Genomic DNA, 56,001 nt, shown 5'->3' on the forward strand with positions numbered 1-56,001 from the left:
CATCGCAGCCCAAACCGCAAACGCCTGAGTGTCCGGTGAAACGGGGGCAAAACCACCTTGCACCTGAATGGAACTTGACGCGACAGACCGCCGGATCCTCACCGTCCTGCAGAAGCAGGGCCGCATCACCAACGCCGACCTGTCCGAGCGGGTGAACCTGTCCCCCTCGGCCTGCCACCGGCGTGTGCAGCGGCTGGAGGAAGAGGGCTACATCGCAGGTTACGTGGCGCTGCTGGACGCGCGCAAGCTGGCGCGGCCAACGACCGTGTTCGTCGAGATCACCCTGCAGGGGCAGGCTGACGATCTGCTCGACCGGTTCGAGCGCGAGGTGGCGCGCGTGCCCGACATCCTCGAGTGTCACCTGATGGCGGGGACGGCCGACTATCTGCTGAAGATCGTGGCGCAGGACACCGAGGATTTCGCCCGCATCCACCGGCAGTATCTCTCGCGTCTGCCGGGCGTGGCGCAGATGCATTCGAGCTTTGCGTTGCGGACCGTGTTCAAGACCACGGCGATCCAGGTGTAAGGCCCCCGCCAGGGCCGGCATCCCACGCCCCGGTGGGCGCAGGATCGGGGCGGTTCAGCGGCGCCGGAAGCGCAGGAAGGTGAACAGGCCCCCCGGCCCCATCGGGGCCTGTTCGACCACCTCGAGGCGCGGATCGCCCGTGACGCGCTCGATGGAAAAGTCCGAATGCCAGCCCAGCGTGTTCTCGAACCGCGCGAGCGCCTTTTCGACGGCGGCAAGCGGGCCTTTATCGCGGGCGAAATGGTTCACGATGACCACCTCGCCGCCGGACTTGCAGACGCGGGCCATCTCGGAGACGACGCGTTCGGGCTCGGGCACCACCGAGACGAGGAACATCGCCACCACCGTGTCGAAGGTCTCATCGGGGAAGTCGATCTCGCGCGCGTCCATCTGGCGAAGCTGCTTCACCGGTGTCAGGCCGAGTTCCTCGACCTTCTCGCGCGCCTTGGCCAGCATCTCGTGCGAGAAGTCGATGCCCGTCACCTCGACGCGGCGGCTGTAGAGCGGCAGCGACAGGCCGGTGCCCACGCCCACCTCGAGCACGCGGCCGCCACGGGCGTTCACATGCGTCGCCGTGCGGCGGCGCGGACTCTCGCTGACCTTGCCGAAGCTGAAGTCGTAGATCGGCGCCCACCGCTTGTAGCTCCGGCTCACCGCGTCAAGTTCCATGCGTCCATCCCTTTTCCGTTGCACTCAGGCGCGCCAGCGGCGCAGGTAGTTCACGATCGACAGGCAGGTCACGCCGAGGTAGGCGAGCCCCACCAGAACCATCAGAAGCCAGAACCGCGTCACCAGCAGGCCGATCACGATCACGGTGCCGATCAGCACGAAGATCGCCTTGTCGCGCGGGATTCGCATTGACTTGGGCGAGATGGTCGGGATCCGGCTCGTCATGAGCAACCCGACCAGCGCCAGATAGATCCCGTAGGCGACGGGGAAGTCGCGGGCATCGATCAGCCCCTGCAGCGACATGAAGACCGGAAGCAGCGCGAGCAGCGCGCCCCCCGGCGCCGGCACGCCGGTGAAATGCGGCTTGATGCCGGGCGGCAGCGGCGTGTCGCGGTTGATGTTGAAGCGCGCGAGCCGCAGGCAGCCGCAGATCGTATAGACCAGCACGAAGACCCAGCTCGTGGAATAGGTGCCCGCCAGCGCATACTGGAAGACCAGAAGGCCCGGCGTGACCCCGAAGTTCAGGAAGTCCGAGAGCGAGTCGAGTTCGGCCCCGAAGTTCGACTGGGCGTTGAGCCGCCGCGCGATCAGACCGTCGAGCCCGTCGATGGCCGCCGCGAAGACGATCAGCATGGCGGCCAGATCGAACCGGCCCACCATGATGAAGCGGATCGCCGTCAGCCCCGCGCAGAGCCCGGTGATCGTCACCAGATTCGGCAGGAGCATCAGGATCGGCAGGCTCCGGTCGTCGCCGCGCCGCAGCATGGGTCAGCGGGCCGCGCCGGAGCGGCGCGCCTCCGTGCTGGTGAGGTCGGCCAGCACCGTCTCGCCCGACGTCATGACCTGACCGATGCAGACGAGCGGCGCCACCCCTTCGGGCAGATAGACATCCAGCCGCGAGCCGAAGCGGATCATCCCGAACCGCTCGCCGGTCAGCAGCGGCGTGCCCTCCTTGACGTCGCACAGGATGCGGCGCGCGACGAGGCCCGCGATCTGGACCACCGCGATCTGCCGCCCGTCGGCGAGCCGGATCGCCAGCGCATTGCGCTCGTTGTCCACGCTCGCCTTGTCGAGCGAGGCGTTCAGGAACTTGCCGGGCCGGTAGGCGACCGCCGTCACCGTGCCACCGATGGGCGCGCGGTTCACATGGCAGTCGAAGACGCTCATGAAGACCGAGACGCGGGTCATCGGTTCGGGCCCCATCCCCAGTTCGGCCGGCGGCACCGCGGGTTCGATCAGCGAGACGACGCCATCGGCGGGGCTGACGATCAGCCCTTCGCGGGCGGGGGTGATGCGGACCGGGTCACGGAAGAAATAGTAGCACCAGACGGTGAGAAGCACCCCGATCCAGCCCAGGGGTTCCCAGATCAGGAACAGCAGCAGCGTCACGCCCGCGAAGATGGCAACGAACTTCTTGCCCTCCCGGTGCATCGGCTTGATGAAGGTCGAGAGCATGTCGATCGCCATGGCGGTAGTGCCTTCTGAACTGGGTCTGGTTTCGTGGCCGCGGGCCGGAACTCCGGCCGCGTCGGTCGAGCAGGGTCAATGAAGGGATAAAACCACGCGGGCAGGCCATTGCAACCCTTGGTGGCGATCCTTCGCCATGCGCTGCTGCCGCACCGGAAAGGAAAACCCCCGACACTTGCGCGACGGGGGTCCGATGGTGGCGAACCCGAAGGCTCGCCCAGCTTCGCGCTGACGTCTCAGAGAGCGCCTTCGCGTTGCGCCTTCTTGCGCGCGAGCTTGCGCGCACGGCGGACCGCTTCGGCTTGCTCACGGGCGCGCTTGACGGAGGGTTTCTCGAAATGCTGCTTGAGCTTCATTTCGCGGAACACGCCTTCGCGCTGGAGCTTTTTCTTGAGGGCCCGGAGGGCCTGTTCGACGTTGTTGTCGCGGACGCTGACCTGCATGTGGTTGTCACCACCTTCCTAGGTTAGAGTTGCAAGATAAGCAGGTCGGGCGCCTATATCAAAGACGGAAAGGCTTGTCCACCGCCCACGGGCGGGGAACAGGGCGCTGGATCCTCTGGACAAGCCGGCTATTCTTCCGCCAGCAGTGCAAATGACAAGGGTGACAAGTCACCTCAGGGAACCGGAAAGGAAAGGCCATGGACACACGGGATGGAAACGAGAAGGCCCGCGACGCGATCCTCGATGCCGCGGTGATGCATGTGCCCTTCGACGGCTGGTCCGACGCGACGCTCCGCGCGTCGGTGCACGATTCGGGCGTGGCGCCGGGGCTGGCCCGCGCGCTCTTTCCGCGCGGCGGGGTGGATCTCGCGCTCGCCTACCACCGTCGCGGCGACGAGCGGATGCTCGAGAAGGCGGCGACGGTCGATCTGGGCTCGATGCGCTACTCGGAACGGGTGGCGACCCTGATCCGCTTCCGGCTCGAGGCGGTCGAGGACAAGGAACTGGTGCGCCGCGGCTCGACGCTCTTCAGCCTTCCGCAGCACGCCGCCGACGGGGCCCGCGCCCTGTGGGGGACGGCCGACCGGATCTGGATGGCGCTGGGCGACACGTCGCGCGACGTCAACTGGTACACCAAGCGCGCCACGCTCTCGGCGGTCTATGGTGCGACGGTGCTCTACTGGCTGGGCGACGAGACGCCGGGCCACTACGCGACCTGGGAATTCCTCGACCGGCGCATCGCCGACGTGCTGCGGATCGAGAAGCTGAAGGCCGAGGCGCAGCGCAATCCGCTGGTGCGGGCGATGACGGCCGGGCCGCGGATGGTCATGCGGCGGGTCCATGCGCCCGCTGCCCATGCCGACGTGCCGGGCCGGACGGGCCACCACTGACCGGCCGGCCAGCCCTCCCGGCCGCGACGCGCGCGGGGCCGGGCCCCACCCGATGAAGGAGAACCGCGTGAGCCTGCCCGAAACGATGCGCGCCGTGGAGATTTCCCGCCCCGGCGCGCCCGATGTGCTGAAACCCTGCAGCGTTCCCGTGCCGGTGCCGGGGCATGGCCAGATCCTGATCCGCATCGCCTACGCAGGCGTCAACCGGCCCGATGCGCTGCAGCGGGCCGGCGCCTATGCGCCGCCCCCCGGCGCCTCGCCCCTGCCGGGGCTCGAGGCCGCGGGCACGGTCGCGGCCGTCGGCCCCGGCGTCGCGCGCTGGAAGGTGGGCGACGAGGTCTGCGCGCTTCTGCCGGGCGGAGGTTATGCGGAATATGCCGTGACACCGGCCGGCCACGCGCTGCCCGTTCCCGAGGGCCTCGGCCTGCGCGAGGCCGCCTGCCTGCCCGAGACCTGCTTCACGGTCTGGTCGAACGTGGTGCTGCGCGGCGGTCTCCGGGCGGGCGAGCGGTTTCTCGTTCACGGCGGTTCCTCGGGCATCGGCACGACCGCGATCCAGATGGCGGCGGCGCTGGGCGCGCGCGTCTTCGCCACCGCGGGCTCGGCGGAGAAATGCGCCGCCTGCCGCGACCTCGGCGCCGAGCGGCCGATCAACTACCGTGAGGAGGATTTCGTGGCGGTCCTGAAGGCCGAGGGCGGCGCGGACCTCATCCTGGACATGGTGGGGGGCAGCTACCTGCCGCGCAACGTGAAGGCGCTGGCGACCGAAGGACGGCTGGTGCAGATCGCCTTCCTCGAGGGCACCCGGATCGAACTGAACTTTGCCGAGGTGATGATGCGCCGCCTGACGATCACCGGCTCGACCCTGCGCCCGCAGAGCGATCTGGCCAAGGACCGCTACGCCCGCGATCTCGAGGCGCATGTCTGGCCGATGGTGGCGAGGGGCGCGTTGCGGCCGGTGATGGACAGCGAGTTTCCCCTCGAGGAGGCCGCACAGGCTCACGCACGGATGGAAGGCTCGTCGCATGTCGGCAAGATCGTCCTGAAGGTGTGACCCGCCCGGGGGTGCCGGAGGCGGGGGCATCGACCCCCCCCCTCCGGCGCTGCCGCGGACAGGGCGTGTGGAGGCACCTCGCCCCCTCGCATCGCCCCGGGGCATCGGCCTGCGGCATCGGCCCCTCGGCGCTTGGGTGGCCCCGTGCGCCAGAATGTGCCACTGCCGTCTCGCGGCGCCTGAACGCCGGGCTTGCAGAGCTCAGGGGCCGCCTCCGGAGAGTTGCGCGGCTGACGTGCCGTCTTCCGTGGCAACGCCGTCCGCAGGGGCCTCGATGGCCCCAAGGACGGCTCCGCCGCCCGTATCAACGCTCGCCCTTGCCCTCGATGCTCTTCCTGAGCGCATCCATGATGTTCACGACGTTGTCGCCGCCCCGCGCCGTCTTCGGGCCGCTCTTCCGCGTGCCCTTCTTCGGCTTCTTCGACCGGATCAGCTCCAGCAGGTTCTCCTGCACCGGATCCTCGACCATGTCGGGCTCCCACTTGCGCGTCCGCTCGTCGATCAGCCGCTTGACCAGGGCCAGCGCCTTGGCGTCCGGCTTCCCGCCGCCGATGCCGGCGAAATACTCCTCCTCCGGCCGGACCTCGTCGCCGAAGCGGAGCGTCCAGAGGATGATCCCCTTGCCCCGCGGCATGAGCAGGACGGCCCGCTCCCGCCCGCCCAGCACGAGCCGGGCGATGCCGGAGCGGTCCGTCGCGCGCATCGCCTCGCGGATCACCGCGAAGGCCTCCTCGCCGATCGGGTCCGAGGGCATCAGGTAGTGCGGCCGGTCATACCAGATCCAGGCAATCTCGTCGGAGGGCACGAAACAGTCGATGTCGATGGTCCGGGCGCTGTCGAGCGCGACCGTCTCCAGTTCCTCGTCCTCGAGGATCACATGCTCGTCCTCGCCGCGGGGATAGCCCTTCACCCGGTCTTCGTCCCCCACCACGGCCCCCGTTCCGGCATCGAGGTATCGGCTGACGACCGGATGACCCGTCTTGACGTTGAGCGTGCGGAACCGCACCCGCTCGGCGTCCGAGGTGGCCGGCATCAGCGTCACCGGGCAGGTGACGAGCGACAGCTTCAGATAGCCTTTCCAGTAGCTGCGGGGTGCCATGCCGGCTCAACCGCCGCCGTCGCCGCGGGTTCCGACCGCGTGGATCCGGTCGAGCACCTCGTGCAGCGTCACCAGATGCCGTGCCTTCGGGTCGAACCTCTCGCCGGCGGCCAGCCGCGCGGCCCAGGCGGCGAGGGCACGGCCGCCCCACGGATCGGGCGGCTCGGCAAGGGGCCGGGTGCCGGTGCCATGATGGCGGTGGGCGGCGAAGTCGTAGAAGGAGCCGCCGACATTGGCGAGGCTGGCCCCGCCCTGGGTTCCGTGGAAATGCGCCTCGATCACCGCCTCGCGCCCGGCCTGCAGCTTCCAGGAACAGGCAAGGCGGATCACGCAGCCCTCGGCGGTCTGGAGGGTGGCGACGGCGTAATCCTCCACCTCATGCGCCCGCGCGGGCCGGCCGGCGGCCAGCATCTGCGCCTCGACATGGCGCACCTCGGGCCAGCCGAGCGACCAGAGCGCGAGATCCACGAGATGAACGCCCAGATCCATCACGCAGCCTCCCCCCGAGAGGGCGCGATCGTAGAACCACGCCTTGTCGGGCCCGTAGGCGTTGTGGAAGGTCAGATCGATCGCGAAGACGTGCCCCAGATCGCCCGAGGCGACCAGGGGGCGGATCGCCGCCATCGCCGCCGTCAGTCGATAGGAGAGATCGACGCCAAGCAGCCGGTCGGCCCGCGCGGCGGCCTCGACCACGGCCCGCACCTCCGGCGCGCTGCGCCCGAGCGGCTTCTGGCAGAAGACCGCGCAGCCCGCCTCGAGGGCGGCAAGGCTTTCGGCGGCATGACGGGCGCTCGGCGTGGCGATCACCACCCCGTCGGGGCCATGCGCCAGCGCCTCTTCGAGCGAACCCACGGCCGCCGCCTCCGGCGCCAGTTCGAGCGCACGCTCGACCGCCGCCCGGTCGGGATCGCCCAGGGCCACGATCTCGGCCACCCCGGTCCGGGCCAGCGCCTCCATCCGGGCGCGGCCGATCCAGCCAAGGCCCACGAAGGCCAGCCGGGGGCGGGTGCGTGCGGCGAGGCTCAGCTGCATGTCACCACCGCCTTCACGAACCCCTCGGGCTTGTCGCGCGTCGCATCGAGCGCCGCATCGAGCCGGTCGAGCGGAAAGCTGTGGGTGAGCAGCCCTGTCAGATCGAGCCGGCCCTTCTGCACCGCCTCGACCGCCTCGCGCATCCCGCGCAGGTAGGTCTCGGGCCGCCGCTCGTGCGCGTTCACCACGTCGATGCCGCGCCAGTTCCACTGCTGCATGTTCACCTGCCGCGGCCCGTCCTGATGATAGCCCGCGATCACCAGCCGGCCGCCCTCGGCCACCAGCTCACCGGCAAGGTCCAGCGGCCACTGCTTGCCCACGGCCTCGATCACCACGTCGCAGAAATAGCCGTTGGTGAGGTCGCGCACCTCGTCGATGATCTCCTGATGGTCGAGCATCGCGATGGTCCGGGCGGCGCCCATGCGCCGCGCCATGGCCAGCGATTCCTCGCGGCGCGAGATGGCGATCACCTCGGCGCCCGCATCCGCCGCAAGCCGCGTGAGAAGGGCGCCCAGAAATCCCACGCCGATGATCGCTACCTTGTCCCCGCGCCCGATGCCCGAGCGGCGGAAGATGTTCAGCGCGCAGGCCACCGGCTCTGCGGGAAAGGCAATGCCTTCGGGCAGCGGCACGACATGGGCCGCCGGAACGATCTCGTGGCTGGCGTAGCTGCGCTGGCCGAGGAAGGCCACGCGCTGTCCCTCGGCCAGCCCGGTCACGCCTGCGCCGAGCGCCTCGACCGTGCCCCAGCCCTCGTGGCCCATGCCGCCCGCCTCGGTCGGATAGCTCATCCATTCGGGTCCGGCCCAGGGGCCGAGGTTCGAGGCACAGACGCCGCAGGCCTCGATGGCAATCCGCACCTCGCCCTCGGACGGTTCGGGCAGGGGCAGCGACACGATCTCGATCCGGCCGGGGCCGGTCAGGCGCGCCGCGCGCATCTGCCGGGTGCCGGCGGGCCGCTCGCGTGCGGGCGTGAGAGAGACGTTCATGGGTCCTCCGGTGTCGATAACTCTCTTCATGATCATCTTCAGGATCAGGTTCGGAACGATGCCGGCCGCCATCTGTTCCGGCTGCGTCGGAAGAAGGCGCGCGAAAGGCGCCCAGCGGCGGAAGGGCGCCATGCCGCCGATAATCTTCGGCAGCGCCGGAACATTCCCGTGATCCTCTTGTTGGCCGGTTCATCTACAGCATCAATGACAACTTCAGGATCTTCTCATGGCGAGGATACTCATTACGGGCGGCTGCGGGTTCATCGGCCGCCACGTTGCCGAGGAACTGCTGGCGCACGGCTATGAGGTGCGCCTCTACGACGCGCTGATCGAGCAGGTTCACGACGGCGTTTCCGTCAGCCTGCCCGAGGGGGCCGAGCTGGTCCGCGGCGACATGCGCGACGCCGACCGGCTGCGTCCGGCGCTGCAGGGCTGCGATGCGGTGCTTCATCTCGCGGCCGAGGTGGGGGTCGGGCAGTCCATGTACGAGATCGCGCGCTATGTGGGCGCGAACGATCTCGGGACGGCGGTCCTGCTCGAGCAGCTGATCGACCGGCCGGTGTCGCGGATCGTGGTCGCCTCGTCGATGAGCGTCTATGGCGAGGGCCACTACGCGCGCGAGGACGGCTCGCTGGTCGAGCGCGTGCGCCGCAAGGCCGCCGACATCCGCGCGGCGCGCTGGAACCCGCGCGATGCCGCCGACCGCCCGCTGACCGCGGTGCCGACGGACGAGGGCAAGCGGGTCGATCTCGCCTCGATCTACGCGCTGACGAAATACATGCAGGAACAGGCCGTCCTGATCCACGGCGAGGCCTACGGCGTCGATGCGGTCGCGCTCAGGCTCTTCAACGTCTTCGGCGCGGGGCAGGCGCTCTCGAACCCCTACACCGGGGTGCTCGCCAACTTCGCCTCGCGGCTGGCCAACGGCGAACGGCCCACGATCTTCGAGGACGGCGAGCAGAAGCGCGACTTCGTGCATGTGCGCGACGTGGCGCGGGCCTTCCGCCTTGCGCTCGAGACGCCGGACGCGGCGGGCGAGGTGATCAACGTGGGCTCGGGCACGGCCTACACGATCTCGGGGGTGGCCCGGCTTCTGGCCGGCGCCATGGGCCGGCCCGAGATCACGCCGGAGATCCTGAACCGCGCCCGCACCGGCGATATCCGCAACTGCTTTGCCGACATCGGCAAGGCGCGCGCGATCCTGGGCTTCGAGCCGCGCCACCGGCTCGAGGATTCGCTCGATGAGTTCGTGGCCTGGGTCGCGGGGTCGGTCGCCGTGGATCGCGGCGCCGACATGCGGCGGCAGCTCGAGGAACGGGGGCTCGTCACATGAGCCGCGACTTCGGCTTTGTCGAATGGTTCCGCCCCGGCGATCATGAGCGGGTCGAGGAGGCGCTGGAGGGTCTGTCGGCCTCGGGCGCGCGCTACCTGCGCACCCATCTGAGCTGGGCGGAATATCTGGCGCCGGGGGGGGCGGAGTGGTTCGACTGGCTGATCCCGCGTCTGGGGCGCGAGATCGACCTGTTGCCCTGCATCCATTACACGCCGCCGTCCCTGTCGCGCACCGGCCGCAGCTCGGGCCCGCCGCAGGAGCTGAAGTCCTACGCGGACTTCATCGACCATGCCCTGACCCGCTACGGGCGGCACTTCTCGCATGTGGAGCTGTGGAACGAGCCGAACAACCTTCTCGACTGGGACTGGCGGCTGGACAGCGACTTCCTTCTCTTCTGCGAGATGGTGGGTGGTGCCGCCTGGTGGGTGCGCGAGCGCGGCTGGAAGGCGGTTCTCGGCGGCCCCTGTCCGTTCGATCCGCTCTGGCTTGACCTGATGGGTGAGCGGGGGGTGCTGGCGCATTGCGCGGCGGCGGGCTTCCACGGCTTTCCGGGCACCTGGGACAGCGAAGAGGGCGCCTGGGCCGGATGGGACCTGCATCTGGGCGAGATGCGCGCGATCCTCGACCGGCACAATCCCGAGTGCGAGATCTGGATCACCGAGACGGGCTATTCCACCTGGCGCAACGACGAGCTTGAGCAGGCCCGCCGCTTTGCCGGGGCGCTGAAGGCGCCCGCCGCACGGATGTACTGGTATGGCTGGCGCGACCTGCCGCGCGACGTGCCGGTGCAGGAGGGGCTCTGGTTCGATCCGCGCCACTACCACATGGGCGCGATGGACGAGGCGGGCAAGCCCAAGCTCCTCGCGCGGCTCCTGAGCGCCGAGGGGGTCGCGGGCGTGCGCTCGCTGGCCGGGCTCTGCGCGCCGTCGCTGGCGCGGGCGGTGCGGCCGACGGTCATCACGGGCGGCGCGGGCTTCATCGGCTCGAACCTGGCCGATGCGCTGCTGTCGGACGGCGAAGAGGTGATTCTGCTCGACAACCTGGGTCGGCCGGGGGTCGAGGACAATCTCCGCTGGCTCAAGGCGCGCCACGGCGACCGGCTGCATCCGGTGATCGCCGACCTGCGCGACGAGCGCGCCATGGCCGAGGCCGCTCGCGACGCGGCTTCGGTCTATCACCTTGCGGGCCAGACGGCGGTGACCACCAGCCTCGACAGCCCGGTTGCCGATTTCGAGATCAACGCCCGCGGCACGCTGAACCTGCTTGAGGCGATCCGGGCCACCGGCCGCCCGGTGCCGCTGCTGTTCGCCAGCACGAACAAGGTCTATGGCGCGCTCGAGGATCTCGAGATGCAGCCCGGCGAGCGTCATGTCCCGGCCGATGCCGGTATCGTGGCGCATGGTATCCCCGAGACCCGGCCGCTCGAGTTCTGCACCCCCTATGGCTGCTCGAAGGGCGTGGCCGACCAGTATGTGATCGACTATGCCAAGAGTTTCGGCATCCCCACCGCCGTCCTGCGCATGTCCTGTATCTACGGCCCGCGCCAGTTCGGCACCGAGGATCAGGGCTGGGTCGCGCATTTCCTGATCCGGGCCCTGAAGGGCGAGAGGATCTCGGTCTTCGGCGACGGGCGGCAGGTGCGCGACGTGCTGCATGTGAGCGATGCCGTCACGGCCTACCGGCGCCTGATGGCCGAGGTGGGCGCGGGGCGCATCGGGGGTCGGGCCTTCAACCTCGGGGGCGGGCCGGACAATGCGGTGAGCCTGCGGCAGGTGCTGGCCGAGATCGGCCGGATCACCGGCCGCGCGGTACAGGTCACGAACGAGGAGTGGCGGCAGGGTGACCAGCTCTGGTTCGTGGCCGACACGCGCGCGCTGGGGCAGGCGGTGGGCTGGCAGCCCACCGTCGGCTGGCGGAGCGGGATCGCGGCCCTGGCCGACTGGCTGGCCCAGCACCGGATCGGCCCGCAGGAGCCTCTGCCCCAGCCGGAAAGGATGCGGGCGTGAGCCGGCAACGTCTCACCATCCTGATGACCGTCGATGCGGTGGGCGGGGTCTGGCGCTATGCGATGGATCTGGCCTCCGGCCTGCGCGGGCAGGTGGATGTCGTCTTTGCCGGCTTCGGGCCCGCCCCGTCGGAGGCACAGCGGCAGGAGGCCGATGCCTTGGGCCCCCTAGAATGGTGCGAAGCCCCGCTCGACTGGCTGGTCAGCGGCGAATCCGAGCTGGCCGTGGTGCCGAAGATGATCGCGGGCGTGGCGCGCCGGCATCGGGTGGACCTGATCCATCTGAACCTGCCCTCGCAGGCGGCGGGGCTGTCGGTGCCGGTGCCGGTGCTTGCGGTCTCGCATTCCTGCGTCGTGACCTGGTTTGCGGCGGTGCGTCAGGGTGTGCTGCCCGCGGGCTGGCTCTGGCAGCGGCGGCTGAACCGGCAGGGACTTGCGGCCGCCGATGCGGTGGTGACGCCGACGCAGGCTCAGGCCGATCTGATGGCTTCGGCCTACGGGCCGCTGCCCGAGGTGCGGGTGGTGCCCAACGCCAGCCGCTTCGCCCCGCCGGCCCGCCGCATGGCGCGCGCGATGGTGCTGTCGGCCGGCCGCTGGTGGGACGAGGGCAAGAACGCCGCCGTTCTCGATGCGGCGGCGCCCCTGATCGACTGGCCGGTGGTGATGGCGGGGGCCGCCGCCTCGCCCAACGGTCAGGCGGTCGAGATCCGCTACGCCGTGGCGCGGGGCGAGCTGTCGCACGCCGACCTCCTCGACCTGATGTGCGAGGCCTCGATCTTCGTCTCGCCCTCGCGCTACGAGCCCTTCGGCCTTGCGGTGCTCGAGGCGGCGCGGGGCGGGCTGCCGCTCGTCCTGTCCGACATCCCCACCTTCCGCGAACTCTGGGAAGGGGCGGCGGATTTCTTCGCACCCGACGATCCCATGGCGCTCGCCGAGACCGTCAACCGGCTGGTCCGCGACCCTGACCGGCGTCGCACGCTCGGTCAGGCGGCCCAGAAGCGCGCGGCCGACTACACCCCCGAGCGGCAGGCCCGCTCGATGGCCGCGATCTACGCCGAGCTTTGCCCGATCCCCGAAACCCTCCGTGCCGCGAGGTGACATGAAGTTCCTGTTCTACACCCACTCGCTCGTGTCCGACTGGAACCACGGCAACGCCCATTTCCTGCGCGGGGTCATGCGCGACCTCATCCACCGTGGCCACGAGGCGCGGGCGCTCGAGCCCGAGGGCGGCTGGAGCCGGACGAACCTCGAGGCCGATCAGGGGGCGGCGCCTGTGGCTGCCTTCGCCCGGGCCTTCCCCGAACTGGCCTCGACAAGCTACGGCGCCGCCTTTGACCATGAGGCGGTGCTTGCGGAAGCCGATGTGGTGGTCGTCCATGAATGGACCGAGCCCGCGCTGGTGGCGCGGATCGGTCGGGCGCGCGCGGCGGGCGGGCGCTTCCTGCTACTGTTCCACGACACGCACCACCGCGCCGTCAGCGCCGACGGCGAGATCGGCGGGCTCGACCTCTCGGGCTACGACGGGGTGCTGGCCTTCGGCGAGACCCTGCGCGAGACCTATCTTGCGGCGGGCTGGGGGCGGCAGGTCTTCACCTGGCACGAGGCGGCCGACGACGCGCTCTTCCGCCCGGTCCCGTCGGAGATCGAGGGCGACCTGATCTGGATCGGCAACTGGGGCGATGGCGAGCGCAGCGCCGAGCTGTCCGAGTTCCTGATCGACCCGGTGGCCCGCCTAGGCCTTGCCGCCACCGTGCGGGGCGTCCGCTATCCGGCCGAGGCGCTGGAACGGCTGGCCGCGGCGGGCATCGCCCATGGCGGCTGGATCCCGAACGCCGAGGTGCCCGCGGCCTTCGGGCGGCACCGCGTCACCGTCCATGTGCCGCGGCGGCCCTATGTCGAGGCGCTGCCCGGCATCCCGACCATCCGTGTCTTCGAGGCGCTGGCCTGCGGCATCCCGCTGGTCTCGGCGCCCTGGTCGGACTGCGAGGGCCTGTTCCGCACCGGCACCGACTATCTCGTGGCCCGCACCGGCGCCGAGATGGAGCGCCACCTGCGCGCGATCCTGCATGACCGCGATCTTGCCGAGGCGCTGGCCGAGCACGGGCTGGCCACCATCCGCTCGCGCCACACCTGCCGGCACCGGGTGGACGAGCTTCTGGCGATCGTGACCCGGCTCGGACTTCCGGCCGCAACGGCGGAGGTGGCCTGATGCGCAGCATTGCCTTCTACGGATCGAGCCTCGTCTCGGCCTACTGGAACGGGGCGGCCACCTACTACCGCGGCATGATCCGCGCCCTGGCCGAGTGCGGCTACCGCGTGACCTTCTACGAGCCCGACGTCTACGACCGGCAGAAGAACCGCGACATCGACCCGCCCGACTGGTGCCGCGTCGTGGTCTATGACGGCACGCCGGAGGCGCTGAAGCGGGCGGCCGCCGAGGCGCGACAGGCCGACATCGTGGTGAAATGCTCGGGCGTGGGCTACGAGGACGATCGGCTGCTGGCCGAGGTGCTGCGCGCGGCACGTCCCGACGCGCTGCGCGTCTTCTGGGACGTGGACGCCCCCGCGACGCTGGCCGAGATGCAGGCCACGCCTGACCATGCGCTGCGCCGCGCGCTGGACAGCCTCGATCTCGTGCTGACCTATGGCGGCGGCGAGCCGGTGGTGGCGGCCTATCGCGCCCTCGGCGCCCGCGACTGCGTGCCGATCTACAACGCGCTCGACCCCGAGACGCACCATCCCGTGGCCCCGCAGGACCGCTTCACGGGCGATCTGGCCTTTCTCGGCAACCGCCTGCCCGACCGCGACGCGCGTGTGGCCGAGTTCTTCACCCGCCCCGCCCGCGAGGTCCCCGGCGCGAGCTTCCTTCTGGGCGGATCGGGCTGGCACGACGCGGACTTTCCGCCGAACGTCCACCGCCTTGGCCATGTCGGCACCGCCGACCACAATGCGCTCAACGGCTCTCCCCGGATGGTGCTGAACGTCGCCCGCGACAGCATGGCGGCGAACGGCTTCTCACCCGCCACCCGCGTCTTCGAGGCGGCGGGCGCCGGGGCCTGCCTCGTGACCGACGCCTGGGAGGGGATCGAGCTGTTCCTCACGCCCGACCGCGAGGTGCTGGTCGCCCGCGACGGGCAGGATGTGGCGGAGTATGTCCGCACCGTCGGGAACGAGCGCGCGCGGCTGATCGGCGAGGCGGCGCTGCGCCGTGTCCTGTCGGAACACACCTATGCCCACCGCGCCACCCAGGCCGACGCGCTGTTCCAGCGCCATCTCGGGCGGATGGAGGCGGCGGAATGAGCCTCGACATCGTCATCATCGGCCTCGCGCTCTCGTCGTCCTGGGGCAACGGCCATGCAACCACCTACAGGGCGCTTCTGCGGGGGCTGGCGGCCGAGGGCCACCGCACCCTGTTTCTCGAACGCGACGTGCCCTGGTATGCAGAGAACCGCGACCTGCCCGCGCCCGACTTCTGCCGGCTGGAGCTTTACGGCGCCATCTCGGATCTCACCGGGCGCTGGGCCGAGCGCATCCGCAGCGCCGATGCGGTGATCGTCGGCTCTTATGTGCCCGAGGGGCGCGAGGTGATCGACGCGGTCGCCGCCCTTGGCCCGCGGCTGCTGGCCTTCTACGACATCGACACGCCGGTCACGATGGGCCTGCTGGACGAGGGCCGGGACGAGTTCCTCGCCGCGCGTCAGGTGTCGCTCTTCGACCTCTATTTCTCCTTCTCGGGTGGCGAGGTGCTCGACCATCTCGAGCAGGCGCGCGGCGCGCGTGCGGCCCGCGCGCTCTACTGCTCGGTCGATCCCGAGCACTACCAGCCCGTGCCCGGAGAGCCGCGCTGGGATCTGGGCTATCTCGGCACCTACAGCCCCGACCGGCAGCCGACGCTCGAGGCGCTTCTCCTCGAGCCGGCCCGGCGCCTGCCCGACCGGCGCTTCGTGGTGGCCGGGCCCTCCTATCCCGCCGACATCGACTGGCCCACCAACGTCGAGCGGATCGAGCATCTGGCGCCGGCCGACCACGCCGCCTTCTACAGCCGGCAACGTTTCACGCTGAACGTGACGCGCGCGGCGATGATCCGCATGGGCTGGTCGCCCTCGGTGCGCCTGTTCGAGGCGGCGGCCTGCGCCACGCCGGTGATCTCGGACCACTGGCGGGGGCTGGACGAGCTTCTGCCCGATGGCGAGGCGATCCTGATTGCCCGCGGCCCCGAGGATGTGGTGCGGGCGCTGACGGATCTGAGCGAAGGCGCGCGGCTAGCCCTGGGCCAGGCGGCGCAGCGCCGTGTGCTGGCGCAGCACACCGGCCGGGCGCGGGCGCGGGATCTGGCCGAGGCCCTGCAACGGCAGGCCAGGGCCGCGGCCTGAGTTCCGTGCGCGGACAGTAGCTGGTGACGCGGGCGCAGGTTGCGCCGGGACAACGGAGGACTCCCATGCTCAAGAGAACCGCTCAGAACACCATCCTCGTGGCCGGGGGCGCGGGATTCGTCGGATCGCACCTGTGCGAGACGCTGCTGCGGCAGGGTCATCGCGTCATCTGCCTCGACAGCTTCCTCACCGGCTCGATGGAGAATGTGCAGGCGCTCTGCAACTTTCGCGAATTCCGGCTGATCCGGCAGGACGTGATCGAGCCGCTCCGCCTCAGCGAGCAGGTCCAGCAGATCTACAACCTCGCCAGCCCCGCCTCGCCGCCGCAGTATCAGGCCGATCCGGTCCATACGATGATGACGAATGTCGTGGGCACGCAGAACCTGCTCGCGCTGGCCGAGGCTCATGGCGCGCGCTTCCTGCAGGCCTCGACGTCCGAAGTCTATGGCGATCCCGAAATTCATCCCCAGCCCGAGGACTACCGCGGCAACGTAAGCTGCACCGGCTCGCGCGCCTGCTACGACGAGGGCAAGCGCGCGGCCGAGACGCTCTGTTTCGACTACCGCCGCCGCGACCGGGCGGATGTGCGGGTCGCGCGCATCTTCAACACCTACGGCCCGCACATGAGGCCCGATGACGGGCGTATCGTGTCGAACCTGCTGGTGCAGGCGCTTCAGGGCGTGCCGCTGACCATCTACGGCACGGGCGCGCAGACGCGATCCTTCTGCTATGTCACGGACCTCGTGGCGGGCCTCATGGCGCTGATGGAGGTCGATGAGGCGCCGGAAGGGGCGATCAACCTCGGCAATCCGGGCGAGTTCACCATCGCCGAGCTGGCCGATCTCGTGCAGCGGCTGGTTCCCTCGGCGGCGGGCGTGGTGCATCTGCCTCTGCCCGAGGACGACCCGCGCCGCCGCCGGCCCGACATCAGCCGGGCCAGGCGCCTGCTGGGCTGGGAGCCACGGGTGCCGCTGTCCGAGGGGCTGCCCCAGACCGCGGCATGGTTTGCCCGCCACTTGGGCCGGACCCTGCCCGCCCCCCTGCGTGCGGTGCGGGCCAGTCAGTCCGTCCGGGCCTGAAGTTCCGGCCGCCGGTGGCCCGCCGGCGGTGATGTCGCACCCATACGGGCGGGATCGACGCTGCCATAGGTATGGCGCCCCGCCTTAATCCCGTCGTTCCCCTGCCTCCGTCCCACGCTAAGGAGCGTCTCGCGCTCAGGTTGTTCCGCAACCGGCCTGGCGCGAGGAATGGCAGGACGACGGGATGCACATCCGGCACGGCGGCAACAACTTTCTGGTATCGACCTGGGACGCCGGGCAATCCTACCTCACCACCTGGTCGGCGGGAAACGTGCGGATCCTCGAGGATGAGCGCATAGCCCTCACGCTGAGCAAGTCCACCGACGGGCACTCCCGCCCCTGGATCGGCGGCGAGATCCAGTCGGACGCCGCCTTCACCACCGGATCCTGGAGCTGGATGGCCCAGGCGCCGCGGATGGTCGATGGCACCGTCTTCGGCCTGTTCCTCTACAAGCAGGACTACCGCACCCAGCCCTGGCGCGAATATGATATCGAGTTCGTGGGCGGCGACACGACGAAGATCCACCTCGCCGTCCATTTCGAGGATGCCGGCGGCCGCCATGTCACGCTGCGCAAGCCCCTGATCATCGACCTCGGCTTCGACGCGGCCGCGGCGCCGCATGTCTACGAGATCCAGGTCACCAGCAAGAACGCCTTCTTCCGCGTCGATGGCGAGACAGTGGCGGTGATCGACGCCTCCTACGTCGAGGGCGGGGTCTGGGATCCGGGCCCGCTCAAGAGCCTCGTGGATCTCTGGGCCACCCCGCCCGAGCTGGCCCCCTGGGCGGGCCTGATGAGCGCAAGCCACACCGCGCCGCTGACGGCCCATGTCGAGAACATCCGCCTGCCCTCGGACAGCACGATCTTCGGCAACCGCAGCGCCAATCTCGTCCAGGGCACGGGCGCGGCCGATCTTCTCTACGGCTTTGGCGGCAACGACACGCTGGCGGGCGGCGGCGGGGCCGACCGGATGTATGGCGGGGCAGGCAACGACATCTACTTCGTGGACAATCCGGGCGACCGGGTGATCGAGCGTGCGGGCGAGGGCACGGACACGGTGCGGTCCTCGGTCAGCTACCAGCTCGAGGCCAATGTCGAGCGCCTGGTCCTGACCGGCAGCGCCGCCATCAACGGCATCGGGAACGGGCAGGCCAACCTGATGATCGGCAACGGCGCCGCGAACCGCCTCGTCGGGGGCGGCGGCAATGACCGGCTCGAGGGGCGGAACGGAAATGATCGGCTCGAGGGGGGCGCGGGCAATGACACGCTGCTTGGCGAGGCCGGCAACGACCACCTTCTTGGGGGGGCGGGACGCGACCTGTTGCTCGGCGGGACGGGAGCCGACCGCCTTAATGGTGGCGCGGGCAACGACACCCTGACCGGCGGGGCCGGCAACGACACCTTCGTCTTCGCGCGGGGGCATGGCCGCGACGTGATCACCGATTTCGTGCCCCGCGGCGGCGAGGACCGGCTGGAGATCCACGGCTATGATCGCGCGGCCGAGGTGCGGCAGGTCGGAGCCGACACGCTCGTCGTGCTTTCGGACAGCGACTCCATCCTGCTGCAGAATGTCCGCGTCGCGCAGCTCGGCCCGGTCGATTTCCTGTTCGTCTAACCGACAGCCTCCGCGGCCTCGGCCGAGCGCATGGCCGCTTCGGCCGCCGTGAGGAAATCGCTCCTCGTCAGCGGCTTGCCGAGGACGGCGGCGAAGCGCGGCGTGACCTGCGTCACCCGGCTGCGCCAGTCCGGCAGCGCGGTGATCAGCAGCACCGGCAGATCCGGCGCAAGCCCGTTCGCGGCCTGCCCGAGGTCCGCCCCCGTCACATGGGGCATGTCGTAGTCGGTCACCAGCAGATCCCAGAGGGCCGGATCGTCGCGCAGCGCGGCCAGCGCATCCCGCGGGTCGGCGCAGGGCACGACCTCGGCCCCGGCCTGCTCGAGAAAGGCCGAGAGCACCCGAAGCACGTCGGCATTGTCGTCCACGACAAGAACGGTGCGGCCCGTGAGGCGTCCGGTGAGGGCGCCCGCCGTTGCCGGTGCCGGAGCGGCCGGCGCCTCGGGCCGTTCACGCGCCTCGATCGGCCAGAGCACGGTGAAGCGCGTGCCCGCTCCGGGCGCGCTCGCAAGCGCGATGGCGCCGTGATTGGCCGACAGGACGCCGGTCACGATCGCGAGGCCAAGGCCGGTTCCCGCGGCCCCCTTGGTCGAGAAATAGGGCTGGAAGACTTTGGCCTGCGTCTCCGGGGCGATCCCGGGGCCGTTGTCGGACACGGTCAGGGCGACGTAGGCCTGCCCGGCGCCGAGGGTGCCGGCCGCGAACGGACCGGCCAGTTGCCCGGCATCGGGCGCGCCGAGGGCGAGCGTGATTTCGTATCCCATCTCGCTCGGGGGCGCCGTGGCGATGGCGTCGCGGGCGTTGACCACGAGGTTCAGCACCACCTGCAGGATGTCCGTCGGGTCCGCCTCGACCCAGACCGGCTCTGGCGGCAGGGCGAGCGTGAGCCGCGTGCGGTTGCGCAGCCCGGCGCGGACGAGATCGGCCGCCTCATGCAGCAAGGCGCGCAGGTCGATGCGCGAGCGGTTGCTCTGCCGTTGGCCGAGGCTGAGGAAACGCCGCACCAGCGCCCCCGCCTGCTCGGTGGCTGAAATGATCCGCTGTGCATGGGCTTCGGCCGCGCCCGGCCTGAGGTCACGGATCAGCGTGGCCGATCCGCCGATCGCCGCCAGAAGATTGTTGAGATCATGCGCAAGCCCCGAGGCGAGCTGGCCGATGATCTCGCGCCGCTGCGCCATCTGAAGCTCTTCGCGCAGGCGGGCCTGTTCCTGCTGCTCGCGCAGGCGCTTGGCGATGTTGCGCGACATGCAGATGATCCCGCCGTCGGCCTTCAGCGTCAGCGAGACCTCCTGCGGCAGGTCGCTGCCGTCCAGCCGGCGACCGATCACCTCGCCGCGCCAGCCGCCCTCCGCCTCGAGCACCGGCATGGCCACCGCGGCGATATGGTCGGCAACCTCCGGCGCATAGAGATCGCGCCAGGAGCGGCCGATGATCTCTTCAGAGTCCGTGAAGCCGAACATCTCGCGGTGGGCCCGGTTCATGTAGACATAGCATCCGTCGGGATCGGTGATGGCGATGCCGTCGTGCGAGGCATCCATGGCCGTTGCCAGATCCGTCCGCGCGCGCTGCTCGGCCTGCTTCAGCGCGGTGATGTCCACGGCAAGGCCCACCCGGCCGCCGTCCGGGGTCCGCCGCTCGAGCACGCGCAGCCAGCGCCCGTCGGCCAGTTGCTGTTCCTGCTCGTGGCTGTCCTGGCGGTGGGCGGCGAGCCGTTCGGCCATCCACTCGTCCTCGCGGCCGTGCGCGTCGAGGATTTCGCCCGCCCGCACCCGCTCGCGCAGGATCTCCTCGAACCGGGCGCCGGGAACGATGGCCGGCGAGGATCGGGGATGGAAGTCGTGATATTGCGCGTTGCACAGGACAAGCCTGTCCTCGGCGTCGTAATAGGCAAAGGCATCCGGCAGCACCTCGACCGCGGCCGCAAGGCGCGAGCGCGCGGCCTGGGCCTCGGCGGCCATGGCGGCCAGCTGTTGCTCCTGCTGCTTGTAGGCGGTGATGTCGCTTCCCACGGCCATGTAGCCGGAGAGGGCGCCATCCGGCCCCAGGAGCGGCTGGATGGAAAGATCGAGCCAGAACCGCCGCCCGTTGCTGGCCGTGGCCTGCAATTCCGCCCGGACGGGCCTTGCGCCGGCCAGCATCTCGCGGAGCCGGTCCGAGCAGCCACAGTCGCTGTCCGAAAAGCTCATCACCGCGCAGAGCGGCAGGCCGCGGACCTGCGGCTGCGTCTGGCCGGTCTGCGTCTCGAACGCGGCATTGACCCACTCGATCCGCTGCTCTGCATCCGTCACGATCACGAGGTTGCTGGTCAGCTGGGCAAACACGCCGAGCCGTTCGACCTGCTGGCGCTGGACATGCGCCTCCGTCGTGTCGCTGATGACGACCAGGTAGCCCGCATGACCGCCCGTCGCGCAGGGCATGCGCGAGGCCGAGACCGAGTGCCATCGCCGGCCATCCGCAAGCGGAACCTCATATTCATGGCCGGCGGACCGACCCTTTTCGTCCACCTCGTCGAGCACCTGCCGGGCCAGCCGGGCCAGCGGGGCGGGCAGGGCATCCTCGAACCGCTGGCCGTGGACAGGCTCGGGCAGCGGCGAGCGCGGCCCGAGCCAGCCGGCGCGGCAACGAACCAGCCGCCGGTCGCCGTCAAGCTCCACCAGCATGTGCGGCATGGCGTCCAGCATCGCCTGCAGTCGGTCGCGCTCGTCGCGCAGGGCCGCCTCGGTTTCGGATGGCCGGGGCGGCTTGGATCGGAGAGCCCAGGGTTTCATCATGGGCAGACGCCCTGCCACCCGCTGGGCACGGAAATAAGGGTGATCACCAGCACAGTCTCCTCTGCGTCGGCATGTCCGCGCCGTTCGGGTGGGCCCCGAGTCGCGCGCCCATCCTGACGGGCACTTGTTCCCGAAACCTTAATCCCGCACCGTCTCAAGAGAACGCGGCAGTTCGTATTCGCGCATCCTCTTTCGCATGGGAGACGGGCAACGGTATGACGCCGCGTCAGACGAGCCCCTTGCGCTTGGCCGCCAGCACCGCCTGCGCCCGGCTGGACACGCCCAGCTTGAAAAGAAGCGACGCCAGAAGCGTCTCGAGCGCGGCCGCCCCCATCCGGTCGGCCAGAAGCTCGCCGGAGCGCCCGTCGGCCAGTTCGCGCAGGAGTTGCAGCTCGGCCGCGGTGAGGCCGTCGGATGTGGCCTCGGTCTGGGGAGCGGCAGGTTCGGCGCCGGTTGCCGCGGCCTTGCGCACCGCCGCGGCGAGGGTGCCATACTGCGTCTTCTGCACGAATCCCGCGACACCCATGCCGCGCGCGGCCGTCACCGTCTCTTCGGGCAGGTTGCCCGACATCAGCAGGACCGGCCGGCCGCCGTTCGCGGCCAGCGCCCGGGCGATCCCCTCGAGCCCCTCCATCCCCGGCATGAAGAAATCCAGCAGCAGCAGGTCAAAGGGGCCGTGCGCCGCGATCCGTTCCAGCGCGCCGGGCAGATCCTCGGCCGCATGAACCTCCATGTCGAATTCGCGCCCGAGAAGCCCCACGATCAGTTCGCGCACCAAGGGCTGATCGTCGGCCACGAGGACCGAGAGCGGCTTGCCTTGGGTGTCGGGCTGGTCCATCGGTCCTGTTCCTCCCAAGGGTGCCTCGCCGATCAGCAGACGGGGCAGGGGGCGGGGCGATAGCCCTCGTGCATGAGCCGGACCATCCCGCCCGCCACATTCACCACCGGATGCCCGCTGCGGCCGGCAATCGCCGCGGCGGCCGCCGCCGACCGCCGCCCCGAACGGCAGATCAGCGCGATCGGCTGGCCCGGTTTCAGCCTCGGGCCCACCTGTGCGAGAAAGCTGTCGGCGTCGCGGAAGGGAAGCAGGACCGCGTTCGGCAGAACCCCGGTCTCGCGCCACTCGGAGGGCTCGCGGATGTCCACCACCAGCGCCTCACCCCTCTCCAGATCCTGCGCGGCCGGGGCAAGCGTGACCACATCGCCGGCGCGGGCGGCCGGGGCCACCACCTGAACCGCAGCGGCAAGAGCCATGAGCAGACGCTTCATCGGGATCTCCACACATGCATCAAACGGGATGTGGCAGGCCGCGCGGCCCGGGTCAAGCGTCCGATCATGGGGCACGGCCGCACAGGCGGGCCGCACCGGAGGGGCCGGTTCCGGCAGCCGTCTTGGTGCAGGGCGCGGGTTCAGCGGGTGGGGCCGCCGATCCAGACCTCGAGGACCTGCGGACGGATCACGGACAGGGGCACCGCCCGGACCCCCGGCCGGCCGGCGGCCGCCAGATCGGCGGCAAGGAGCCGGGCCGCCGCCGCGTCTTCGGCGCTGTCCGGGTTGAAGCGCACCTCGTTGAGGCCCCTGGCATCGGCCACGCGCTCTTCCGGCGGCACGGTCCAGCCGAGCGCCTCGATCCGCCCGGCCAGGCTTCGGACGCTTTCGCGGGTCATGTCGGCGAACTGGATGAAGACTCTCTGGGGCGGCGGCTCGGCCAGCCCGACCGCGGCGGCAAGACGGTCCAGAAGACCCTCGGCCTCGGGATCGGAGGCCGGCTCCCGCGCCCGGACCACCGCGCGGCGGACCTCGGCCTTGAGCCCGATCCAGTCCGGGCGGTTCCAGCTGTCGGCGGGCACCCCGGCCAGCAGCGTCAGGACATTGACCCGTCCCGTCGAGGTCAGCTCCGGCGGGCCGGCGAGCAGGACGGCGAGGCGGCGGATGATCCTGGCCTGCTCCGAGGCCGGAAGTCGCCCGCCCTGCAGCGCCAGCGACAGCTCGCGCATCAGCGCCGCCTGATCGTCCGAGGGCGGGTCGTTCAGCGCGCCCGCCCGGTCGGCGAGGCGGTCGCCCTCGGTGGCGTTCACGATGGCCCGCCCCCGGTCCGCACGGACGATCTCGTCCAGAAACCGCAGCCCCGTCGCGCGGCCGACCCCCTCGATGGTCATGGCGAGTTTCCAGGGCTCTTCCATCAGCGTGTCGGGCCGGTTCGGGATCAGGAAGGCTTCGGCCACGAAGGGCTGGTCCTGTCCCGCGGGCACCCACACGGGATCGCGCAGCGACACGGCGATCAGCCAGAGCGAGGCCGGCACCGCGCTTTCGCCCGGCTGGAAGATCGGGCCGGTGAAGAAGGTCACGCGGGTGGCCGAGCGGTTGTGCTGCTCGCGGATCCAGTTGGTGAGGCCGGTCCAGACCGCGGCGGTTGCCGGATGCACGGGCGCCTTGTTGAGGTGCAGCTGGACCGACTGGTCCAGCATCCGCGCCATGCGGAAGGGGTCGGCGGCCAGCGGCTCTCCCCACGAGATCATGGTCCGGTCCACATAGTCCGCAGCGACGAGGCCCCCCTCGAACCGGGAGGGATCGGGCCGCATCTCGGGCGGCAGGCGCGGGTCGGGCTCGATGGGGGTGCCGGTGGCGGGCAGCACCTGGCGCGCGGCGCGGTCGAAGTTGACAGCCGCAACCAGCGGCGCCCGCCGCGACTGGTTGTAGACAAAGCTGAAATGCACATAGGGCACGGGTTCGCCGCCCCGGAAGGCCGCAGCCTGCGCCGCGCGATCGAGCGCGGGCAGCGGCAGGGGCCGGCCCAGAAAGAGCGGGTCGTAGCCCTTCAGATCGAGCGCGAAGACCGAGCCCTCCATGTCGGCGGCCACCGGCGCCAGGGCCGCCGCCACATCCGGCGCAAGGACCGAAGGGTCAAGCCGCCCCTCGGCCTGACGCAGGGCGAGGATGCGCAGCACATCCTCGGCCACACCGTCGGGAAGGTCCGCCATGGGCAGCCCCTCGGCCGTCACCAGATCGGCCAGCGCGCCCTGCGCCGCGTCGAGCCGGCTCTGGCGTTCCGAGAGCGCATCCATGCGTTCCTGTGCGATCCGGCGCTCGACATTGGCGTTTTCCAGCGCCACCTGCCGCTCCTGGGCGCGGAGCCGCTCCTCGTCGCCCAGAAAGACCACGTCGCGCGCCAGCGCGCCCTTCTCGCCGGCCGCCTCGGTGGCCTCATGCGTCGCTGTTTCGACCTTGAGGAAGAAGATCCCCGCCGTCGCGACCGCCGCCACGAGCGCGAGCGTGAGACCCGCCGCAATCCGCTTGCGGCGACGCGCGCGGCGGGCCTCGCGCTGCTCCTCGGCAAGGCTGGCGGCGATGAGATCGGCGATCTCGGGATCGCGGCTGAACCGTTCGGCCGAACGCAGCGCCTTGCCCGACAGGAGATAGCCGTGCGAGCGGGTGTCGCGCCACTGGCGCGCCTGCGCCGCAAGCCGGATATATTGGCGCGAGCCGTGCCCCTCGGCCAGCCCGGCGGGCCGTGCGTCGCTGTCCTCCGCCTCGCAGGTAAGCAGGGTTTCGGTCGCCACTGGCCCGGAATAGCCGCGCGCTGTGTCGAGCAGGTCCGCGGTCCAGTAGTCCAGCACCCGCTGCGCGGTCCGCCGGTCCGCCGGGGCGGACAGGACGGCGCCGGTCCGTGCCACGCGCGCGAGGAAGTCGGTGATCTCCTCCTGCGGCAGAAGCCCGCCTCCGGCCGAGCGACGGTCCTGCTGGCGCTGCATCAGCGCCAGATGCGCGGTCTGCAGGTCGAGAATGTTCTCGAACCGATCGGCGGCGCCGTTCCTCATGGCCGAAGCTCCGCCAGAAGCCGATGGAGCGGCAGGCTGATCCGCACCAGCGCCGAACAATCGCCCTTCAGCCGCGAGTCGACGGTGAGAAACCGGATCTGCGCCTCGCCGCGAAAGGCGGAATAGGTGGCCTCGAAGCTCGCGTCGGCCTGCTCGCGGGCGAGCGCGTCATCGACATCCTCGAGATAGGCCAGGATGCGCCGCGCCCAGGCCGCGTCGGGGTCGCGCGCCACCAGCTCCTGCACCATGGCCTTCAGCTCGATCCAGATCGCCGCGAACTCCTCGATCAGGTCCGACCCGTTGCCGCCCCGCTCGAAGAGCTGGTCCAGCTCGGTGATGCGGATGTCGGCCTCCTGCCATTCGCGGTGCTCGACCACTTCCGAGCGGATGGTCGGGATGATGAGGCGCAGCGAGCGCAGCGCGGCCCGGATCGGCTCGCCGCCGTCCGCGCCCGCCACATCCTCGAGCGCATGGGCCAGATCGTCGAGGGGCAGGGCGCTCGCCGTGGTGAAGATCAGGCTGTTCAGCCGCGGCGGGGTGTTCTGGATGATCCATCGGATCTGGCGCAGGGCCGAGCGCGCGCCGGCCGGGTCGGCGCCGTCGATGGCGTCCTGCACCTGCGCCGCCGCCGTCTCGAGCGCGTCGATCCAGAGCGTCTCGGTTGCGCGCGGGATCGGCGCGGGGGGAAGCTGATCGACCGCGTTGCGCGCCATGACGCAGGCGCTGCGCAGCTGGTTGCAATAGACGCGCAGTTCGGCCGCCTGCCGGGGATCGGTGGGCAGGGCGCGGGCGGCGTCGTTCAGGGCGCGGAACTGCTTGATCTGGATCTGGTGCAGACATTCGTGGAGCGACTTGTAGGCGTCGAGGCTGTCCACCGTGTCCACGATCATCGAGAGCCGGTCGCGCGACTGCGACAGCCGCTCGCGCACGGGCGCCTCGTCGAGGCGGGCGCGGACTTCGGTCAGGCCCGAGATCACCTCCTCGACCTGCCGGATCGTGCCGGGCAGCGCGGCGCGGGCCTCGGGGCAGGCCCGCCCGACGAGATCGGCGAACTCCGCCGCATGGGGGCGCCGGGCCAGCATCTCGGCCAGAACCAGCGGCTCGGCATCCTGCCGGCTCACCGCCTCGAGGAGCGCGAAGGCCTGCTGGCGGCCGACGAGATTGTCCGGCACCCATTCCTCGTGCAGGCCGAGGCCGGTGGCCTTGAGCATGATCCGCTTGAGGTCGTCGGTGGTGAAGAGCCGCGCCACCTCCTCGCTCAGCGGTTCGATCAGAAGGGGGGGCAGGGCCATCGCTCACGCCTCCAGCAGCGCCGCGTCGCCCGCGGCGAGGATCGCGGCCCGGATCCGGTCCAGCGGGATCCCCTGGTTGAAGCGTGCCGCGCCCCAGGCCGGATCGCCGTAGTGGTGGAGGAGGACGGGATCCCAGTCCATCGTGAAGACCGGCGAGCCGGACGAGCCGTTCTCGGTGTTCGTCCTGTAGCGGACCCGCGTGCCGTTGGCGTTGGGCCCGATCACCGACTGCGTGTCGAGGGCGAGCTTCATCGGCGCCCCGTCGGGATGCTGCACGATCAGCAGCGGCGCCTCGGCCGGCAGGTCGGGGGGCCGGTCGGGCAGGCGGAGCCAGCCGCGCCCCTCGAGCGGGGCCGCGAGGCGCAGGAGCGCGAAGTCAAGCTCGCCCTCGGAGGGCAGGGGATCGTCCGGCCGGTCGGTGAGTTCGGCCGGAGCGAAGGGCGCATGGCAGACAAGGGCTTCGGCGGCCAGCCGGACGGTCGTCCCCGGCTCGCGCGAGCCGTCGGCGCGCATCACATAGTCGAAGCGGCACTCGGCCTCCGCGAGGTCGGCCTTGGCCACCACATGCCAGTTTGTCAGCACCGCGGCGGGCCCGACCAGAAAGCCTGTCCCCGCCGCGCGGCGCGCGATCTCGATCCGGCAGACCTGCCGGCGGATCGCCGCCAGCCGGTCGATCCAGATCGCAAGGTCGAGCCGGGCCAGATGCGGGCGCACGTTCTTCTGCAGGCCGGGCGCGAAGGCATCGTCGGGCAGGCCGGCCAGCGGCACGCCCGCCACCTGCGGCGAGAGGCCGATGCCGCCGTGCGGCTGCGCGTCGAGCGCCTCGGGGCAGGCGGTGGCCAAGGCTGCGCGCAGTTCGGCGCTGCGTGGGCGGCGATCGCGCATCTCGGACAGGACCCGTGCGGCGAGACCCTGCCGTTCCAGCTCCTGCAGAAGGTCAAACAGGGTCCGCCGCACGGTCAGACCCGCCGGCACCCAGGCCTCATAGAGCCCGTCGCCGGTGGCCGTCAGCATCAGCCGCTCGAGGTCGGCGTGGGTGAAGAGCCGGCTCAGCACCGCGCTCAGGCTCTCGATCTGGCGCGCGTCGAGGGGCATCAGAAGGCCCTGCGCGCGATGCCCTCGGCGGCGCAGAGGCCCGAGAGGGTGGTGTGGGGCAGGCCGGGCAGGCCCGGCTCGTCGAGGACGGCGCCCAGCACATGGGCCCAGTTCGTCCGGTCGCCGCCCCAGCTTCCGCCGTAGTGAAGGCCGGTCACGAAGGGCAGGCTGTCGAGCCCCATGACAAGCGAGCCTGAATTGCCGCCGAGCGTCGAGGCGTCGTGGTTGAGCGTCCGGCCGCCGAGCGCCGAGGGGGTGATCTCGCCCGGAGCCAGCCGCTTGAAGCCCCAGAGCTTGTCGAAGAGCAGCCGCAGCACGCGGTCGGTTTCGGACACCGTGCCGAGCGAGGCGGGATCGGGGCGCGCGGGATAGCCCGCCACGAAGACCTGCGTCTGGGGCAGGGCCACGCGCCGCCCCTCGGCCAGCGCGAGGGGGCGGCGCGTCCCGGGCACCGGCGCGGCCAGCCGGAAGACGGCGAGATCAAGGCAGCCGTGGTCGATCCCGACCGGCGGGATCGCCCGCGCACCGCAGAAGAGCAGCTCGCGCAGCGGCTGTGCATCCGCGCTGTCGCGGCCGGCGAACTCGTGGCCGAAGTCGAAGCGCGGATCAAGCTCGGTCCGCAGCCGCGGCGCCTCGCCCTCGGGGAAGGCGACGAACAGCTGCGCGACATGGCGGTTCGTCACGATCACGTCGGGGGCGACCAGCCATCCGGTTCCGGCGTAGGGCATCAGCGGGTGCGTGATGTCGATCCGTCCGACCGCGGCCAGGGCAGTGCGCACCTCGGCCTCGCGCAGCGGATCGGCAAGAAGGTCGGCCCAGCCGCCGGCCGGGCTGGTCGCAAAGTCGGGCGCATCCTCGCGCACGAGGAAGGAGGGCCGCGAGCCGTCCGTCCGCACGATGACCTCAAGCGCGGCCGCCACGGCGTCCATCGGCGCGTGCGTCCGGTCGCGCCGCCCCGCGATCAGTTCCAGCCCCTCGCGGCCGTTGACGAGAACCTGACGGGTCAGGTCCGGGTCTGCGGTGGCCAGATCCATCTCGGCGGCGCGGCGCAGCGTCTCTTCGGACCGCTCGATCCGGGCCGAAATGGCCGAGGGCGAGAGGTCCGGCCCGTCGCGCCCGATCTCGGCCGTCTCGAACGGGCTGCCGTCCGGCGACAGGCGCGGCATGATCTCGGCCGCCAGTGACTCGATCGAGGATCTGTCGTGCCTTTCCATCGGCTCCTCCTGCCGGGAAGGGGCGGAAACGGATGCCGGGGGCGTCGCGCCCGCCGGCCGCTGGATCAATGGCCCGTCCGGGCGGATGCGTCGAAAGACGCCGGTCAGGCGAGGCTTGGAAATGTCCTTGTCTTGTCGAGGGAGGATACAGGCGAAGGGCGGCCAAGGGTAGTCGCCCGATGGTTGAAGCTGACCCATTCGGAATGTTGACGCAGGGTCATGATTCGCCCACCATGGCGGGTGCGGCGGTTGCCGTCATTGTGCCCTCCAGTTGCCGGACCTGAATTTTTCCGGGCGCTTTTGGCGCCCCAAGGGCCATTCTGCCATGGATATCGGTTCCCATCCCGCGGCGCCGTCCGCGGAAGATCTCTTCGAAATGCTGGGCTATCGCGAGGCCGAGACCTCGGACGCCGGAACGGTCGAGGCCACGGTCCTCGACATCCCCTGGAGCGACGCGATCTCGGAGAGGGCGCGCGGCTTCATCGTGGGATGGGAGACCGGCGGGCGGGCCTTTTACGAGCGGGTGATCAAGGCGCGCCCGGTCTGGCCCGAGTTCGCCTCGGGCATCACCATCGGTTGCGGCTACGACCTCGGCTACCATCGGCCTGACGAATTCCGCGCCGACTGGCAGGGCCGCCTGCCCGGAGCCGCCATCGAGAGGCTCGCGCGCACGATCGGCTTTCGCACCGACGAGCCCGGACGCCCGGCCAAGGTGGCGCAGGCGCGCGCGCTTGTCCGCTCGCTCGCCGACATCGCGATCCCGTGGGAGGTGGCGATCGCCCAGTTCGACGAGGGCAAGATGCCGAAGCTGGTGGCCCAGCTTTACCGCTCGCTCGATCATCTCGACCGGCTTCATCCGCACGCGCGCGGCGCGTTGCTCAGCCTCGTGTTCAACCGCGGCTCGGGCGGCTTCGTCTCGTCGAAGGACCGCTTCCGCGAGATGCGCGCGATCGCGCGGGCGATGGCCTCGGGCGAGCGGTCCGAGATGGCCCGCATCCCCGATCTTCTGCGCGCCATGAGCCGGGTCTGGGGCGAGGGCTCGAGCCTCGCGCGCAGGCGGCGCGAGGAGGCCGACCTGTTCGAGGCCGGCCTCTCCGAAGAGCGGCTGACCGAGGCGGTGGTGGCGCTGCGCCAGCACGCCGAGGTGGAGGCGCCCGCCGCGCCGCTGGCCGAGCAGCACGAGGATGTGGCGGATGTCAGCGACGACGAGGAGACGGTCGAGGAGCCGGCGCTGACCGAAGCGCCGGGGCCGACGGTTTCGGATGTGCGCTGGAACCCCAACGACGACGACCATCCCGACTACCGCCACCTTCCGCGCGCCGGGCAGGGCGCCACCTTCGACCTGACGGCGGCGGATCTCGAGAGGCTCGTGCGGCTCAACGCCTTTCTCGTGCGGCCCGGGCCGCTCGTCTTCGCGCTGCGCGGCTGCCGGATCGCCGGGGCCGACCGGCGCGAGGATGTGGAGGTGCTGACGCTGGTGGACCAGCGGCCCGACCATCGCGACTACCGCTGCGTCATCGGCGTGCTCGACCGCGGGGCGGGCCGGATGCACGCCTACCGCGCCTCGACCGTGCCCGAGGCCAGGGCGCTGGTGACCGGCGTCCAGAAGGCGCGGCAGGGGATCTTCGAGGGCAACCTGCTGCCGACGGGCTGCTACACCTACACGGTGGGCACCCACCGCGCGGGCACCTCGGGTGAGATCCGCGGCGTGCTGCGGCTGGCCTCGACCGCCACGGGAGCGGCCGAGGTCGTCGCGCTGCGCAGCCTTCAGGACGTGGTCTATGACCGGCGCGACTTCTGGCACCGCTGCGCGCCGGCCGACAACATCCATCCCGGCCGGCGGCGCGAGGGCTTTTCCTCGCTCGGCTGCCTGACGCTGCCGGGCGATTATGACCGGGGCAGCCGCAGCCATTCGGGCCTCTGGGCCGACTTCCGGGTGGCGCTGGGCATGGGGCGGACCTTCGCCGCCTCGGACGACGGGCGGCAGTTCAGCGTGATGCTGCTGACCGGGGCCGACGCGGCCCTTGCCGCCGGCCTGCGCGGCGCGCCGGCGGAGGGGCTGCGGCGTCTGCGCTTCGGATCGGCCGGGGCGGCGGTGGCGCGGCTTCAGGCGCAGATGGGGCTGGCACCCGACCGGCAGCGGCTGGTGGGGCCCGTAACCCGCTCGGCCTTCGTGGCCCTCCAGCAGCGCAGGCTCGGCTGGGCGGACGGCATCCTGTCGCCCGAGATGGAGGCCGATCTCGGCCTCGACGTGTTCCGAGAGGGAGAAGAGTGATGAACCGCATCGACCGAAGCCAGCTCGAAGCCATGCTGATGGACATTGACGTGCCGGACGAGGCGATCCGGCCCTATCTGCAACTCGATCCGCTCGAGAGCGCGCCCTACGAGCCGACGGTCGTCGCCAACCCCGCCCGCGTGGCCTATGCGGCAACCGAGGCCGCGATGGCGCTCAATTCGCTCAACGGGGTGGCGCGCTGGCGGCGCCAGCAGCGTTACGCCCGCAAGATCGGCAACTGGAACGGCCTGAAGGTGGTGGCCGAGGGCGACAGCTGGTTCCAGTATCCGTTCCTGCTCGACGATGTGATCGACCATCTCTTCGACCGCTGGGCGATCTACTGCGTGAGCGCGGCGGGCGACCTTCTGCGCGACATGGCCCGGCAGGAGGAGGTGACGGTGGCGGTTCTGGCCCAGAAGCCGGACCTGCTGCTTCTCAGCGGTGGCGGCAACGATGTGCTCGGCGGCGGGGCGCTGCAGAAATACCTGCTGCCCTTCGATCCCGCCGTGGATGCCGCGGGCCATGTCGGGCCCGCCTTCGACGGCATCCTGAGGGGGACGGTGGACATCTACGCCGACCTGATCGAGGGGGCGCTGCGGGCGGGGGCGAAGCGGGTCGTCTGCCACAGCTACGATCACGTCATCCCGAACGGGGGCCGCTGGCTCGGCCGGCCGATGGCCGCGATGGGGATCGCCGATCGGGCCTTTCAGCGGCAGATCATCCGGGTGCTCATCGACCGGTTCCACGAGGCGCTGGCCGGGATGGCGGCGCGGTTCGGCGGGCGGGTGACGGTGGCCGACTGCCGCGGTCGCGTGCCCGACGCCGGCTGGTATGACGAGCTGCATCCCACCTCGCAGGGGTTCGTGGGGCCTGCGCGCGTCATCCTCGCCGCCGTGGAGGGCATGTCCGAGACCACCGTCTTCGCGGTCCCCGAGATGCCGATGGCCGAGCGGCCCCTGCCGGCCGGAGAGCCGGAGGCGGCCGCCACCCTGCTCGATGCCGAGGAGGAGGCGCTGGTGGCCGAGATCGGCCGGCGGCAGGCCCTGTTCGAGGTCGATCCTTCGGTCGGAGGAACCCTCGCGCTGGAACTGCCGGTCGCGCTGCCCGAGACGGTGCAGCTGCCCTTCCGCGACCTTGGGCTTGCGGTGGTCACCCGGCTCGAGCGCGAGCTGCACACGCTCATGTGCACCGAGGCGGGGCAGGGCGACCGCGAGGCCCTGCAGCAGGCGCTGGGTCTGCCGCAGGCGGGCCTCGTGGGGGCGATGACAGCGGCACTGATGGGGCTTGGTTGCCCCGCCTTCGTGGCGCCGCTGGTCGCGGCCGTGATCGTCAAGCGCGGGGTGGCCCCGGCCTGGGACGAGACATGCCGGATCTGGAGCCTGCGGCTCGAGGCGATGCCCGAGGTGGCGCCGGCCGACGGGTGAGGGCCGGCGCCGTCACGGCACCAGCGCCCCGCGGGCGCCGATGACGCGGGCGGCAAGACGGGCGCCGGCCCGGACCGCGTCCGCGAGCGGCGCTCCGGTCAGATGCGCCGCAAGGAAGCCCGCGTTGAAGCTGTCGCCCGCGGCGGTCGTGTCGATCACATTTTGCACACGTTCGGGGGGGTGGCTCTGCTGGCCTTCCGGGGTCAGCGTCACCATCGGGCCCGCGCCGTCCTTGACCACTACGAGCGTCGCGCCGGCGTCCGCATAGCGCGCCGCGGTGGCGGCCGCGTCGGCGTCGCCGAAGAAGGTGGCCTCGTCCTCGTGCGAGGGCAGGACGATGTCGGCATGGCGCGCGGCCTCGGTGATGGCCGCGCACATGGCCGCCGGATCGGGCCAGAGCCGCGGGCGCAGGTTCGGATCGAACGCCACCACGCTGCCCGCCGCCCGCGCGGCCGCGAGGGCCTCGAGGAGCCGCGCGCGGTCGGCCGGATCGAGGATCGCCAGCGTGATGCCCGAGAGGTAGATCAGCGCGGCCTCCGCGAACCCGGCCTTCAGCGCGGCGACATCGCGGGCGAGCAGCCTGGCCGCGCTCTGCCCGCGCCAGTAGGCAAAGCTGCGCTCGCCGTTCGTCAGTTCGATCAGGTAGAGTCCCACCGTCCGGTCCGAAAGGCGCGCGACATGGGCGGTGCCAAGCCCCGCCTCCTCGAAGAAGGCCACCATCCGCGCCGAAATCGGGTCGGTGCCGACAGCGGTGAGATAGTCCACCGGCCGGTCGGCCGGCAGGGCGCGGCGCAGATACCAGGCCGTGTTCAGCGTGTCGCCGGCAAAGCCCATCGCATAGGTGCCCTCGCCCGTTGGCGCCATCTCGACCATGCATTCGCCGACCGAGACGATGCGTTTCTTCAGAGATCGGGCAGACATGCGTCCTCCTGTGCGAAATAGCTCTGGTGATCGAGGCGGATCCGCTCGATCTGGATCTTGATGCGGTTGAGGTGCCGGTGCATCCGCCGCATCGCCTCGGGCGCGTCGCGCGCCTCGATGGCCTGCATCACCTCGAGATGGTCGGCGTAGGCATCCTTCGAGGCAAAGGCCAGCGACAGGTAGCGCACCCGGTCCATGTGAGACTTGTTCTCGCGGATGATCTCCCAGGCGAAGCCGCAGCCGGACCGCACGCAGATCTCGCGGTGGAACTGGTCGTCGAGCGCGTGAAAGCGGAGCCGGTCGCCCGCCGCCGACGCCTCGCGCTGAAGGTCGAGGATCTGCCAGAGTGCGGCGTGGTCCGCCTCGGTCAGACGCTCGCAGGCCACGCGCACCGTCTCGGCCTCGATGGCGGCCCGGATGAAGCGGGCCTGCATGACGCTGCGGGTCGAGATCTGCGAGACGGTCGTGGCCCGCTGGGGACGGATCGCGAGGAAGCCCAGCTTGGACAGCCGGTAGAAGGCGTCGCGCACCGGCTGGCGCGAGACGCCGAATTGACGCGCGACCTCGATCTCGGACAGCTTGGTGCCGGGAGGCAGGTCAAGCTCGATGATCCGGTCGTGCAACTGGTCGAAGACCTGATCCGTGACCGAGGGCCGGATGGGTGCCTCGAGCGTCGGCAGCGTGATCGCGTCGGTCATGTCCTCTCCGTTGACAGGTGAAGCATACTAGCATATTAGTCAGACACGGCGGCCAAATGCCACCGTTATCTGATGGCTTGACGCAGGGAGGAGGCGGAAGGCAATGGGGCTGCTGCACGCAGATCGGCTGTTTCCGATCGAGGAGGGCGCCCGGGCGCTGGCCCGCTCGCTTCACGCATCGGTCAAGGACCTGCCGATCGTCTCGCCGCACGGCCACACCGATCCGCGCTGGTTCGCCGAGAACGAGGCTTTCCCGGACCCCGCCCAGCTTTTCGTGACGCCGGACCATTACGTGTTTCGGATGCTGCATTCGCAGGGCATCCCGCTGGAAGCGATGGGCGTGCCGCGCGCCGATGGCGGGCCGACCGAGACCGACGGCCGCACGATCTGGCGGCTGTTCGCGGCCAACTACCACCTCTTCCGGGGCACGCCCTCGCGGCTGTGGCTGGACCATGCCTTTTCCGAGGTCTTCGGGCTGGAGCGCCGGCTTTCGGCCGAGACGGCGGATGCAAGCTATGACCATATCGCCGACTGCCTGAGCCGGCCCGAGTTCCGGCCCCGCGCGCTGTTCGAGCGGTTCGGGATCGAGGTCATCGCCACCACGGAAAGCGCGCTCGACGACCTGCGCTGGCACCGGATGATCCGCGAGAGCGGCTGGCAGGGCCGCGTCATCACGGCCTACCGGCCGGATGCGGTGGTCGATCCCGACTTCGCAGGCTTTGCCGACAATGTGGCGGCGCTGGGCGAGCTGACGGGCGAGGATACCGCGACCTGGCCGGGCTATCTCGCGGCCCACCGAAAGCGCCGGGCGTATTTCAAGGAGTTCGGCGCCACCTCGACCGACCATGGCCACGCCACCGCCCGGACCGAGGATCTGCCGCAGGCCGAGGCGGCGGCGCTCTTTGCCAAGGCGCTCAAGGGCGCCTGCACGCCCGACGAGGCCGACGCCTTCCGCGGGCAGATGCTGACCGAGATGGCGCGGATGAGCCTTGACGACGGGCTGGTGCTGCAGATTCATCCGGGCAGCTTCCGCAACCATTCGCAGCCCGTCATGGACCGTTTCGGCCGCGACAAGGGCTTCGACATTCCGACCCGCACCGATTACGTCCGCGCGCTGCGGCCGCTTCTATCGGCTATGGGGGGCGATCCGCGGCTGACGGTGATCGTCTTCACGCTGGACGAGACCGCCTATGCCCGCGAGCTGGCGCCGCTGGCCGGCGTTTACCCGGCGCTGAAGCTCGGCCCCGCCTGGTGGTTCCACGACAGCCCCGAGGGGATGCGCCGCTTCCGCGAGATGACCACCGAGACGGCGGGCTTCATGAACACCGTGGGCTTCAACGACGACACCCGCGCCTTCTGCTCGATCCCCGCCCGGCATGACGTGGCCCGGCGGGTGGACAGCGCGTTCCTGGCGACGCTGGTCGCCACCGGGCGCCTCGACGAGGACGAGGCCTTCGAGGTGGCGCAGGACCTGGCCTACCGGCTGGCGAAACAGGCATACCGGCTCTGAGACAATGACCAAGGGAGGAGAAACCATGACCAGAACCCTGACCGCAGCCCTGCTGGCGAGCGTGGCGCTTGCCGCGCCGGCCTTCGCCGAATGCGAGGTGACGCTGCGTTCCTCGGACACCCATCCGGACGGCTATCCGACCGTCGAGGGCGTCAAGCACATGGCCGAGCGCGCGAAAGAGCTGTCGGACGGCCGGATCTGCATCGAGGTCTTCCCCTCGTCGCAGCTGGGCGAGGAAAAGGACACGATCGAGCAGACCCAGTTCGGCGTGATCGACATGGTGCGCGCCTCGTTCGGCTCGTTCAACGACATCGTGCCGGAAGCGCAGCTGCTGTCGCTGCCCTATCTCTTCCGGTCGGTCGAACACATGCATGCCGTGATGGACGGCCCGGTGGGCGACGATCTGGCCCGCGCCTTCGAGGCGAAGGATCTGGTGGCCGTGGCCTACTATGACGGCGGCTCGCGCAGCTTCTACAACAGCCGGAAGCCGATCGCCTCGATCGACGACCTGAAGGGCATGAAGTTCCGCGTCATGCAGTCGGACGTCTTCGTGGACATGATGTCGGCGCTGGGCGCGAACGCCACGCCCATGCCCTACGGCGAGGTCTATTCCTCGATCCAGACCGGCGTGATCGACGGGGCCGAGAACAACTGGCCGTCCTACGACAGCTCGGGCCATTTCGAGGTGGCGAAATACTACACGCTCGACCAGCACCTGATGGTGCCGGAGCTGGTGGCAATCTCGAAATCGACCTGGGACGGGCTCTCGCCCGAGGATCAGCAGATCCTGCGCCAGGCCGCCGAGGAGTCCGAGCCGGTGCAGCGCCAGCTCTGGGCCGAGCAGGAGAAGGCGTCGGAAGAGAAGGTGCTCGCCGCCGGGTCCGAGGTGATCCGCGACATCGACAAGACCCCCTTCATCGAGGCGATGGCGCCGGTCTACGAGAAGTATGTCACGAAGCCGGAATACCAGGATCTCGTGAAGCGCATCCAGGAAACCGAGTGACCTGACCTGTCGGCCCGCGGACGCTGTTCCGCGGGCCGCTTCCTTCGACGAGGTGCAATGTGCAGGACGGATTGAGAAGGCTTGCCCTCGTCATGGGCGGGCTGGCGCGGGTCGCGCTTTGGATTGCGGGCACCGGGCTCGTGCTGATGACGGTCTTCGTCTTCGCGCAGGTCTTCGTGCGCTACGTGATGAACGACAGCCTGCACTGGGCGGAACCGGCGGCCGTAACCATCATGGCCTGGTTCATCTTCCTCGGCGCCGCCGTGGGCGTGCGCGAGGGCTATCACCTCTCGTTCGACGTGCTGCTGTACTTCCTGCCGCGCCGCGTCGCGCCCTGGCTGCACACCATCTCGGATCTCTTCGTGGTGGGCTTCGGCTTCGGGATGTTCTGGTATGGCTGGTCGCTGGCCGCCCGCGCGGCCAACGACTACATGCCCGGCCTCGGCATCAGCCGCGGCTTCGAATTCGCACCGCTGATCTCGGGCGGCGTCCTTCTCGTCCTCTTCTCGATCGAGCGCATCCTGCGCCGGGCCGCGGGCCTGCACACCGCCCGCTTCGGCGAGGACGCGCCGGAAGAGCCTGAAACCACCACCACAGGGGCCTGACGTTGGAGCTGTTCATCCTGTTCGGAAGCTTTGTCTTCCTGCTGCTCATCGGCACGCCGGTCGCCTTCTGCCTTGGCGTCTCGAGCTTCCTCACGGTGCTTTACCTCGGGCTGCCGCCGGTGGTGGTGTTCCAGCGGCTGAACTCGGGCGTGTCGGTCTATGCGCTGATGGCCATTCCCTTCTTCATCTACGCCGGCGACCTGATGGTGCGGGGCGACATCGCGCGCCGGCTGGTGGCGCTGGCGGGCGCCATGGTCGGCCACCTGCGAGGGGGGCTCGGGCAGGTGAACGTGGTGGCCTCGGTCATGTTCGGCGGCGTCTCGGGCTCGGCCGCGGCCGATGCCTCGGCGGTTGGCGGGCTGATGGTGCCGCAAATGAAGGAGCGCGGCTATGGCGCCGATTATGCGGTGAACCTGACCGTTCTGGGCTCGATCATCGCGCTGATGATCCCGCCGTCGCACAACATGATCATCTATTCGATCGCGGCCGGCGGGCGGATCTCGATCGCGGACCTGTTCACCGCCGGCATCATTCCGGGCTTCCTTCTGGCCGTGGCGCTGATGATCGCGGCCTATTTCGTCGCCCGCCACCGCGGCTATCCGACCGAGACCTTCCCCGGCCTGCGGGCGCTGGGGGCGATCTTCGTGGCCGCCGTGCCGGGTCTGATCCTTGTGGCGCTGATCTTCGGCGGCGTGCGCTCGGGGATCTTCACCGCCTCGGAGAGCGCCAACATCGCCGTGGTCTATGCGCTGCTGGTGACCATCCTGATCTACCGCACGCTGACCTGGTCGGAGTTCGTCCACGCCACTCTGGGCGCTGTGCGCACGACGGCGATGGTGCTGCTGGTGATCGGCTGCGCGGCGGCCTTCGGCTGGCTGCTGGCCTATCTCAGGGTGCCGACGGCCATCGTGGCCTTCATGCAGGGGCTGTCGGACAATCCGCTGGTGATCCTGCTTCTCATCAACGTGGCGCTGCTGGTGCTGGGCACCTTCATGGACATGTCGCCGCTGATCGTCATCACCACGCCGATCTTCCTGCCGGTGGCGCAGGCCTTCGGGGTGGACCCGGTGCATTTCGGGGTGATCCTTGTGCTCAACCTCGGGATCGGACTTTGCACGCCACCCGTGGGGGCGGTGCTCTTCGTCGGCTGCGCGGTGGGCAGGATCTCGATCTGGCAGGCGATGCGGACGATCTGGCCCTTCTACGGCGCGGCCGTCATCGTCCTCTTGCTCGTCACCTACATTCCCACGCTGTCGCTCTGGCTGCCGGCGCAGTTCCGCTGAGGTTTTTCCATGTTTCCCATCGTTTCCACCGATCCCGGCGTGACGCGGCAGGTTCTGGCCGACGATCCCGCGCTGATGCTGGTGGCCTTCCGGTTCGAGGAAGGCGCCGAGGGCCGGATGCACAGCCATCCGCATGTGCAATCCACCTTCGTCCAGTCGGGGCGCTTCCTGTTCTTCCTCGGGGACGCGACGCACGAGATCGGGCCGGGTGACAGCCTGATGATCCCCTCGGGCGTGACCCACGGCTGCCGCTGCCTCGAGGCGGGGATGCTGGTCGACAGCTTCGCCCCGCGCCGCGACGATTTCCTCTGAAGGAGCTTCCCATGACCCATATCGAGATCCGTCACGCGATGGACCCCGTGTCCGCCCGCCAACTGGACACCGCCGGCCTGCGCGAGGCCTTCCACATGGGAGACCTGTTCCACGAGGGCGCGATCCGGCTGGTCTACACCCATTACGACCGGATGATCGTGGGCGGTGCCGTGCCGGGGCCGGAGCCGCTGGTGCTGGACGAGGTGAAGCCCACCGGCACCGCCTCGATCCTCGACCGGCGCGAGATGGGGGTGGTGAACATCGGCGGCCCCGGCACCGTCTCGGCCGCGGGCGAGACCTGGGAGATGGGGCGCGGCGACGTGCTTTACCTGCCGATGGGCGCGGGGCCGGTGACCTTCGCCGGACAGGGGCGGTTCTACCTCCTGTCGGCGCCCGCCCACGCCGCCCATCCCGCGCGGCTGGTGACGCTGGCGGATGCGAAGAAGGTCAAGATGGGCGCGCCCGAGACCGCGAACGAGCGCACGATCAACCAGTTCATCCATCCCGAGGTGATGCCGTCCTGTCAGCTTGTCGTGGGCTACACCCAGTTCCACGGCGGCTCGGTCTGGAACACCATGCCCGCCCATGTCCACGACCGGCGGATGGAGGTCTATCTCTACTTCGACCTCGCCGCCGATGCCCGCGTGTTCCACTTCATGGGCGAGCCCGAAGAGACGCGCCATCTGGTGATGAAGAACGAGGAAGCCGTGGTCTCGCCGCCCTGGTCGATCCACTGCGGCTGCGGCACCGGCGCCTACACCTTCATCTGGGCGATGGCCGGCGACAACGTGGATTATCGCGACGTCGAACCCGTCGCGATGGAGGATCTGCGGTGATCTCCTTCTCGCTGGCAGGCCAGCGCGCGCTGGTCACCGGAGCCAATACCGGGATCGGTCAGGCCATCGCCGTGGGCCTCGCCGGGGCAGGGGCCGAGGTGATCGCCGCCGGCCGCTCCTCCTGCGCGGAAACCGTGGCGCTGACCGGCGGGCGCGAGCTGCGGCTTGACTTCGCGGACCCGATGGCGGCCCGCGACGTCTTCGAGGCCGAGCCGATCGACATCCTCGTGAACAATGCCGGCATAATCCGCCGGGCCGATGCGGTGGATTTCACCGAAGAGGACTGGGACGCGGTGATGGACGTGAACCTGAAGGCCGTGTTCTTCACCGCGCAGGCCTTCGCCCGCGCGGCGCTGGCGCGGGGGACGGGGGGGCGGATCATCAACATCGCCTCGCTTCTCAGCTTCCAGGGAGGCATCCGCGTGCCCTCCTACACCGCCGCCAAGCATGGCGTGGCGGGGATCACCAAGCTGCTGGCGAACGAATGGGCGGCGAAGGGCATCAACGTGAACGCCATCGCGCCGGGCTATATCGAGACCAACAACACCGAGGCCTTGCGGGCCGATGAGGCGCGCAACCGCGCCATCCTCGACCGCATCCCCGCCGGCCGCTGGGGCCGGTCCGAGGACATCGCCGGAGCGGCGGTGTTCCTCGCCTCACCCGCTGCGGCCTATGTCCATGGCGCAATCCTGAATGTCGATGGAGGCTGGCTTGCCCGCTGAGATTGGAATCGTCCACCTGGGACTTGGCGCCTTCTTCCGCGCCCACGGCGCGATCTATGTCGAGGAGGCGGTTAAGGCCTCGGGCGGCGACTGGTCCATCCTTGGCGTCAGCCTTCAGTCGCCCACGATGCGCGATGCGCTGGCCCCGCAGGGCTTTGCCTACCACGCCGTCGAGCAGGGGCCCGAGGGCGAGACCGTCCGCCGGGTCGAGGTCGTGCGGCAGGTGCTGGTGGCGAAGGAGGACCCCGAGGCGGTCCTGGCCGCCATGGCGGACCCCGGCGTGAAGATCGTGAGCCTGACGGTCACGGAAAAGGGCTACTGCCACAATCCCGCGACCGGCGCGCTGAATCCCGACCATCCCGACATCCTCCATGACCTCGCCGATGCGCGGCCGCGCTCGGCCCCCGGCTATCTGGTGCGCGCCCTGCAGCGGCGGCGCGAGGCGGGGCTGCGTCCCTTCACCGTGCTCTGCTGCGACAACCTTCCCGAGAACGGCCGCGTGGTGCGGGGCGTGGTGCTGGACCTCGCCCGCCGGATCGATCCGGCCCTCGCCGACTGGATCGCAGCCGAGGGCCGCTTCCCCTCGACCATGGTGGACCGGATCGTGCCCGCGACCAAGCCCGAGGACATCGAGCGGCTGCGCGCACAGGGCATCGAGGACAACCTGCCGGTGATGCACGAGCCCTTCAGCCAGTGGGTCGTCGAGGACGATTTCGTGGACGGCCTCCGCCCGGATCTCGGGGCGGTGGGCGTGCAGCTTGTGCAGGACGTGACACCCTTCGAGCACATGAAGCTGCGGATGCTGAACGGCACCCATTCCTCGCTGGCCTATCTCGGCTATCTCGCGGGGCACGAGACCATCGCCGAGACGGTGGCCGATCCGGTCTTTGCCGCCTTCGTCCAGCATCTGTGGCGGGACGAGATCATCCCGGCCCTGACGCCCCCGCCGGGGGTGGATCTGGCCGCCTACGCCGACCAGCTGTTCCAGCGCTATTCGAACCCGGCGATCCGGCACCGGACCTGGCAGATCGCGATGGACGGCAGCCAGAAGCTGCCGCAGCGCATCCTTGGCACTCTGGCCGAGAACCTCGCCGCGGACCGCCCCTCTCCGGGCCTGATGCTCGCGGTGGCGGGCTGGATGCGCTATGTCTCGGGCACGGACGAAAACGGCCAGCTGATCGAGGTCAAGGACCCGCTGGCCGACGAGCTGCGCCGACGGGCGGCCGAGGGCGTGCCCGCGCTGCTCGCGCTTCGCGCCGTGTTCCCCGAGGAGTTGGCGGGCCAACTTGCGCCGGGCATCGCGGCCGCCCATGCGCGGCTGATCGAGGTCGGCGCCCGGCGTGCGGCCGAGGATATCTCCGGGACGTGAGTCAGCCTCTCCCGGAGAAAAGGAAGGGGCGTCCTTCGGGACGCCCCTTCTGATGTCTGGCCATGCCGTGCGGATCAGTCCTTGGCGCGCTCGACGTAGCTCAGGTCTTCGGTGTTGATCACGATGCGCGTGCCGGCCGAGATGTGCGGCGGCACCATCACGCGCAGCCCGTTGGTGCACATCGCCGGCTTGTAGGAGGACGACGCGGTCTGGCCCTTCACCACCGGCTCGGTCTCGGTGATCTCGACCACCACCTTCTGCGGGAACTCGATCGAGATCGCCACGTCGTTGTGGGTCTGCAGATAGACGCGCATCCCCTCGGTCAGGAACACCTTGCCGTCGCCCACCACGTCGGGCGAGACCACGACCTGGTCGTAGCTCTCGGGCTCCATGAAGTGGTAGCCCTCGCCGTCCTCGTAGAGGAAGTCATACTCGCGCTCGTCCACGGTGGCGCGCTCGACCTGCTCGGTCGTCTTCCAGCGCTCCGAGACCTTGGTGCCGTCCGAGATCCGCCGCATGTCCACCTGCGTCACCGGCGTGCCCTTGCCGGGGTGGAAGTTCTGGGCAGTGAGGACGACATAGAGCCGGCCGTCGATATCGACGACATTGCCCTTGCGGAGGCTCGAGGCGATGACTTTCACGGGTCTCTTCCTTGCGATGGGAGGGGGCGCATCGTAGAACGCGCAGGATTGGCCGTGCGCCTATCCCATCCGCGCCAGAATTTCCAGACGAAAGCCGCCGAATGTCCGCTTCCTCGTGGTGGCAGCCCCACCGTCACGCCGACCGTCGCCCGCTGCTTCTGGCGCGCAACCGCATCCAGTCGGCGATCCGCGGCTGGCTGGTGGCCGAAGGCTTCACCGAGGTCGATCCGTCGGCACTTCAGGTCAGCCCCGGAAACGAGGCGCATCTGCACGGCTTCGAGACTTCGGCCATTGGCAACGACGGGCAGGGGCGGCGGATGTATCTGCACACCTCGCCCGAGTTCGCGATGAAGAAACTGCTGGCGGCGGGCGAGACGCGGATCGCGGCCTTCGCCCATGTCTGGCGCAACCGCGAGCGCGGCGTGCTGCACTCGCCTGAGTTCACCATGCTGGAATGGTATCGGGTGGGCGAGGGCTACGAGGTGCTGATGGCGGATTGCGCGGCCTTCCTGCGGCTAGCGGCCGAGGCGGCGGGCGCGCGCGAGCTGCGCTTCCGCAACCGGACCTGCGATCCCTTCGCCGAGCCCGAACGGCTGTCGGTGGCCGAGGCTTTCGCGCGCCACGCCGGGATCGACCTGCTGGCCACGGTGGACGGGCAGGGCGCGCCCGATGCCGCGGCGCTGCGCCGCGCGATGACGCGGGCGGGCCTCTCGGCCGGGTCGGACGACGGCTGGTCGGACATGCTGAGCCGGGTGCTGGTGGAGAAGGTCGAGCCGCATCTGGGGCATGGGCGGCCCACGATCCTCGACCGCTATCCCGCGGCCGAGGCGGCGCTGGCGCGGCGCGCGCCGGACGATCCGCGCGTCGCCGAGCGTTTCGAGCTTTATGCCTGCGGGGTGGAACTCGCCAACGGCTTCGGCGAACTGACCGATCCGGCCGAACAGCGCCGCCGTTTCGAGGCCGAGATGGCCGAGAAGGAGCGGGTCTATGGCGAGACCTATCCGCTCGATGAGGAGTTCCTCGCGGCGCTGGCCCTGATGCCGCCCGTAAGCGGGATCGCCCTTGGCTTTGATCGGCTGGTGATGCTGGCCACCGGCGCCCCCCGCATCGACGAGGTGATCTGGGCGCCCGTCGGCTGAGACCGGACGCTCAGAACACCGTGCGCGAGGCCGCTCCGAAGAGCGGGGTCGAGGCGGCGATCGACCAGGCGAGCATGAGGCCGAGGCCGAGGCCGATGGTGGCGGGCCCGGTCACGCGGGCGATCCACCGGCCCATCGTGCCGAAGACCAGCAGGAACAGCAGGAACACCGGCAGCACCGTGAAGGACAGGCCCAGCCGCTCGGGTTCCGCCGCGATCGCTCCGCCGAGGGCCAGAAGCGGGGCCAGTGCCAGCAGGAGCCTCCGCCACAGCCGCGCGCGATGGGCGAGATGGGCGTGGGCCAGCATGAAGGGCAGGGTGCCGAGCGCGAGCAGCCCCATCAGCGGCAGGCGCGGCCCGGTGGGCAGGAAGGCCGCCGCATAGCGATCCATCGCCAGCGCGAAGAGCAGGCTGCCCGCCAGCAGCACCGCCAGCGTGGGCAGGTTCACCCGCCGGTCGAGGCCGCGGTAATGCGCGAGCAGGCCAAGCTGGATCACGCCCCAGACCCCGAAGAAGAGGGCGATCCGCCCGATCCCCGCCAGCCCCAGCACGGACGCGCCGAGGTTCAGCGACAGGAGCGCGGCGGGCAGCGCCGGGGCGGCGATGAGCACGAGGAAGAGCCGCCAGCCCGGCTCTGGCCCGTGCTTGCTGCGGTCCGGCAGCAGCGCGGCGGCCGGCCAGACGAGGGCCACGAGCCCGGCCAGCAGCAGCAGGATCCACGGCCCTGTGGCCGCCACGGGGGCGGCGCGGTTTGGCGCCATCCAGTCGCGGATCTCGCGCAGGGTCGTCGGGCTCCAGAGCACGCCGGCATGTCCGACGAGGGGCGCGACCGCCGCCCGCCGCTCGACGAGGCCGGCCTCCACCGTCTCGCCCTCCGCACCGTCGGGCGCCACCTGCCGCACCATCCCGAGCGCCACCTCGCGCAGGCCGCCCTCGCGCTGGCCCGAGAGGATCAGGAGCCGGGCCGGCGTCTCGGGCGTGACCTCGCGCGAATAGGCCGAGATCAGCGCGACCGGCCCCACGTCGGTCAGACGGTCCGCGGTGCGCACCAGAATGTCGGTCGCCATCGAGTGACCGATCAGGGCCGGTGGTCCCGCCACCCCCGGCAGGGCCCGCGCCGCCTCCACGACCTCGAGCGTCTGGCGCACGAGCTGGACGGTGGTTCCGCTCGATCCCTGTTCGTTGGGGAAGGCATCGGGCGACATCGGCATGACGCTGCGCCCCTGGCCGTGGAAGTCGAACGAGACCACCGCCATGCCTGCGCGCGCCAGCGTGAGCGAGATCGCCTCCATCATCTGGCGCGAGCCGCCAAAGCCGTGCGTCACCACGGCAAGCGGCGCCTCCGGCCCGCCGGCGGCGCGGTAGAGCGTGGCGGGCGTCGTGCCGATCATCATCGGCGTGCGCTCGATCCCCGCGCGCGCGCGTTCGAGCATCAGGATCGCCAGCCCCACCGCGACGACGGCCAGGACGGCGACGAGAATCCTCGGGCGGAAAGCGGGCGGGGACAAGAGAGAACCTCCGGCAGGGACGATGCCGAAGGTTCTCCCCGTCCCCCGCCTCAAGGTCAAGCGGTGGCTTGGCGCTCGAACCGCGGGAACAGCACTTCGTTTTCCAGATGCATGTGCGCGACCAGATCGTCCGCGAACTTGCGCACGCCCGCATAGAGCGCGTGCCACGAGCGGCAGGCGCCTTCCGGCGGAGTGAAGCCGCGGGTGATGTGCTCGAGCCGGCGCAGCTGATCGCCGTGGCTGTCGTGTTCGGCCCGCATGACGGCGATCGGCTGGAAGATCATCGGCGCGCCGCCCATCCGCATCATCGGGAAGAGGATCTGCTCTTCCTTCTGCATGTGGTCCTCCATCCCGTCGCGCATGTCGTCGAGCAGGAGCATCAGCCCGTGGGGCGCCTCTTCATGGTCGCCGTGGACCGCCTCGACCTTCTCGGCCAGCGGGATGAGGTCGGCCAGCTCGCGCCGGTGGGTCTCGTGGTAGCGCGCGAGGATGTGCTCGATGAGGGCTGCGGTCTCGGCCGGCGCTTCGGCCCGGGCGGCCGTGGCCAGGGCCTGAAGCTCGGAGAGCAGCGCCTCGGGGGCGAGGTTCCGGTTCCCGGCCGCCTCGGCCAGGCTCTGCCCGCCGCCACAGCAGAAGCTGATGCCGTGACGGCGGAAGAGGCCCGCCGCGCCGGGCAGGCGGGCGGCGACCTCGCCCACTTCGCTGTCGAGGGTGAGGGAAATGTCGGACATGGCGTCTCCTTCCGGTGTTCCTGGGGTGCTGCTAGCGGCAGGAACGGGCGAGAACGTTGCGCCAGCGCACGGAAAACGGCGGCACGCTGCGACGCGCGGCGCCTTTGACGCCGGGGTCCGGCTCGCCTAAGCCGGGCCCGGATGCAGGAGGGCACCATGGACGCGGACGAACGGACCAAGCGCGAGGCAATCATCGCGGCCTGTCTCGAGATGAACCGCTCGGGCCTCAATCAGGGGACGTCGGGCAACATCTCGGTACGGCATGGCGAGGGGCTGCTCATCACCCCCACGGCCATCGCCTACGAGCGGCTTCAGCCCGAGGATATCGTCTTCCTCGCGATGGATGGCACGGCCACCGGGCGGCACCGGCCCTCGAGCGAGTGGCGCTTTCACCGCGACATCCTGGCCGCGCGGCCCGATGCCCATGCGGTCGTCCATGCCCATCCGACGGCCTGCACCACGCTGGCGATCCTGAACCGCGAGATCCCCGCCGTGCATTACATGATCGCGGCCGCGGGCGGGCCCACGGTCCGCGTGGCGCCCTATGCGATCTACGGCTCGGAAGAGCTGTCCCATCATGCGGTGGCCGCGCTCGAGGGGCGGCTGGCCTGCCTGCTCGAGCATCACGGGATGATCGCCATCGGGCCCTCGCTCGCGCGGACGATGTGGACGGCGGTCGAGGTCGAGACGCTGGCCCGGCAGTATCTCGGCTGCCTGCAGGTTGGCGAGGTGCGGATCCTCTCGGATGAGCAGATCGCCGCGGTGGTCGAGAAATTCGCAGGCTACGGGCTGCAGGTCTGAGCGCCCCGCGGGCAGCAGGGCGCCCTTTCCGGTGGTCCTGCCGCGGTCAGCGGCGGACCGTCTTGAGGCCGGTCAGCATCGGCCGGATCAGGTCCTCGCGCTTCCAGAGCTTGTAGAAGGCGATGGCCACGAGATGCAGGACCACCAGCGCGAAGGTCAGGTTGCCGAGGAACTCGTGCCAGCCGGGGGCCGCACTGGCGACCCACGAGGGCACCGAGGAGGCGAGCGGCCCCACGTTCACGAAGTCGTCGGGGTCGGCCACCAGCCCGGTCAGGGCCTGCAACGCCAGCACCACCAGCAGCGCCACGATGAAGAGCCCGCCCAGCGGGTTGTGGCCGCGCCAGTAGGACGGCGTCGGCCGCCACGCCTCGGCCGCGTAGGCGAGGATCTCGCGCGGGCGATAGACGAAGCTCGTGAAGCGGGCGGGGCGCGGGCCGACCAGCGCCCAGAGCAGACGGAAGGCAAGCAGCCCGATCACCGCATAACCCGCATAGAAATGCAGCGTCATGATGTCCGGGCCGAACTTGCCAAGACCCCAGCAGAGGACGACGAACGCCGCCAGTGCCCAGTGGAAGATCCGCAGCAGCGGGTCCCAGATGCGGACGGTTTCGACGGCGGAGGATGAGATGTCCGGGCTGCTCATGGCTCAGTTCTTCGCGCGGAAGTCGTCGTGGCAGGACTTGCAGGTGGCGCCGACCTTGTTCACGGCGGCGCCAAGCTCCTTCTGGCCGTTGCCCGCGACCGGCTCGAGCGCGGCCACAGCCTCGAAGAAGGCCATGCCCTTCTTCTGGTAGGCGTCCATGTCCTGCCAGATCGCAGCCTTGGCGCCGGTGCCCTTCACATCGTCGGCCGAGGTGCCGGGGGCATAGAGGTCGGAGGGATTGTATTTGGTCAGTGCCACGAGGTCGGCGGCATGGGCCTTGGCTGCGTCGGCGTCATAGGGCATCTCGCCCTTCGCCATCGCGGCCAGCGGGCCGAACTCGAGCGCCACGAGCGAGAAGAAGCCCTTGCGGGCTTCGACGACACGCTCGACATCGGCGGCCATCGCGACGGCGGGAAGGGCGGCCACCAGGGTGGACAGAAGAACTCGTCTCATCAGTCTTTCCTTGCTACAGGCCCACAACGGGCGGGCGAACGTCACACGGTAACGCCCCCGAAATCCGTCGCGGACCGGGCCAGGTTCAACTGCGGCAGCTTGCCGCACCGGCGGCAGAAACTGAATTTAGTCGCTTTGTAGCAGGAGCTTGCAAACGAATATTCGTGTATGAATATTTCGTGAAGTGGCCCTGCAGAGGCGGTGCAGGCGGCGACGGGGTCAGAGGTAGCTCTGGATCGGAAGGTGCCCCACCACCCACGAGACCGCGCGCAGGGCGGCCGGAGAGTCCGGCTCGAACCGGGCCAGGGCGGGCTGCCCGCGCTCGATCACCGACCAGCGCAGCCGCCCCTGTTCCACCGACAGCCGGTGCGCCTGATCCGGCGCGCTTTCGCGGTCGAACATCCCGGACAGTTCGGCAAAGAGGTCAGGCTCCTCGAAGAGAACGCCCAGTTCCGTGTTCATGAAGGCCGAGCGCAGGTCGAAGTTGAGCGAGCCGACCACCGCCTGACGCCCGTCGATCAGGAAGACCTTGGTGTGCAGCAGGTCGCGCCGGCCGGTCGCACGCGGCAGGGGGCCGAACTCGTACAACTCGGCGCCCGCCTTCAGCAGCGGCAGCCGGTAGTGGCGATAGGCGCCATGCACCAGCACCATGTCCGTCACCGACAGCGCGTTGGTCATGATCGCAAGGCGCACCCCGCGCCGGGCGATCCCGGCCAGCAGGTCGCAGCCGTCGTTTCCCGGCACGAAATAGGGGGTGATGAGCCGGACCTCGTGCTGCGCGCCGCGCAGGAGCGTGGTGATCGCCTCGCCCATCCAGGGCCCCGAGCGGTGACCGAGCGCCTTGTCGGGCGGGTCGGCGAGCAACGTCACCTTGTCGGTCCAGCGCAGCCGGCGGGTCAGAAGCCCGGGAGCGTCCCGCCCGGTCATCGTGCGGCGCAGGAACGAGAGCGCCGCAGGGGCGCGGTTGTGGCGCATCATCCGGCGCTGGAAGCTGCCGACGTTGACCTTGAACTCGGGCCAGAGCGCCAGGATCGGCAGCGTGATCCCGAGGTTCCAGTAGCTGTCGAAGAGCCCTTCGACCTCGGCCACCACGGGCCCTGCCAGCATCACGTCGGCGTCGCGCGACATCGCGAGACCGCTCTCTTCCGCGTCGTAGTAGGTGTCGCCGATATTGCGCCCGCCCACGATGGCCAGGCGCCCGTCGGCGATCCAGGCCTTGTTGTGCATGCGGCGATTGAACCGCGACAGCCCCAGCAGCATCTCGAGCGTGCGCCGGATGACATGGCCGCGGTTGCGGATCGGGTTGAAGAGCCGCACCTCGACGTTGGGATGCTGGTTGAGCGCCAGGAAGGCGCGGTCGAAGCCCTGCACGTTCACATCGTCGAGCAGTAGCCGCACCCGCACGCCGCGATCGGCGGCCGCCAGCAGCTCCTCGATCAGCAGCCAGCCGGTCAGGTCGGTGCGCCAGATGTAATACATCAGGTCGAGCGAGCGCCCCGCCATCTGCGCCGACAGGGCGCGCGCGGCATAGGCATCCCGGTTCTCGATCAGCGCAAGCAGGCCGGACGTGCCGGGATTGGCGGCCTCGAGCGGGGCAAAGAGCGCGTCGAGCGGGGTCGCGGGGCCTGTCTTCGGCAGGGCGGTCGCCACGGCGCCGCGCGCCTTCAGCGCGAACTGGCGCCATCTGCGCCAGGTCAGCGCCGACAGGGCCGCCACCGCCGCGGCCGCGAGCATCACCCACAGGAGCGCGCCCAGCCAGCCGTCGATCATGACGCGGCCGCGATCCGCTCGGGCAGGTGAAGCCGGGCCTTGATCGGCAGATGATCCGAGGCGCGCCGCGCGAGCGGCGTGTCATGGGGCACCACGTCTTGAAGGCGTCCGTGCTTGCAGGTCATCAGTCGGTCCAGCGCCAGGATCGGGAACCGCGAAGGAAAGCTGCGCACCATTACGGCGCCGGTGAAGTGCCGCGCGAGATGGCTCATCGCCGCGCCCGAGCCGCGCCATTCGTTCAGGTCGCCCATCAGCAGGGTGGGGCGGGGGGCGCCGGCCTCGATGCGCTCGAGCAGGTGGCGCGTCTGCGCCGCCCGCGAGCCCGGCAGAAGACCCAGATGCGCCGCGATCACCCGCAGCGGCCGGCCGTGCATCAGCAGGTCGATCATCAGCGCCCCGCGGGGCTCGAAGCCCGGCAACACGATCTTGTGCACCTCCTCGACTTCGGCCTCCCTCACCAGAAGCAGGTTGCCATGCCAGCCATGCGCGCGCCCGCTGCCCTCGACCTGAACCGGCATGAGCCCCGTCTCGGCGCGCAGATGCTCCAGGTCGAGCAGCCCCGCCCGGTCGCCGAACCGCCGGTCGGCCTCCTGCAACGCCACGAGATCGGCGTCCAGTTCCGCGATCACGGCGGCGGTGCGTTTCAGGTCACGCCGGCGGTCGGTGCCGATGCCCTTGTGGATATTGTAGGACGCGACGGTGATTTCGGGTGCAGGCATGAGGTTCTCGCGAGGCTTCGGTCTCGGGAGAAGATGGGGTCTCACCGGCCGATGACAAACCCCCTCTGGCCGCGCACGGGTCATCCCTCGCGTTGTCTTGTCCTTCGCAGGGCCGGGCGGTGTCAGTCCGCCCGGATCCTGACCGTTCTCTCGACCGCCTCGCGCCAGATCTCGGCCAGGCGCCCGGCCTCGGCGGCATACTGGTCCATCGCCTTCTGCAACCATTGCGCCCGAAGGTGGGCGATTTCCGGGATGTTGCGGCAGTGCATCATCTGCTGCTGGGTCTTGACCGTCTCGCAGATCCGGTCTGCGCCAAATTGCGAAAGTTCGTTCACGAGGCGCAGCCACAGCTCAAAGGCGTTGCTGCTGCCGCCCTGCAGCAGGAAGCTGGCCTGACGGAGCCCGCCGTTCTCGGGAAGGGCGCTGGTGGCGTTCGGTCTTTTCGAGAAAGTCATCGTGAGACTCCTTCTCTGAAACGGGCCTTGGGGCAACCTTTCACGCCCCATGCCGCGCGTCATTGACCCCAGTCAAGTGGCGACGGTGCGACGCGTTGACTTCGCGCCCGCCGCTGGCACGCTGGCGGAAAATCAGAGGGTCACGCCCATGCAGGACCAGACCGAGGTGGTGCGCTTCCTGTCCGATCCCGCGAGCCACGGCGGCGCGCCGGTCGAGGTGGTCGAGACGCATGGCGCGCTCGTGTTCCTTGCGGGGGGCGAGGCCTTCAAGATCAAGCGGGCGGTGCGCTACGACTACATGGATCTCTCGACGGCGGACCTGCGTCACCGGATGCTTCGGCGCGAGCTGGAGTTGAACCGAGCCACCGCGCCCGGCATCTATCGCGACGTCCTGCCCATCACGCGCGAGGCGGGCGGGCTCGCGCTCGGCGGCGGAGGGGAGCCCGTGGAGTGGGTGCTGCGCATGTGGCGCTTTCCGGCCGAGGACGAGCTGCTGGCCGTGGCCGAGAGGGGTGGTCTCGACGACGATCTGGCGGGCCGTCTCGGGCGGGCGCTGGCGGGCTATCACCGGGCTGCGCCCCGGCGCGAGGCCTGCGGGTCGCAGCTCATCGAGGACATCCTCGCCGAGCTGTCGCGGGTCTTTGCGGAGATGGAGGATGCGCTCGGCCCCGAGCGGATCGCGCGCTTCGGCCGGCGGGCGCATGCCCTGCTGCGCCGCCTCGCGCCGCTTCTGCGAGCGCGCGCGGCCGAGGGCCGGGTGAGGCGCTGCCACGGCGATCTGCATCTGCGCAACCTCGTGCTGATCGACGGCGAGCCGGTACCCTTCGACGCGCTGGAGTTCGACGAGACGCTCGGCACCTGCGACATCCTCTACGACTTCGCCTTCCTGCTGATGGATCTCGATCATCGCGGCCTGACGCGGGCGGCGGGCATCGCGCTCGGGGCCTGGCTTCTGGAGGCTTCGGGCGAGGAGGATGCGGGTCTCGCGGCGCTGCCCCTTTTTCTGGCGGTGCGGGCGGCGATCCGGGCCATGGTGCTGATCCAGACCGACGCGGCCCGGAACATGGTGGGCCGTTCGCAGGGAGAGGCGCGGGGGCTGCTGGACATGGCCTGCCGGCTGCTGGAGCCGCCGCCGCCCCGGCTCATTGCCATAGGCGGGGTCTCGGGCAGCGGCAAGACGGCGGTTGCCGCGGCACTCGCGCCTCGGATCGGCCTGCCGCCGGGGGCGGTCCACCTGCGCAGCGATCTCGAGCGCAAGTCCGCGGCCGGCGCGCCGGTTGCGCAGCGGCTGCCCGATGCGGCCTACGCCGAGGCGGCGCGTCATGCGGTCTATGACCGGATGCTGGCGCGGGCCCGCACGATCCTTGCGGCGGGCTGGCCGGTGGTCCTTGACGCGACCTTTCTCGACCCGGCCGACCGGCAGGCGGTGGCGGCCGTGGCGCGTGATCTGGGCGTGCCCGTGCGGGCCCTGTGGCTCGAGGCCGCGCCCGATGTGCTGGTGGCGCGCGTCTCGGCCCGCCGCGGAGACGCCTCGGACGCGGACGAACGGGTGGTGCGGGACCAGCTTGCCCGCACGCCCCGGGCCGGAGACTGGATCGCCGTCGATGCCAGCGGCCCGCTCGATAAGGTGGTGGCAGCCGCCGGCCGCGCCCTTCCCGTCGGGTGACGGCGCGGGTGCCCAGCGGACAACCGCCTGAACTTGCGGCCGCTTCCTCCGGCCGCTGCCCGCCCGGTTGCGTTTCGGCGTGGCGCCATCTATCACATTCGCATCGAGGAATATGTAGGGGCGAGTCGCATGAGTTCTGTCGAGGCACATCCTGTCGAAGGGCGGCTCGCGCATTTCCCCGTCACCTTCTTTGCGGTGGGGATGGGGATGCTGGGCCTGACCATCGCGCTCCATGCGGCCGAGCTTGCCTACGGGCGCGGAGCCGAGGTCTCGACCTTCGTCCTCGGCCTGTCGCTGGGGATGATCGGGCTCGTTTCCTTCTTCTATCTTCTCAAGCTTCTGCTCCATCCGGGGGCGGTCTCGGCCGAGTGGCACCATCCGGTCCGCATCGCCTTCTTCCCGGCCATCTCGATTTCGCTGCTGCTCGCGTCGGTCGCCCTGCACGAGCGCGCGCCCGAGGCCGCGCGCTGGGTCTGGATCGCCGGGGCGGTGCTGCAGGGGGGGCTTGCGCTGTCCGTCATCAGCGCCTGGATCGGACACCGGCCGTTCCAGCCCGGACAGCTGACCCCCGCCTGGTTCATCCCGGCGGTGGGCAATGTCATCGTTCCGATAGCGGGCGTGCCCTTTGGCCATGTCGAGATCGCCTGGCTGTTCTTTTCCGGCGGGCTGTTGTTCTGGATCGTGCTGCTGACGCTGGTGATGAACCGGCTGATGTTCCACGACCCGCTGCCCGGCAAGATGGTGCCGACGCTGATGATCCTCGTGGCGCCGCCGGCGGTCTCCTACCTCGCCTGGCTCCGGCTTGCGGGGGAGGGAGGGGCCTTTGGCCACATCCTGCTCTCGGTGGCCTACGTCTTTGCCGCCATCGTGGTGACGCAGGCCGCGAAGTTCCTGAAGATGCCCTTCGCCATGAGCTGGTGGGCGCTGTCGTTCCCGCTGGCGGCGCTGACCATCGCCAGCTTCGCCCATGCCTCGGCCGTGGGATCCGAGGCGCATCTGTGGATCGGCACGGGGCTTCTCGGGCTTCTGGTGCTGGTGGTTTCGGCGCTCGTCCTGCGCACGGCGCTCGGCATCTGGCGAAACGAGATCTGCATCGCGGAATGATGCATCGCGGGCTTGTGCAGACGGGGTGACCTGCGCTGAAATGGCGGCAGTTCATCCCGGAGAAAGTCATTTTGACCAGCAGCGATTTTGTCATCATCGGCGGCGGCATCGTGGGCCTTGCCACCGCGCTTCGCCTTCAGTCCCTGCATCCCGGCGCGCGGATCACGGTGCTCGAGAAGGAGCCCGCCGTGGCCCGCCACCAGTCAGGCCGCAATTCGGGCGTGATCCATGCGGGGGTCTATTACGCGCCCGGCAGCCACAAGGCCCGCTTCTGCGCCCGTGGCGTGTCCGCGACCAAGGCCTTCTGCGACGAGCACGGCATCCCCTACCGGATCTGCGGCAAGCTGATCGTGGCCACCGACGCCGCCGAGCTTGAGCGGATGGGCGCGCTCGAGACGCGGGCGCGGGCCAACGGCATCGTCATCGAGAGGCTCTCGGGCGAGGAGGCGCGGCGGCTCGAGCCCAACATCAAGGCGGTGGGGGTGCTTCTGTCGCCCTCGACCGGCATCGTCGATTACGGCCGCGTGGCCGAGCGGATGGCCGAGCTGTTCCGCGACCGGGGCGGCGAGATCCGGCTCGACACCGAGGTGCTGGGCGGCGCCGAATCCGAGGCGGGGGTGCGGCTCGAGACCAATGAGGGCGAAATCTCGGCCGGCAAGGCGGTGTTCTGCGGCGGCCTTCATGCCGACCGGCTGGCGCGGGCCTTCGGTGCCAGCCTCGATTTCCGCATCGTGCCCTTCCGCGGCGAATATTTCGCGATCAAGAACCAGCCCGAGGATCTGGTGCAGCATCTGATCTATCCGGTGCCCGATCCGGCGCGGCCCTTCCTCGGCGTCCATCTCACGCGCAAGATGAACGGGGGTTTCACCGTGGGCCCGAACGCCGTGCTCGCCATGGCGCGCGAGGGCTACACGAACGGCATCATCTCGGTGAAGGATCTGGCCGACAGCCTGAGCTACAAGGGCTTCTGGAAGCTCATGCGCCGCAACGCGGGGGCGGCGGCCGAGGAACTCTCGGCTTCGCTGGTCCGCCAGCTTTATCTGCGCAAGGTGCACAAATACTGCGACCGGATCCGGCTGCAGGATCTGGCGCCCTACCGGGCCGGGGTGCGGGCGCAGGCGGTGGGGGCGGACGGGCGGATGATCGACGATTTCGTCTTCGTGCGCACACGCCACGCGCTTCATGTCTGCAACGCGCCCTCGCCGGCGGCCACCTCTGCCCTGCCCATTGCCGAGCATATCGTGGACGAGCTGCTTGCCTGAACGCCGGGGCGGCGCGGGCTTATTCCCAGGCCCGCGCCTGCGGCCGCCCGAGGCCCAGCAGATCCACCGCCCGCGCGGCGATCTGCTCGACCACCGCCGCAAGATCCTCGGGCCTGAGGTAGAAGGCCGGCACCGGCGGGGCCACGATCCCGCCCATCTCGGTCACGGCCGTCATGTTGCGCAGATGGGCGAGGGTCAGCGGGCTCTCGCGGGCCAGCAGCACGAGCCGCCGCCGCTCCTTCAGCTGAACCGAGGCCGCGCGCGTGAGCAGGTTGTCATCAAGCCCGTGGGCGATGGCGGCAAGCGAGCGCATCGAGCAGGGCGCCACGATCATCCCCCCCACCGGCGCCGAGCCCGAGGCGATGGCCGCGCCCACGTTCATGATGCCGTGGACGCGGGTGCAGGCTGCGCGCAACTCGTCGGCGGCCTCGGGGCCGATCTCCTCAACCAGCGTCCGCTCGCCCGCCTTCGAGATCACGAGGTCGATCTCGGCGCCCAGGGCTGCCAGATGCCGCGCCACCGCCCGCGCCAGAGCCGCGCCCGAGGCGCCGGAGACCCCCAGGACGACCCTCATGCCCTGATCCTCAGCTTTGCGATCAGCTTGTCGGCGAAGGCCTCGGCCTCGGGCGACTGCGCCATCACCTCGCCCCATTCGCGGTGCGTCTCGGGGCCGATCTTGTTCGTGGCGTCGATGCCGATCTTGCCCGCGAGCCCCGGCTCGCGCGAGGCGAAGTCGAGGTAATCCATCGGCGTCTTGTCGAGGATCACCACGTCGCGCGACGGATCCATCCGGGTGGCCATCGCCCAGGCCACATCGTCCCAGTCGCGCGGGTTGATGTCGCCATCCACCACGATCACCATCTTGGTGTAGGAGAACTGCGCCAGCATCCCCCAGAGCGCCAGCATCACCCGCCGCCCCTGTCCGGGGTAGCGTTTGTCGATCGCCACGATGGCGATGCGGTAGGAGCAGGCGGCCGGCGGCAGGTAGAGGTCCTTCACCTCGGGGATCTGCTGGCGGAAGACCGGCATGGCGAGGTCGTTGAACACCTCGCCGATGACCGAGGGCTCGTCCGGCGGACGGCCGGTGTGGGTGGTGAGGTAGAGCGGGTCCTTGCGGTGGGTGATGGCCGAGACCCGCAGCACCGGGAAATCCTCGACCGAGTTGTAATAGCCGGTGTGGTCGCCGAACGGGCCCTCGGGGGCCATGTCACCGGGATGCACCCAGCCCTCGATCACGATCTCGGCGGTTGCGGGCACCAGAAGCGGCACGGTCCGCGCCGGCACGAGGGGCGTGCGCGCCCCGCGCAGGACGCCCGAGAAGGTCAGCTCCGAGACCTGCTCGGGCAGCGGCAGGGCCGCCGACAGAAGCAGCGCCGGATCGCAGCCGA

Annotated in this window: 51 protein-coding genes and 1 pseudogene (1 of these 52 only partly in view); 26 read left to right on the plus strand and 26 right to left on the minus strand. The window is 70.1% G+C overall.

All coding sequences use genetic code 11. The features are described 5' to 3' along the window. Positions 1-67: 67 nt before the first annotated feature. Positions 68-526: an Lrp/AsnC family transcriptional regulator gene (locus FG154_RS11890; RefSeq protein WP_101340153.1), complete on the plus strand. Its 459-nt coding sequence runs from the start codon at positions 68-70 to the stop codon at positions 524-526. A gap of 54 nt (positions 527-580) precedes the next feature. On the opposite strand, the gene FG154_RS11895 is transcribed toward FG154_RS11890, so the two are convergent. The 4 genes and pseudogenes from FG154_RS11895 to rpsU all read right to left on the minus strand — a co-directional run bounded on the left by FG154_RS11895 (position 581) and on the right by rpsU (position 3,105). Further along, positions 581-1,195 carry a class I SAM-dependent methyltransferase gene (locus FG154_RS11895; protein WP_145107990.1) on the minus strand — a complete coding sequence of 205 codons (615 nt, stop codon included), beginning with the start codon at positions 1,193-1,195 and terminating at the stop codon, positions 581-583. Positions 1,196-1,219: 24 nt separating this feature from the next. Beyond that, positions 1,220-1,960, minus strand: coding sequence for a CDP-diacylglycerol--serine O-phosphatidyltransferase (gene pssA, locus FG154_RS11900; RefSeq protein ID WP_145107992.1), 741 nt, complete (start codon positions 1,958-1,960; stop codon positions 1,220-1,222). Positions 1,961-1,963: 3 nt separating this feature from the next. Then, positions 1,964-2,668, minus strand: a pseudogene (locus FG154_RS11905) (phosphatidylserine decarboxylase); the annotation flags it as partial. Between the two features lie 230 nt (positions 2,669-2,898). Continuing rightward, positions 2,899-3,105, minus strand: coding sequence for a 30S ribosomal protein S21 (rpsU, locus tag FG154_RS11910; RefSeq protein WP_002720900.1), 207 nt, complete (start codon positions 3,103-3,105; stop codon positions 2,899-2,901). Between the two features lie 197 nt (positions 3,106-3,302). On the opposite strand from rpsU, the gene FG154_RS11915 reads away from it, so the two are divergent. Both FG154_RS11915 and FG154_RS11920 read left to right on the plus strand, forming a co-directional pair. Next, positions 3,303-3,995, plus strand: a complete 693-nt coding sequence (locus FG154_RS11915; protein WP_145107998.1) for a COQ9 family protein — start codon at positions 3,303-3,305, stop codon at positions 3,993-3,995. Positions 3,996-4,062: 67 nt separating this feature from the next. Further along, a complete protein-coding gene (locus FG154_RS11920) occupies positions 4,063-5,049 on the plus strand; it encodes an NAD(P)H-quinone oxidoreductase (RefSeq protein ID WP_145108001.1) in 987 nt (328 codons plus the stop codon). Between the two features lie 304 nt (positions 5,050-5,353). Here the strand turns inward: FG154_RS11920 and ku are convergent, their stop codons facing one another. The 3 genes from ku to FG154_RS11935 are packed head-to-tail and all read right to left on the minus strand — an operon-like array spanning position 5,354 to position 8,169. Next, entirely contained in the window at positions 5,354-6,148 is a 795-nt protein-coding gene (gene ku / locus FG154_RS11925) for a non-homologous end joining protein Ku (protein ID WP_145108004.1), read from the minus strand. A gap of 6 nt (positions 6,149-6,154) precedes the next feature. Beyond that, the gene (locus FG154_RS11930) at positions 6,155-7,180 is read right to left on the minus strand and encodes a Gfo/Idh/MocA family protein (RefSeq protein WP_145108007.1); all 1,026 of its coding nucleotides are present in this window, start codon (positions 7,178-7,180) and stop codon (positions 6,155-6,157) included. Further along, on the minus strand, positions 7,171-8,169 hold the full coding sequence (locus FG154_RS11935) for an MDR/zinc-dependent alcohol dehydrogenase-like family protein (protein ID WP_145108010.1): 999 nt from the start codon (positions 8,167-8,169) through the stop codon (positions 7,171-7,173). The genes FG154_RS11930 and FG154_RS11935 overlap by 10 nt, the downstream gene beginning before the upstream one ends. Before the next feature lie 226 nt (positions 8,170-8,395). Here FG154_RS11935 and FG154_RS11940 point away from each other — a divergent pair, with 226 nt between their 5' ends. The 8 genes from FG154_RS11940 to FG154_RS11975 all read left to right on the plus strand — a co-directional run bounded on the left by FG154_RS11940 (position 8,396) and on the right by FG154_RS11975 (position 18,574). Continuing rightward, positions 8,396-9,502, plus strand: coding sequence for an NAD-dependent epimerase/dehydratase family protein (locus tag FG154_RS11940; RefSeq protein ID WP_145108013.1), 1,107 nt, complete (start codon positions 8,396-8,398; stop codon positions 9,500-9,502). Beyond that, the gene (locus FG154_RS11945) at positions 9,499-11,508 is read left to right on the plus strand and encodes an NAD-dependent epimerase/dehydratase family protein (protein WP_145108016.1); all 2,010 of its coding nucleotides are present in this window, start codon (positions 9,499-9,501) and stop codon (positions 11,506-11,508) included. Before FG154_RS11940 ends, FG154_RS11945 begins: the two co-directional genes overlap by 4 nt. Then, on the plus strand, positions 11,505-12,605 hold the full coding sequence (locus FG154_RS11950; RefSeq protein WP_145108018.1) for a glycosyltransferase family 4 protein: 1,101 nt from the start codon (positions 11,505-11,507) through the stop codon (positions 12,603-12,605). The genes FG154_RS11945 and FG154_RS11950 overlap by 4 nt, the downstream gene beginning before the upstream one ends. A 1-nt stretch (position 12,606) precedes the next feature. Further along, a complete protein-coding gene (locus FG154_RS11955) occupies positions 12,607-13,716 on the plus strand; it encodes a CgeB family protein (RefSeq protein ID WP_145108021.1) in 1,110 nt (369 codons plus the stop codon). Next, positions 13,716-14,807, plus strand: a complete 1,092-nt coding sequence (locus FG154_RS11960) for a CgeB family protein (protein ID WP_145108023.1) — start codon at positions 13,716-13,718, stop codon at positions 14,805-14,807. The genes FG154_RS11955 and FG154_RS11960 overlap by 1 nt, the downstream gene beginning before the upstream one ends. Further along, a complete protein-coding gene (locus FG154_RS11965) occupies positions 14,804-15,880 on the plus strand; it encodes a CgeB family protein (RefSeq protein WP_145108026.1) in 1,077 nt (358 codons plus the stop codon). The genes FG154_RS11960 and FG154_RS11965 overlap by 4 nt, the downstream gene beginning before the upstream one ends. Before the next feature lie 65 nt (positions 15,881-15,945). Then, entirely contained in the window at positions 15,946-16,959 is a 1,014-nt protein-coding gene (locus FG154_RS11970) for a UDP-glucuronic acid decarboxylase family protein (RefSeq protein WP_145108028.1), read from the plus strand. A gap of 184 nt (positions 16,960-17,143) precedes the next feature. After that, positions 17,144-18,574, plus strand: a complete 1,431-nt coding sequence (locus FG154_RS11975; protein WP_145108030.1) for a family 16 glycosylhydrolase — start codon at positions 17,144-17,146, stop codon at positions 18,572-18,574. Here the strand turns inward: FG154_RS11975 and FG154_RS11980 are convergent. From FG154_RS11980 to FG154_RS12010, 7 genes are all read right to left on the minus strand, one after another. Next, positions 18,571-21,345, minus strand: coding sequence for a hybrid sensor histidine kinase/response regulator (locus tag FG154_RS11980; protein WP_145108033.1), 2,775 nt, complete (start codon positions 21,343-21,345; stop codon positions 18,571-18,573). The two genes, FG154_RS11975 and FG154_RS11980, sit on opposite strands and share 4 nt — an antisense overlap. A gap of 226 nt (positions 21,346-21,571) precedes the next feature. Beyond that, positions 21,572-22,183, minus strand: coding sequence for a response regulator transcription factor (locus FG154_RS11985; RefSeq protein WP_145108036.1), 612 nt, complete (start codon positions 22,181-22,183; stop codon positions 21,572-21,574). A 32-nt stretch (positions 22,184-22,215) separates the two neighbouring features. Beyond that, positions 22,216-22,614 (minus strand): rhodanese-like domain-containing protein, encoded by a 399-nt coding sequence (locus FG154_RS11990; protein WP_145108038.1) that lies wholly within the window; start codon positions 22,612-22,614, stop codon positions 22,216-22,218. Positions 22,615-22,754: 140 nt separating this feature from the next. Next, positions 22,755-25,163, minus strand: coding sequence for a DNA/RNA non-specific endonuclease (locus FG154_RS11995; protein WP_145108041.1), 2,409 nt, complete (start codon positions 25,161-25,163; stop codon positions 22,755-22,757). Further along, complete coding sequence (locus FG154_RS12000) at positions 25,160-26,455, minus strand: hypothetical protein (RefSeq protein WP_145108044.1); 1,296 nt, start codon at positions 26,453-26,455, stop codon at positions 25,160-25,162. Before FG154_RS12000 ends, FG154_RS11995 begins: the two co-directional genes overlap by 4 nt. 3 nt (positions 26,456-26,458) lie before the next feature. Further along, positions 26,459-27,550 carry a trypsin-like serine peptidase gene (locus tag FG154_RS12005; protein WP_145108046.1) on the minus strand — a complete coding sequence of 364 codons (1,092 nt, stop codon included), beginning with the start codon at positions 27,548-27,550 and terminating at the stop codon, positions 26,459-26,461. After that, the gene (locus FG154_RS12010) at positions 27,550-28,764 is read right to left on the minus strand and encodes a S1 family peptidase (protein WP_186312340.1); all 1,215 of its coding nucleotides are present in this window, start codon (positions 28,762-28,764) and stop codon (positions 27,550-27,552) included. The genes FG154_RS12005 and FG154_RS12010 overlap by 1 nt, the downstream gene beginning before the upstream one ends. Positions 28,765-29,089: 325 nt before the next feature. Here FG154_RS12010 and FG154_RS12015 point away from each other — a divergent pair, with 325 nt between their 5' ends. Beyond that, entirely contained in the window at positions 29,090-31,039 is a 1,950-nt protein-coding gene (locus FG154_RS12015; RefSeq protein WP_145108052.1) for a lysozyme family protein, read from the plus strand. Next, a complete protein-coding gene (locus FG154_RS12020; RefSeq protein WP_145108055.1) occupies positions 31,039-32,463 on the plus strand; it encodes a GDSL-type esterase/lipase family protein in 1,425 nt (474 codons plus the stop codon). Before FG154_RS12015 ends, FG154_RS12020 begins: the two co-directional genes overlap by 1 nt. A 12-nt stretch (positions 32,464-32,475) precedes the next feature. Here FG154_RS12020 and FG154_RS12025 read toward each other — a convergent pair whose 3' ends face one another. Together FG154_RS12025 and FG154_RS12030 are read right to left on the minus strand one after the other, a co-directional pair. After that, positions 32,476-33,384: a sugar kinase gene (locus tag FG154_RS12025; protein WP_186312341.1), complete on the minus strand. Its 909-nt coding sequence runs from the start codon at positions 33,382-33,384 to the stop codon at positions 32,476-32,478. Continuing rightward, positions 33,366-34,082, minus strand: a complete 717-nt coding sequence (locus FG154_RS12030) for a GntR family transcriptional regulator (protein WP_145108057.1) — start codon at positions 34,080-34,082, stop codon at positions 33,366-33,368. The genes FG154_RS12025 and FG154_RS12030 overlap by 19 nt, the downstream gene beginning before the upstream one ends. Before the next feature lie 103 nt (positions 34,083-34,185). Between FG154_RS12030 and uxaC the strand changes: the two genes are divergently transcribed. Genes uxaC through FG154_RS12070 form a run of 8 tightly spaced genes read left to right on the plus strand, consistent with a single transcriptional unit; the run spans position 34,186 to position 41,722 of the window. Next, entirely contained in the window at positions 34,186-35,592 is a 1,407-nt protein-coding gene (gene uxaC / locus FG154_RS12035) for a glucuronate isomerase (protein WP_145108060.1), read from the plus strand. Between the two features lie 25 nt (positions 35,593-35,617). Next, positions 35,618-36,595: a TRAP transporter substrate-binding protein gene (locus tag FG154_RS12040; protein ID WP_145108063.1), complete on the plus strand. Its 978-nt coding sequence runs from the start codon at positions 35,618-35,620 to the stop codon at positions 36,593-36,595. Between the two features lie 59 nt (positions 36,596-36,654). Next, the gene (locus FG154_RS12045) at positions 36,655-37,200 is read left to right on the plus strand and encodes a TRAP transporter small permease subunit (protein ID WP_145108065.1); all 546 of its coding nucleotides are present in this window, start codon (positions 36,655-36,657) and stop codon (positions 37,198-37,200) included. A gap of 2 nt (positions 37,201-37,202) precedes the next feature. Next, entirely contained in the window at positions 37,203-38,483 is a 1,281-nt protein-coding gene (locus tag FG154_RS12050) for a TRAP transporter large permease (RefSeq protein WP_145108068.1), read from the plus strand. Between the two features lie 9 nt (positions 38,484-38,492). Next, positions 38,493-38,795 (plus strand): cupin domain-containing protein, encoded by a 303-nt coding sequence (locus FG154_RS12055; protein ID WP_145108071.1) that lies wholly within the window; start codon positions 38,493-38,495, stop codon positions 38,793-38,795. Between the two features lie 11 nt (positions 38,796-38,806). Beyond that, on the plus strand, positions 38,807-39,631 hold the full coding sequence (gene kduI, locus FG154_RS12060) for a 5-dehydro-4-deoxy-D-glucuronate isomerase (RefSeq protein WP_145108073.1): 825 nt from the start codon (positions 38,807-38,809) through the stop codon (positions 39,629-39,631). Continuing rightward, the gene (gene kduD, locus FG154_RS12065) at positions 39,628-40,353 is read left to right on the plus strand and encodes a 2-dehydro-3-deoxy-D-gluconate 5-dehydrogenase KduD (RefSeq protein ID WP_145108075.1); all 726 of its coding nucleotides are present in this window, start codon (positions 39,628-39,630) and stop codon (positions 40,351-40,353) included. The genes kduI and kduD overlap by 4 nt, the downstream gene beginning before the upstream one ends. Continuing rightward, complete coding sequence (locus FG154_RS12070; RefSeq protein WP_145108157.1) at positions 40,331-41,722, plus strand: mannitol dehydrogenase family protein; 1,392 nt, start codon at positions 40,331-40,333, stop codon at positions 41,720-41,722. Before kduD ends, FG154_RS12070 begins: the two co-directional genes overlap by 23 nt. A 74-nt stretch (positions 41,723-41,796) precedes the next feature. Here FG154_RS12070 and efp read toward each other — a convergent pair whose 3' ends face one another. Continuing rightward, positions 41,797-42,363 carry an elongation factor P gene (gene efp, locus FG154_RS12075; protein ID WP_011909363.1) on the minus strand — a complete coding sequence of 189 codons (567 nt, stop codon included), beginning with the start codon at positions 42,361-42,363 and terminating at the stop codon, positions 41,797-41,799. Positions 42,364-42,464: 101 nt separating this feature from the next. Between efp and epmA the strand changes: the two genes are divergently transcribed. Beyond that, complete coding sequence (epmA, locus tag FG154_RS12080) at positions 42,465-43,502, plus strand: EF-P lysine aminoacylase EpmA (RefSeq protein WP_145108078.1); 1,038 nt, start codon at positions 42,465-42,467, stop codon at positions 43,500-43,502. A gap of 10 nt (positions 43,503-43,512) precedes the next feature. Here epmA and FG154_RS12085 read toward each other — a convergent pair whose 3' ends face one another. Both FG154_RS12085 and ric read right to left on the minus strand, forming a co-directional pair. Continuing rightward, entirely contained in the window at positions 43,513-45,009 is a 1,497-nt protein-coding gene (locus tag FG154_RS12085) for an alpha/beta hydrolase (protein WP_145108081.1), read from the minus strand. A gap of 56 nt (positions 45,010-45,065) precedes the next feature. After that, a complete protein-coding gene (gene ric, locus FG154_RS12090) occupies positions 45,066-45,740 on the minus strand; it encodes an iron-sulfur cluster repair di-iron protein (RefSeq protein ID WP_145108083.1) in 675 nt (224 codons plus the stop codon). 156 nt (positions 45,741-45,896) lie between these two features. Here ric and FG154_RS12095 point away from each other — a divergent pair, with 156 nt between their 5' ends. Next, complete coding sequence (locus tag FG154_RS12095; protein ID WP_145108086.1) at positions 45,897-46,541, plus strand: class II aldolase/adducin family protein; 645 nt, start codon at positions 45,897-45,899, stop codon at positions 46,539-46,541. Between the two features lie 46 nt (positions 46,542-46,587). On the opposite strand, the gene FG154_RS12100 is transcribed toward FG154_RS12095, so the two are convergent. The 5 genes from FG154_RS12100 to FG154_RS12120 all read right to left on the minus strand — a co-directional run bounded on the left by FG154_RS12100 (position 46,588) and on the right by FG154_RS12120 (position 50,581). Continuing rightward, positions 46,588-47,184, minus strand: coding sequence for a cytochrome b/b6 domain-containing protein (locus FG154_RS12100; RefSeq protein WP_145108089.1), 597 nt, complete (start codon positions 47,182-47,184; stop codon positions 46,588-46,590). Between the two features lie 3 nt (positions 47,185-47,187). Continuing rightward, positions 47,188-47,637: a c-type cytochrome gene (locus FG154_RS12105; RefSeq protein ID WP_145108091.1), complete on the minus strand. Its 450-nt coding sequence runs from the start codon at positions 47,635-47,637 to the stop codon at positions 47,188-47,190. Between the two features lie 219 nt (positions 47,638-47,856). Further along, the gene (locus FG154_RS12110; protein ID WP_145108094.1) at positions 47,857-49,407 is read right to left on the minus strand and encodes a phospholipase D-like domain-containing protein; all 1,551 of its coding nucleotides are present in this window, start codon (positions 49,405-49,407) and stop codon (positions 47,857-47,859) included. Beyond that, the gene (locus FG154_RS12115) at positions 49,404-50,126 is read right to left on the minus strand and encodes an endonuclease/exonuclease/phosphatase family protein (RefSeq protein WP_145108097.1); all 723 of its coding nucleotides are present in this window, start codon (positions 50,124-50,126) and stop codon (positions 49,404-49,406) included. Before FG154_RS12115 ends, FG154_RS12110 begins: the two co-directional genes overlap by 4 nt. A gap of 122 nt (positions 50,127-50,248) precedes the next feature. Further along, the gene (locus tag FG154_RS12120) at positions 50,249-50,581 is read right to left on the minus strand and encodes a phasin family protein (RefSeq protein ID WP_145108100.1); all 333 of its coding nucleotides are present in this window, start codon (positions 50,579-50,581) and stop codon (positions 50,249-50,251) included. 148 nt (positions 50,582-50,729) lie between these two features. On the opposite strand from FG154_RS12120, the gene FG154_RS12125 reads away from it, so the two are divergent. From FG154_RS12125 to lhgO, 3 genes are all read left to right on the plus strand, one after another. Next, on the plus strand, positions 50,730-52,247 hold the full coding sequence (locus FG154_RS12125; protein ID WP_145108159.1) for an AAA family ATPase: 1,518 nt from the start codon (positions 50,730-50,732) through the stop codon (positions 52,245-52,247). 129 nt (positions 52,248-52,376) lie between these two features. Further along, positions 52,377-53,351: an SLAC1 anion channel family protein gene (locus FG154_RS12130; RefSeq protein WP_145108103.1), complete on the plus strand. Its 975-nt coding sequence runs from the start codon at positions 52,377-52,379 to the stop codon at positions 53,349-53,351. 71 nt (positions 53,352-53,422) lie between these two features. After that, entirely contained in the window at positions 53,423-54,613 is a 1,191-nt protein-coding gene (lhgO, locus tag FG154_RS12135; RefSeq protein ID WP_145108106.1) for an L-2-hydroxyglutarate oxidase, read from the plus strand. Positions 54,614-54,632: 19 nt separating this feature from the next. On the opposite strand, the gene FG154_RS12140 is transcribed toward lhgO, so the two are convergent. Both FG154_RS12140 and FG154_RS12145 read right to left on the minus strand, forming a co-directional pair. Beyond that, on the minus strand, positions 54,633-55,187 hold the full coding sequence (locus FG154_RS12140; RefSeq protein ID WP_145108108.1) for a UbiX family flavin prenyltransferase: 555 nt from the start codon (positions 55,185-55,187) through the stop codon (positions 54,633-54,635). Further along, a protein-coding gene (locus FG154_RS12145; RefSeq protein ID WP_145108111.1) for a UbiD family decarboxylase crosses the window boundary here: on the minus strand, positions 55,184-56,001 show its 3' portion. The gene runs 676 nt beyond the window's last position; 818 of the gene's 1,494 nt are visible here — the last part of the coding sequence; its start codon lies off the right edge, out of view; the stop codon is at positions 55,184-55,186. The genes FG154_RS12140 and FG154_RS12145 overlap by 4 nt, the downstream gene beginning before the upstream one ends.

Source organism: Cereibacter sediminicola, assembly GCF_007668225.1.
Taxonomy (GTDB): domain Bacteria; phylum Pseudomonadota; class Alphaproteobacteria; order Rhodobacterales; family Rhodobacteraceae; genus Cereibacter_A; species Cereibacter_A azotoformans.

What these genes read in the sequence shown, in the direction of transcription:
- FG154_RS11890 (WP_101340153.1), top strand. Translation starts at nt 68, where the DNA reads ATGGAACTTGACGCGACAGACCGCCGGATCCTCACCGTCCTGCAGAAG.
- FG154_RS11895 (WP_145107990.1), bottom strand. Translation starts at nt 1,195, where the DNA reads ATGGAACTTGACGCGGTGAGCCGGAGCTACAAGCGGTGGGCGCCGATC.
- pssA (WP_145107992.1), bottom strand. Translation starts at nt 1,960, where the DNA reads ATGCTGCGGCGCGGCGACGACCGGAGCCTGCCGATCCTGATGCTCCTG.
- rpsU (WP_002720900.1), bottom strand. Translation starts at nt 3,105, where the DNA reads ATGCAGGTCAGCGTCCGCGACAACAACGTCGAACAGGCCCTCCGGGCC.
- FG154_RS11915 (WP_145107998.1), top strand. Translation starts at nt 3,303, where the DNA reads ATGGACACACGGGATGGAAACGAGAAGGCCCGCGACGCGATCCTCGAT.
- ku (WP_145108004.1), bottom strand. Translation starts at nt 6,148, where the DNA reads ATGGCACCCCGCAGCTACTGGAAAGGCTATCTGAAGCTGTCGCTCGTC.
- FG154_RS11930 (WP_145108007.1), bottom strand. Translation starts at nt 7,180, where the DNA reads ATGCAGCTGAGCCTCGCCGCACGCACCCGCCCCCGGCTGGCCTTCGTG.
- FG154_RS11935 (WP_145108010.1), bottom strand. Translation starts at nt 8,169, where the DNA reads ATGAACGTCTCTCTCACGCCCGCACGCGAGCGGCCCGCCGGCACCCGG.
- FG154_RS11940 (WP_145108013.1), top strand. Translation starts at nt 8,396, where the DNA reads ATGGCGAGGATACTCATTACGGGCGGCTGCGGGTTCATCGGCCGCCAC.
- FG154_RS11945 (WP_145108016.1), top strand. Translation starts at nt 9,499, where the DNA reads ATGAGCCGCGACTTCGGCTTTGTCGAATGGTTCCGCCCCGGCGATCAT.
- FG154_RS11955 (WP_145108021.1), top strand. Translation starts at nt 12,607, where the DNA reads ATGAAGTTCCTGTTCTACACCCACTCGCTCGTGTCCGACTGGAACCAC.
- FG154_RS11960 (WP_145108023.1), top strand. Translation starts at nt 13,716, where the DNA reads ATGCGCAGCATTGCCTTCTACGGATCGAGCCTCGTCTCGGCCTACTGG.
- FG154_RS11965 (WP_145108026.1), top strand. Translation starts at nt 14,804, where the DNA reads ATGAGCCTCGACATCGTCATCATCGGCCTCGCGCTCTCGTCGTCCTGG.
- FG154_RS11970 (WP_145108028.1), top strand. Translation starts at nt 15,946, where the DNA reads ATGCTCAAGAGAACCGCTCAGAACACCATCCTCGTGGCCGGGGGCGCG.
- FG154_RS11975 (WP_145108030.1), top strand. Translation starts at nt 17,144, where the DNA reads ATGCACATCCGGCACGGCGGCAACAACTTTCTGGTATCGACCTGGGAC.
- FG154_RS11980 (WP_145108033.1), bottom strand. Translation starts at nt 21,345, where the DNA reads ATGATGAAACCCTGGGCTCTCCGATCCAAGCCGCCCCGGCCATCCGAA.
- FG154_RS11985 (WP_145108036.1), bottom strand. Translation starts at nt 22,183, where the DNA reads ATGGACCAGCCCGACACCCAAGGCAAGCCGCTCTCGGTCCTCGTGGCC.
- FG154_RS11990 (WP_145108038.1), bottom strand. Translation starts at nt 22,614, where the DNA reads ATGAAGCGTCTGCTCATGGCTCTTGCCGCTGCGGTTCAGGTGGTGGCC.
- FG154_RS11995 (WP_145108041.1), bottom strand. Translation starts at nt 25,163, where the DNA reads ATGAGGAACGGCGCCGCCGATCGGTTCGAGAACATTCTCGACCTGCAG.
- FG154_RS12000 (WP_145108044.1), bottom strand. Translation starts at nt 26,455, where the DNA reads ATGGCCCTGCCCCCCCTTCTGATCGAACCGCTGAGCGAGGAGGTGGCG.
- FG154_RS12005 (WP_145108046.1), bottom strand. Translation starts at nt 27,550, where the DNA reads ATGCCCCTCGACGCGCGCCAGATCGAGAGCCTGAGCGCGGTGCTGAGC.
- FG154_RS12010 (WP_186312340.1), bottom strand. Translation starts at nt 28,764, where the DNA reads ATGGAAAGGCACGACAGATCCTCGATCGAGTCACTGGCGGCCGAGATC.
- FG154_RS12015 (WP_145108052.1), top strand. Translation starts at nt 29,090, where the DNA reads ATGGATATCGGTTCCCATCCCGCGGCGCCGTCCGCGGAAGATCTCTTC.
- FG154_RS12020 (WP_145108055.1), top strand. Translation starts at nt 31,039, where the DNA reads ATGAACCGCATCGACCGAAGCCAGCTCGAAGCCATGCTGATGGACATT.
- FG154_RS12025 (WP_186312341.1), bottom strand. Translation starts at nt 33,384, where the DNA reads ATGTCTGCCCGATCTCTGAAGAAACGCATCGTCTCGGTCGGCGAATGC.
- FG154_RS12030 (WP_145108057.1), bottom strand. Translation starts at nt 34,082, where the DNA reads ATGACCGACGCGATCACGCTGCCGACGCTCGAGGCACCCATCCGGCCC.
- uxaC (WP_145108060.1), top strand. Translation starts at nt 34,186, where the DNA reads ATGGGGCTGCTGCACGCAGATCGGCTGTTTCCGATCGAGGAGGGCGCC.
- FG154_RS12040 (WP_145108063.1), top strand. Translation starts at nt 35,618, where the DNA reads ATGACCAGAACCCTGACCGCAGCCCTGCTGGCGAGCGTGGCGCTTGCC.
- FG154_RS12055 (WP_145108071.1), top strand. Translation starts at nt 38,493, where the DNA reads ATGTTTCCCATCGTTTCCACCGATCCCGGCGTGACGCGGCAGGTTCTG.
- kduI (WP_145108073.1), top strand. Translation starts at nt 38,807, where the DNA reads ATGACCCATATCGAGATCCGTCACGCGATGGACCCCGTGTCCGCCCGC.
- FG154_RS12070 (WP_145108157.1), top strand. Translation starts at nt 40,331, where the DNA reads ATGGAGGCTGGCTTGCCCGCTGAGATTGGAATCGTCCACCTGGGACTT.
- epmA (WP_145108078.1), top strand. Translation starts at nt 42,465, where the DNA reads ATGTCCGCTTCCTCGTGGTGGCAGCCCCACCGTCACGCCGACCGTCGC.
- ric (WP_145108083.1), bottom strand. Translation starts at nt 45,740, where the DNA reads ATGTCCGACATTTCCCTCACCCTCGACAGCGAAGTGGGCGAGGTCGCC.
- FG154_RS12095 (WP_145108086.1), top strand. Translation starts at nt 45,897, where the DNA reads ATGGACGCGGACGAACGGACCAAGCGCGAGGCAATCATCGCGGCCTGT.
- FG154_RS12100 (WP_145108089.1), bottom strand. Translation starts at nt 47,184, where the DNA reads ATGAGCAGCCCGGACATCTCATCCTCCGCCGTCGAAACCGTCCGCATC.
- FG154_RS12105 (WP_145108091.1), bottom strand. Translation starts at nt 47,637, where the DNA reads ATGAGACGAGTTCTTCTGTCCACCCTGGTGGCCGCCCTTCCCGCCGTC.
- FG154_RS12110 (WP_145108094.1), bottom strand. Translation starts at nt 49,407, where the DNA reads ATGATCGACGGCTGGCTGGGCGCGCTCCTGTGGGTGATGCTCGCGGCC.
- FG154_RS12115 (WP_145108097.1), bottom strand. Translation starts at nt 50,126, where the DNA reads ATGCCTGCACCCGAAATCACCGTCGCGTCCTACAATATCCACAAGGGC.
- FG154_RS12120 (WP_145108100.1), bottom strand. Translation starts at nt 50,581, where the DNA reads ATGACTTTCTCGAAAAGACCGAACGCCACCAGCGCCCTTCCCGAGAAC.
- FG154_RS12125 (WP_145108159.1), top strand. Translation starts at nt 50,730, where the DNA reads ATGCAGGACCAGACCGAGGTGGTGCGCTTCCTGTCCGATCCCGCGAGC.
- FG154_RS12130 (WP_145108103.1), top strand. Translation starts at nt 52,377, where the DNA reads ATGAGTTCTGTCGAGGCACATCCTGTCGAAGGGCGGCTCGCGCATTTC.
- FG154_RS12140 (WP_145108108.1), bottom strand. Translation starts at nt 55,187, where the DNA reads ATGAGGGTCGTCCTGGGGGTCTCCGGCGCCTCGGGCGCGGCTCTGGCG.